The 47,396-nt window shown below is 62.5% G+C and carries 38 protein-coding genes, 2 tRNA genes and 1 riboswitch; of the genes, 18 read left to right on the forward strand and 22 right to left on the reverse strand.

Annotated elements, in window-relative coordinates; genetic code table 11:
• Both PQU89_RS01810 and PQU89_RS01815 read left to right on the forward strand, forming a co-directional pair.
• Nucleotides 1-961: YDG domain-containing protein (locus PQU89_RS01810; RefSeq protein ID WP_272764349.1), on the forward strand; the 961-nt coding region annotated here is incomplete at its 5' end.
• A gap of 11 nt (nucleotides 962-972) precedes the next feature.
• Nucleotides 973-2,616, forward strand: coding sequence for a ShlB/FhaC/HecB family hemolysin secretion/activation protein (locus PQU89_RS01815; RefSeq protein WP_272764350.1), 1,644 nt, complete (start codon nucleotides 973-975; stop codon nucleotides 2,614-2,616).
• Nucleotides 2,617-2,747: 131 nt separating this feature from the next.
• Here the strand turns inward: PQU89_RS01815 and katG are convergent, their stop codons facing one another.
• A complete protein-coding gene (gene katG, locus PQU89_RS01820; protein WP_272764351.1) occupies nucleotides 2,748-4,940 on the reverse strand; it encodes a catalase/peroxidase HPI in 2,193 nt (730 codons plus the stop codon).
• Between the two features lie 206 nt (nucleotides 4,941-5,146).
• Here katG and PQU89_RS01825 point away from each other — a divergent pair, with 206 nt between their 5' ends.
• The 6 genes from PQU89_RS01825 (at nucleotide 5,147) to PQU89_RS01850 (ending at nucleotide 12,069) form a co-directional block, all read left to right on the forward strand.
• Nucleotides 5,147-5,419, forward strand: coding sequence for a hypothetical protein (locus PQU89_RS01825; RefSeq protein ID WP_272764352.1), 273 nt, complete (start codon nucleotides 5,147-5,149; stop codon nucleotides 5,417-5,419).
• 162 nt (nucleotides 5,420-5,581) lie between these two features.
• Nucleotides 5,582-5,677, forward strand: a riboswitch (TPP riboswitch).
• A gap of 54 nt (nucleotides 5,678-5,731) precedes the next feature.
• Nucleotides 5,732-6,748, forward strand: coding sequence for a thiamine ABC transporter substrate-binding protein (locus tag PQU89_RS01830; protein ID WP_272764353.1), 1,017 nt, complete (start codon nucleotides 5,732-5,734; stop codon nucleotides 6,746-6,748).
• A gap of 84 nt (nucleotides 6,749-6,832) precedes the next feature.
• On the forward strand, nucleotides 6,833-8,380 hold the full coding sequence (locus PQU89_RS01835; protein WP_272764354.1) for an ABC transporter permease: 1,548 nt from the start codon (nucleotides 6,833-6,835) through the stop codon (nucleotides 8,378-8,380).
• Entirely contained in the window at nucleotides 8,364-9,305 is a 942-nt protein-coding gene (locus tag PQU89_RS01840) for an ABC transporter ATP-binding protein (protein ID WP_272764355.1), read from the forward strand. The genes PQU89_RS01835 and PQU89_RS01840 overlap by 17 nt, the downstream gene beginning before the upstream one ends.
• Before the next feature lie 123 nt (nucleotides 9,306-9,428).
• A complete protein-coding gene (locus tag PQU89_RS01845) occupies nucleotides 9,429-10,016 on the forward strand; it encodes an SIS domain-containing protein (RefSeq protein ID WP_272764356.1) in 588 nt (195 codons plus the stop codon).
• 355 nt (nucleotides 10,017-10,371) lie between these two features.
• Nucleotides 10,372-12,069 (forward strand): methyl-accepting chemotaxis protein, encoded by a 1,698-nt coding sequence (locus PQU89_RS01850; protein ID WP_272764357.1) that lies wholly within the window; start codon nucleotides 10,372-10,374, stop codon nucleotides 12,067-12,069.
• 210 nt (nucleotides 12,070-12,279) lie between these two features.
• On the opposite strand, the gene PQU89_RS01855 is transcribed toward PQU89_RS01850, so the two are convergent.
• The 12 genes from PQU89_RS01855 to PQU89_RS01910 form a co-directional block, all read right to left on the reverse strand.
• A complete protein-coding gene (locus tag PQU89_RS01855; protein ID WP_272764358.1) occupies nucleotides 12,280-12,759 on the reverse strand; it encodes a YbaK/EbsC family protein in 480 nt (159 codons plus the stop codon).
• A gap of 251 nt (nucleotides 12,760-13,010) precedes the next feature.
• Nucleotides 13,011-14,090 (reverse strand): hypothetical protein, encoded by a 1,080-nt coding sequence (locus tag PQU89_RS01860; protein WP_272764359.1) that lies wholly within the window; start codon nucleotides 14,088-14,090, stop codon nucleotides 13,011-13,013.
• Between the two features lie 481 nt (nucleotides 14,091-14,571).
• A complete protein-coding gene (locus PQU89_RS01865) occupies nucleotides 14,572-15,573 on the reverse strand; it encodes a YncE family protein (protein WP_272764360.1) in 1,002 nt (333 codons plus the stop codon).
• An 11-nt stretch (nucleotides 15,574-15,584) separates the two neighbouring features.
• A complete protein-coding gene (locus tag PQU89_RS01870) occupies nucleotides 15,585-16,232 on the reverse strand; it encodes a methyltransferase family protein (RefSeq protein ID WP_272764361.1) in 648 nt (215 codons plus the stop codon).
• The gene (locus tag PQU89_RS01875) at nucleotides 16,229-16,468 is read right to left on the reverse strand and encodes a DUF2933 domain-containing protein (protein ID WP_272764362.1); all 240 of its coding nucleotides are present in this window, start codon (nucleotides 16,466-16,468) and stop codon (nucleotides 16,229-16,231) included. The genes PQU89_RS01870 and PQU89_RS01875 overlap by 4 nt, the downstream gene beginning before the upstream one ends.
• Before the next feature lies 1 nt (nucleotide 16,469).
• Entirely contained in the window at nucleotides 16,470-16,709 is a 240-nt protein-coding gene (locus PQU89_RS01880; protein ID WP_272764363.1) for a hypothetical protein, read from the reverse strand.
• Nucleotides 16,706-19,063: a heavy metal translocating P-type ATPase gene (locus tag PQU89_RS01885; RefSeq protein WP_272764364.1), complete on the reverse strand. Its 2,358-nt coding sequence runs from the start codon at nucleotides 19,061-19,063 to the stop codon at nucleotides 16,706-16,708. The genes PQU89_RS01880 and PQU89_RS01885 overlap by 4 nt, the downstream gene beginning before the upstream one ends.
• 25 nt (nucleotides 19,064-19,088) lie before the next feature.
• On the reverse strand, nucleotides 19,089-19,376 hold the full coding sequence (locus PQU89_RS01890; protein WP_272764365.1) for a DUF5676 family membrane protein: 288 nt from the start codon (nucleotides 19,374-19,376) through the stop codon (nucleotides 19,089-19,091).
• A 90-nt stretch (nucleotides 19,377-19,466) separates the two neighbouring features.
• Nucleotides 19,467-19,853, reverse strand: a complete 387-nt coding sequence (locus PQU89_RS01895) for a hypothetical protein (RefSeq protein ID WP_272764366.1) — start codon at nucleotides 19,851-19,853, stop codon at nucleotides 19,467-19,469.
• Nucleotides 19,854-19,954: 101 nt separating this feature from the next.
• A complete protein-coding gene (locus tag PQU89_RS01900) occupies nucleotides 19,955-20,368 on the reverse strand; it encodes a hypothetical protein (RefSeq protein ID WP_272764367.1) in 414 nt (137 codons plus the stop codon).
• Nucleotides 20,369-20,458: 90 nt separating this feature from the next.
• Nucleotides 20,459-20,953, reverse strand: a complete 495-nt coding sequence (locus PQU89_RS01905) for a c-type cytochrome (RefSeq protein ID WP_272764368.1) — start codon at nucleotides 20,951-20,953, stop codon at nucleotides 20,459-20,461.
• 60 nt (nucleotides 20,954-21,013) lie between these two features.
• The gene (locus PQU89_RS01910) at nucleotides 21,014-21,142 is read right to left on the reverse strand and encodes a copper-binding protein (RefSeq protein WP_272764369.1); all 129 of its coding nucleotides are present in this window, start codon (nucleotides 21,140-21,142) and stop codon (nucleotides 21,014-21,016) included.
• Nucleotides 21,143-21,492: 350 nt separating this feature from the next.
• Between PQU89_RS01910 and PQU89_RS01915 the strand changes: the two genes are divergently transcribed.
• Complete coding sequence (locus PQU89_RS01915; RefSeq protein WP_272764370.1) at nucleotides 21,493-21,969, forward strand: FKBP-type peptidyl-prolyl cis-trans isomerase; 477 nt, start codon at nucleotides 21,493-21,495, stop codon at nucleotides 21,967-21,969.
• Between the two features lie 404 nt (nucleotides 21,970-22,373).
• Here the strand turns inward: PQU89_RS01915 and PQU89_RS01920 are convergent, their stop codons facing one another.
• The 4 genes from PQU89_RS01920 to apbC form a co-directional block, all read right to left on the reverse strand.
• The gene (locus PQU89_RS01920; RefSeq protein ID WP_272764371.1) at nucleotides 22,374-22,631 is read right to left on the reverse strand and encodes a hypothetical protein; all 258 of its coding nucleotides are present in this window, start codon (nucleotides 22,629-22,631) and stop codon (nucleotides 22,374-22,376) included.
• Between the two features lie 553 nt (nucleotides 22,632-23,184).
• Complete coding sequence (locus tag PQU89_RS01925) at nucleotides 23,185-24,384, reverse strand: ammonium transporter (RefSeq protein ID WP_272764372.1); 1,200 nt, start codon at nucleotides 24,382-24,384, stop codon at nucleotides 23,185-23,187.
• A 389-nt stretch (nucleotides 24,385-24,773) separates the two neighbouring features.
• Entirely contained in the window at nucleotides 24,774-25,559 is a 786-nt protein-coding gene (gene murI, locus PQU89_RS01930; protein WP_272764373.1) for a glutamate racemase, read from the reverse strand.
• A 6-nt stretch (nucleotides 25,560-25,565) separates the two neighbouring features.
• Nucleotides 25,566-26,648, reverse strand: coding sequence for an iron-sulfur cluster carrier protein ApbC (apbC, locus tag PQU89_RS01935; RefSeq protein WP_255907438.1), 1,083 nt, complete (start codon nucleotides 26,646-26,648; stop codon nucleotides 25,566-25,568).
• A gap of 365 nt (nucleotides 26,649-27,013) precedes the next feature.
• Here apbC and PQU89_RS01940 point away from each other — a divergent pair, with 365 nt between their 5' ends.
• The 7 genes from PQU89_RS01940 (at nucleotide 27,014) to PQU89_RS01970 (ending at nucleotide 37,684) form a co-directional block, all read left to right on the forward strand.
• Entirely contained in the window at nucleotides 27,014-28,255 is a 1,242-nt protein-coding gene (locus PQU89_RS01940; RefSeq protein ID WP_272764374.1) for an MFS transporter, read from the forward strand.
• 101 nt (nucleotides 28,256-28,356) lie between these two features.
• Nucleotides 28,357-30,417 carry a methionine--tRNA ligase gene (gene metG, locus PQU89_RS01945; RefSeq protein WP_272764375.1) on the forward strand — a complete coding sequence of 687 codons (2,061 nt, stop codon included), beginning with the start codon at nucleotides 28,357-28,359 and terminating at the stop codon, nucleotides 30,415-30,417.
• A 231-nt stretch (nucleotides 30,418-30,648) separates the two neighbouring features.
• Entirely contained in the window at nucleotides 30,649-30,834 is a 186-nt protein-coding gene (locus tag PQU89_RS01950) for a hypothetical protein (RefSeq protein WP_047967572.1), read from the forward strand.
• A 95-nt stretch (nucleotides 30,835-30,929) separates the two neighbouring features.
• Nucleotides 30,930-31,006: transfer RNA gene (locus PQU89_RS01955), tRNA-Met, on the forward strand.
• Nucleotides 31,007-31,111: 105 nt separating this feature from the next.
• A tRNA-Met gene (locus PQU89_RS01960) sits at nucleotides 31,112-31,188 on the forward strand.
• 692 nt (nucleotides 31,189-31,880) lie between these two features.
• The gene (locus PQU89_RS01965) at nucleotides 31,881-35,582 is read left to right on the forward strand and encodes a sensor domain-containing diguanylate cyclase (protein WP_272764376.1); all 3,702 of its coding nucleotides are present in this window, start codon (nucleotides 31,881-31,883) and stop codon (nucleotides 35,580-35,582) included.
• A 512-nt stretch (nucleotides 35,583-36,094) separates the two neighbouring features.
• Nucleotides 36,095-37,684 carry a methyl-accepting chemotaxis protein gene (locus PQU89_RS01970; RefSeq protein WP_272764377.1) on the forward strand — a complete coding sequence of 530 codons (1,590 nt, stop codon included), beginning with the start codon at nucleotides 36,095-36,097 and terminating at the stop codon, nucleotides 37,682-37,684.
• A gap of 420 nt (nucleotides 37,685-38,104) precedes the next feature.
• Here PQU89_RS01970 and PQU89_RS01975 read toward each other — a convergent pair whose 3' ends face one another.
• Nucleotides 38,105-39,598, reverse strand: a complete 1,494-nt coding sequence (locus PQU89_RS01975; RefSeq protein ID WP_272764378.1) for a CoA-acylating methylmalonate-semialdehyde dehydrogenase — start codon at nucleotides 39,596-39,598, stop codon at nucleotides 38,105-38,107.
• A gap of 37 nt (nucleotides 39,599-39,635) precedes the next feature.
• On the reverse strand, nucleotides 39,636-40,976 hold the full coding sequence (gene aptA / locus PQU89_RS01980) for an omega-aminotransferase AptA (protein WP_272764379.1): 1,341 nt from the start codon (nucleotides 40,974-40,976) through the stop codon (nucleotides 39,636-39,638).
• Nucleotides 40,977-41,079: 103 nt separating this feature from the next.
• Here aptA and PQU89_RS01985 point away from each other — a divergent pair, with 103 nt between their 5' ends.
• Nucleotides 41,080-41,997 carry a LysR family transcriptional regulator gene (locus tag PQU89_RS01985; RefSeq protein WP_272764380.1) on the forward strand — a complete coding sequence of 306 codons (918 nt, stop codon included), beginning with the start codon at nucleotides 41,080-41,082 and terminating at the stop codon, nucleotides 41,995-41,997.
• Nucleotides 41,998-42,255: 258 nt separating this feature from the next.
• Here the strand turns inward: PQU89_RS01985 and PQU89_RS01990 are convergent, their stop codons facing one another.
• The 3 genes from PQU89_RS01990 to PQU89_RS02000 form a co-directional block, all read right to left on the reverse strand.
• Entirely contained in the window at nucleotides 42,256-42,522 is a 267-nt protein-coding gene (locus PQU89_RS01990) for a YdbL family probable chaperone protein (protein WP_272764381.1), read from the reverse strand.
• 66 nt (nucleotides 42,523-42,588) lie between these two features.
• The gene (locus PQU89_RS01995; protein WP_189372412.1) at nucleotides 42,589-42,765 is read right to left on the reverse strand and encodes a YnbE family lipoprotein; all 177 of its coding nucleotides are present in this window, start codon (nucleotides 42,763-42,765) and stop codon (nucleotides 42,589-42,591) included.
• The gene (locus PQU89_RS02000) at nucleotides 42,762-45,443 is read right to left on the reverse strand and encodes an intermembrane phospholipid transport protein YdbH family protein (protein ID WP_272764382.1); all 2,682 of its coding nucleotides are present in this window, start codon (nucleotides 45,441-45,443) and stop codon (nucleotides 42,762-42,764) included. The genes PQU89_RS01995 and PQU89_RS02000 overlap by 4 nt, the downstream gene beginning before the upstream one ends.
• A 452-nt stretch (nucleotides 45,444-45,895) precedes the next feature.
• Here PQU89_RS02000 and PQU89_RS02005 point away from each other — a divergent pair.
• The coding region (locus PQU89_RS02005) for a retention module-containing protein (protein WP_272764383.1) at nucleotides 45,896-47,396 on the forward strand (1,501 nt) is incomplete at its 3' end.

The raw sequence follows: 47,396 nt of genomic DNA on the forward strand, positions 1-47,396 counted from the left end.
TAACGGCAACTACCAGATCGCCGGTGTGACCACTGCCTTGACGGCCAACATCACCCCGGCGCAGCTGACCGTTTCCGGACTGACGGCCAATGACAAGGTCTACAACGGCACGCTGGCGGCCACCCTCAGCGGTACGGCGGTACTGGCGGGCACCATCTACGAAGGTGACGGCGTCAGCCTGAGTGGCTCGGCAAGTAGCGGCAGCTTTGCAGATCCAAATATCGGCACCAGCAAGCCGGTAAGCGCCGATCTGTCGGGGTTGAACCTGAGTAATGGCAACTACCAGATCGCAGGCGTGACCGGCCAACTGCTGGCTAACATCACTGCAGCTACACCGGTACCTGCCCCTGTGACAACGTCAGAGCCATTGCCTACTTTGCCGCCGAATCCTGTCATTGTTCCTGCCTTTGTTGATAATGGCAGCACTGCATTTGCCAGCACGGCCCCGACAAGTTTTGGTGGGTTGAACTATGTTCTTGCTCCAACAGGTGCCGCGGGTGATGGCAATGTTGCTCCCTCGGCTGCTACCAGTACCTTGAACTTTGTGACCGGTCTTCCTGTGGGGAATGGCGATATATCAACTGGAAAAGTTGTGGCAGGTACATCGTCGGCAATCTCCCCAGCTGGGGTGGCTGATACGGTGAATGAAGAAAGCCTCTCTGCTGGGGCAGGCCTCCAGGAGGGGGAGGGCGGTAGTAGTACCGACAGGCCGTTTGCCCCGGTAGCACAAAACGCCGGCCAACCTGAAGGGGCGGCAGGAGCGCTGAACTTTGTATCAAGTGCTGATGAAGGCAACGCGGCCAACTCACCTGCAGCAGATAAGGGCGGCCGTAAGAACAGCAATGAGTTGAACATCAATGATGTGACGGTACCAAGTGCAACCGGCCCGCTGGATGTCTTTGTTGTGGATACCGGTATCAATCGTCGTAACGTGAAGACACTGACTGCCATCCGTTATTAATGGGAAGCTCAATGAACAAGAAAAACACTACTCTGGTGGCAGTGGCACTGCTGGTTTATGCGACACAAGGCTTCGCCGATACGAATACCGATTTGCAGATGACCAAACCGCCGCAACCCACCAGTAGCGATAGCAAGGCGCTGCCCCAGTTTCAGCCACCTTCGGCGCTGGAACCTGTTGCCGGTGGCGTCACTGTCAAGCTGAACCAGCTTGAAATCAGTGGCAACAAGTCGTTGTCGACTGAGACATTGCTGGCCCAGCTCAATCCAGTTGCAGGACGCTCGTTCGATATGGCCGGGCTGACTGCAATAGCGAATACCCTGAGCAATTATTACCATGCAGCAGGTTATCCTTTTGCTCAGGTATTTCTTCCGCCACAGGACCTGCAGAACGGCGTTTTGCATATTACGGTGATTGAGGGCAGTTACGGCAAAGTGGCTGCAGTCGGTAACGATAAATTGTTGTCGGGTGCCCAGCGCTTTTTGGCTTATGGGCTGCAGCGTGGCGACGCTATCCAGAATCAAAAACTGGAGCGTACGCTGCTGATTCTGGACGATCAGCCGGGAATGACAATCCGACCGATTATCCGGCCAGGTTCTGCGCAGGGTGAGGCAGATTTGCTGGTGGATGTGAAGCGTGAGTCGTATGTCAGTGGCGAAGTCGGGGTAGATAACACCGGAGCCAGCAGCACTGGTGAATATCGGGCACATGCTGCCTTGTTCCTCAATAGCGCGGTTCTCTATGGGGACAAGCTGTCGTTGAACAGTATGTATACCGATGAAGACATGTGGTTGGGGGCGGTTGATTACGAGGCACCTCTGGGCGCCTCCGGATTGCGCGGACGGCTTGGTTATGCCCATACCAGCTACCAGCTGGGCGGCGAGTTTGCTGCGCTGGGCGCTCAGGGGGTGGCTGACATTACTACTGCAAGGCTGTCCTATCCACTGCTACGTTCGCAGGCTAACAACCTGTTGATATCGTTGAGCCTGCAACATAAATCGCTACAGGATGATTACCGGGCCAGCAATATCGTGCGCAACAAGCGCAGCGACGGTGCAACTCTGGGGCTTCAGTTTGATAAGCGTGACGCGGTGTGGGGCGGTGGGGTGACGTATGGCTCGCTGTCAGTCAGTGGTGGGCAGCTCCGTCTGGATGGCGAAAGTGAGTTGTCGGATGCCGTGACGGCCGGTACCAATGGTAGCTTTGGCAAGGTCAATCTGGACATTGCCCGTATTCAGAAAATTGCCGGTGGTTTAAATGCCTATGGGCGTTTTTCCGGGCAGTGGGCCAACAAGAATCTGGATTCGTCGGAGAAGTTCAGCTTGGGTGGATACTACGGCGTGCGTGCCTACCCTCTGGGGGAGGGGGTGGGGGACAGCGGGTGGTTTACTCAGCTGGAGTTGCGCTACACCTTGGGTGCCGTGACGCCATTCATTCTTTACGACTACGGCAAGTCAACGGCCAACACAGACCCATGGGACAGCAATTCAGCAGCCAGCAGGACCATTGCTGGGGCTGGTTTCGGTGCACGTCTGCAATATGTACAGTGGAGTGTGGATGGCAGTCTGGCGTGGCGTAGCCAGGGAGGGCGATCCGAGGCCGAGAATGTCGACAAGAATCCCCGTTTTTTCCTGATGCTGGGCAGAAAATTCTGAGCTGTTGAAACAACAACGAAGTAATGTACCTAGGACTTCTAGTCAGTTAAATGGCTGCTTCCGTAACCGGAAGCAGCCATTTCCCTTGTCAGGCCAAGCCGGCTTGTCACACCGGCCAAGCCTGACGTGACTTACGCCAGATCGAAACGGTCCAGGTTCATCACCTTGCTCCACGCAGCCACGAAGTCGTTGACGAACTTCTGTTGCGCGTCGCTGCAGGCGTACACCTCCGCCAGCGCCCGCAACTGCGAGTTGGAGCCGAACACTAGGTCCACGGTGGTGGCGGTCCACTTCGGCACGCCGCTGGCGCGGTCGTGGCCTTCCAGTACGCCGTCGGTGGCGGACTTTTGCCACTTGGTGCCCATGTCGAGCAGGTTGACGAAGAAGTCGTTGCTCAGGACCCCGGGGCGTTGGGTGAACACGCCGTGCTGCGCCTGGCCGGCATTGGCGCCCAGCACGCGCAGGCCGCCGATCAGTACCGTCATTTCCGGCGCGCTCAGCGTCAGCAGCTGCGCCTTGTCGATCAGCAGCTCGGCCGCTGCGCTTTCCAGTCCCGGCTGCACGTAGTTACGGAAGCCGTCCGTGCGTGGCTCCAGTACCGCGAACGAGGCCACGTCGGTCTGGTCCTGCGTGGCGTCGGTGCGCCCCGGCGCAAACGGCACGGTCACCTGCTGACCGGCTTGCTTGGCTGCGGCTTCGATGGCGGCACCGCCGGCCAGCACGATCAGGTCGGCCAGCGAGATCTTCTTGCCGCCGGCGGCACTGGCGTTGAAGTCCTGCTGGATTGCGGCCAACGTTTGCAGTACCTGCGCCAGTTGCGCCGGCTGGTTGACCGCCCAGTCCTTCTGCGGTGCCAGGCGGATACGCGCGCCGTTGGCGCCGCCGCGCTTGTCACTGCCACGGAAGGTGGCGGCGGAGGCCCAGGCGGTGCTGACCAGTTGCGCAGTGCTCAGGCCGGAGGCGAGCACCTTGGCCTTCAGCGCGGCGATGTCCTGCGCGTCGACCAGCGGGTGGTCCACGGCCGGCACCGGGTCTTGCCAGATCAGTTCTTCCGCCGGTACCAGCTTGCCGAGGTAGCGGGCGCGCGGGCCCATGTCGCGGTGGGTGAGCTTGAACCAGGCGCGGGCGAAGGCATCGGCAAACGACTGCGGGTCCTGGTGGAAGCGGCGGGCAATCGGCTCGTAGATCGGGTCGAAGCGCAGCGACAGGTCGGCGGTGGTCATCATCGGCGGGTGCTTCTTGCTCGGATCGTGCGCGTCCGGAATCATGTGTTCCGGCTTCACGTCCTTGGCCACCCACTGGAACGCGCCAGCCGGGCTCTTGGTCAGCTCCCACTCGTAGCCGAACAGGGTGTCGAGGTAGCCGTGGTCCCAGGTGGTGGGGTGGGGTTTCCATGCACCCTCGATGCCGCTGGTGATGGCGTGCTCGCCCTTGCCGCTGCCGAACTGGTTGACCCAGCCCAGACCCATTTCCTCGATCGGCGCGCCTTCCGGTTCCGGGCCGACCAGTGCCGGGTCGCCGGCGCCGTGTGCCTTGCCGAAGGTGTGGCCGCCGGCCACCAGCGCCACGGTTTCCTCGTCATTCATCGCCATGCGGGCGAAGGTTTCGCGCACGTCGCGGCCGGAGGCGACCGGGTCCGGGTTGCCGTTGGGGCCTTGCGGGTTCACGTAGATCAGGCCCATCTGCACCGCGGCCAGCGGGTTGGCCAGCTCGCGGTCGCCGCTGTAGCGATTGTCCCCCAGCCAGGTGCTCTCCGGTCCCCAGTAGATGTCTTCTTCCGGCGCCCAGATGTCCTCGCGACCGCCACCGAAGCCGAAGGTCTTGAAGCCCATCGATTCCAGCGCCACGTTGCCGGCGAGGATGAACAGGTCGGCCCACGACAGCTTGCGGCCGTACTTCTGCTTGACCGGCCACAGCAGACGGCGCGCCTTGTCGAGGTTGCCGTTGTCCGGCCAGCTGTTGAGCGGGGCAAAGCGCTGGTTGCCGGTGCCGGCGCCGCCGCGGCCGTCGGCGATGCGGTAGGTGCCGGCGGCGTGCCACGCCATGCGGATCATCAGGCCGCCGTAGTGGCCCCAGTCCGCCGGCCACCAGTCCTGCGAATCGGTCATCAGCGCGTGCAGGTCCTGGAGCACGGCGTCCAGATCCAGCGTCTTGAATTCTGCGGCATAGTCGAACGCCTCGCCCATCGGATCGGACTCGGCGCCGTGCTGGTGCAGGATGCCCAGCTTCAGCTGCTGTGGCCACCAGTCACCGTTGGAGGGGCCGCCGGCTACGGTGTGCGGGGCGGCGCTGCCCGAGAACGGGCACTTGGCTTCTGTCGACATGGTTCTCTCCTGTTGCTTTTGATTGTCAGCGGATCACGCCAGACGGCTGATCCGCTGCGGTTTGCTGGGGTTAATTTGACTGCTGATCTGGACGGTGACGCGCTGGTCACCCGGCTGGTTGTCGAGGAGTGCCATCACGCGCGCTGCGGCCAACGTTGCGGTTACTGCATCCACACCAGGTTGGCCCACAGGTCGTCGAGGGTGATGTGCTGGCGGAAGAAATGTTTCATGGTGTGGCTCCTTGCAGATCGGTGGATGACTGGATTATGGATACCGGTTATGCATTTGTTAAATTGATTGTTATTTTTGATGTGTTAGCTTTTTGCTATTTGCCTGCCATGCCGCACGCATCGGGTGCCCATTGCGCCGCGCTGGTGCATGCGCCATGTCGTGGTGATTCTTTTTATAGCGGCAAAGTGGTGAATTGGCAGTGCCGGCGGTGCTTTTTGCTGGCACGGCATTTGCTGAATGAACGGTGAGGGTAGCCGTGGTGGCTGCGCCTCGCTTGAGAGTCTGTCCCGTTGCTTCGGTCTGCATACTGCAAGACACGCCCGTTCCCGCCTTGGGGGCGGGCGATTTTTTTGCGCCGCCCGCGCGCCGCGGCGGTTAAGCAATGCCGCGCAACGCGCTATACTCGCCGCTTCGATCACCGGGGGTGTCTGCCACAGGCAGACTGAGAGAGACCCCAGAACCTGATCTGGGTCATGCCAGCGGAGGGAGCGTGATGCGCGGCCAGTCCGCGTCCCGCTTCTTCTTTTGGTGCGCGCCACTACCAAAAGAGGATGTCTGCAATGTTCAAGAAAACCGTACTGCTGCTGGCGCTGGCCGGCGCCTCCCTGACCACCCTGGCCGCCGAGCTGCGGGTGATGACGCACAGTTCGTTCAGCCTGCCCAAAGAGCGCATCGCCGAGTTCGAGAAACAGAGCGGCGCCAAGCTGGCCATCATCAAGGGTGGCGATGCCGGCGAGATGCTCAACAAGCTGATCCTGACCCGCGCCAATCCGGTGGCCGATGTGGTGTACGGCATCGACAACACCCTGATCGGCAAGGCCAACGCCGCCGGCGTGCTGGAGGCGACCAGCAGCAAGGTTGGCCGCAGCGTGGCCGCGGCCAGCCTGCCGGGCGCGGTGGCCATCGACTACGGTTACGTCACCCTCAACATCGACAAGGCCTGGTTCGCGGGCAGCAAGCTGCCGCTGCCGGCGACGCTGGACGACCTGGCCAAGCCCGCCTACAAGGACCTGTTGGTAGTGGAAAACCCGGCCACCTCCAGCCCGGGCCTCGCCTTCCTGCTGGCGACCATCGCCGGCAAGGGCGAAGAAGGCGCCTTCCAGTGGTGGGGCAAGCTGCGTGACAACGGCCTGAAGGTGGCCAAGGGTTGGAGCGAGGCCTACTACACCGACTTCACCCGCAACGGCGGCGCGCGCCCTATCGTGGTCAGCTATGCCACCAGCCCGGCGGCGGAAGTGTTCTACAGCAAGGAAAAACTGGCCGAATCGCCGACCGCCAATCTGGCGCTGAAGGGCGGCGTATTCATGCAGGTGGAGGGCGTGGCCAAGGTCAAGGGCGGGCAGCAACCTGCGCTCGCGCAGCAGTTCGTCGATTTCCTGCGCGGCGAGGCGGTGCAAAAAGAGCTGCAGACCAGCATGTGGATGTACCCGGCGGTAGCCGGCGTGGCGCTGGCGCCGGTGTTCAAGCACGCCGCGCAGCCGGCCAGCTTCAGCAATCCGGATCTGAAGGCGATGCAGCACAAGACCGCCGCCTGGGTCAGCCGCTGGACGCGACTGGTGATCAAGAACGCGCCGTGATGCGGCGGGCTGCCGGCACTGGCCGGCAGCGACTACTACTCATGACGGTAACGGCAGCAGCCGTTACCGTTTTCCATTGTCGTGATGCAGAAAGTGTTGTCCTTGTCTAACTCCCGCTGGCTGGCCTTGCCGCCGCTGTCATTCCTGCTGCTGCTGGTCGGGCTGCCGCTGTCGCGCCTGCTGTACGAGGGCGGGCTGGCGTTCAGCCCGGCGCTGCTGAGCGACGCCTACCTGCAGTGGCGCCTGGGCTGGTCGCTACTGCAGGCGGCGGCCACTTGCGGGCTGACGCTGCTACTGGGGGTGCCGCTGGCGTGGGTGCTGGCGCACTTCGAGTTTCGTGGCCGCGCGCTGCTGTTGCGGGTGCTGATGCTACCGTTCGTGATGCCGACGCTGGTCGCCGGCCTCGGCGTGCTGGCGCTGTTCGGCCCGCACGGCCTCAGCGGGCTGAACCTGCAGGACACGCCGTGGCTGCTGCTGTACGGCAACCTATTCTACAACCTGCCGCTCTTGATCCGCGCCGCGGTGGACGGCTTTGACCACGTGCCGGCCAGCCGGCTGATGGTGGCGCGCACGCTGGGCGCCTCGCGCTGGCGCGCGTTCTGGCGCGTGGAGTGGCCGGTGGTGCGACCGTGGCTGGCGTCGGCGCTGTGCCTGATCTTCCTGTACTGCTTCTCCGGCTTCGGCCTGGCGCTGCTGCTCGGCGGTCAGCGTTACGCCACGGTGGAGGTCGAAATCTACTCGCTGGTCGCCTACGAGCTGAACCTGGCCGACGCCGGCGCGCTGGCGCTGCTGATGCTGCTGCTCGGCGCCGTCATCGCGCTGCTGTACGCGCTGATCGAGCGCCGCCTGGCGCGGCCGGACAAGCGCAGCCCGCCGCTGCGCCAGCCGGTGCAAGGTTGGCCGCAACGGCTGCTGCTGCTGGCCAGCCTGCTGCTCTTGGCGCTGTTCGCCGCCGCGCCGCTGCTGGCGGTGCTGCTGCGCGCGCTGCTGGCCGACGCCGCGGCGTGGCGGGTGCTGCTGCAGGACGACACCCTGCTGGCGCTGGGCAACACGCTGCGCTTCTCGCTGCTGGCGCTGCTGCTGGCGACACTCCTGGGCCTGCTGCACGGGCTGGCGGCGCGGCGCAGCGCCGGCCTGCGCGCGCTGATGTTCCTGCCCTTCATGGTGTCGCCAGTGTGCGTCGCCTTCGGCCTGCTGCTGGCCTATCCCGCCTACAGTGCGACGCTGGCGCTGCTGGTGGCCGCCTACGCGCTCTTGGCCTACCCCTTTGTCGCCAAGGCGGTGGTCAGCGCCCGCGACGCCTTGCCGCCGGCGCTGCCCAATGCCGCGCGCACGCTGGGTGCATCGCCGTGGCGCGTGTTCTGGCGTGTCAGCCTGCCGCTGATGCGCCCGGCGCTGCGCCGCGGCATGGCGTTTGCCGCCGCCACCGCCGTCGGCGAGTTCGCGGTCAGCCTGTTCCTGTCGCGGCCTGAGTGGCTGACGCTGACCACGCTGATCTATCAGCATCTGGGCCGCCCCGGTGCGGCCAACCTTGAGGCGGCGCTGGTGTTGTCCAGCGTGCTGCTGCTGCTGGCGCTGCTGGCATTCATGGCCATCGAGTGGCCGGAGAAGACCCATGCTCGAACTTCGTGACCTGGCGCTGGCGTTTGCCGGCCGCCGCGTGCTGGACGGCCTGTCGCTGCAGGTGGCCGCCGGCGAAACCGTGGCCCTGCTCGGCCCCTCCGGCGAGGGCAAGTCCAGCCTGCTGGCGGTGATCGCCGGCCTGCTGCGGCCGCAGCGAGGCCAGGTGTGGCTGGGCGGGCGCGACATCAGCCGCCTGCCGCCGGAGCAGCGCCAGCTGGCGATGATGTTCCAGGACCACGCGCTGTTTCCGCATCTCGACGCCGCGGCCAACGTGGCCTTCGGCCTGCAGGAACGCGGTGTGCCGCGTGCCGTCGCACGCCAGCGTGCCGAGGCGGCGCTGGCGGCGGTGGGCCTAGCCGGCCGTGGCGCGGCTGCCTGCCACCAGCTGTCCGGCGGCGAGCAGCAGCGGGTGGCGCTGGCGCGGGCGCTGATCGGCGAGCCGGCGCTGTTCCTGCTCGACGAACCGTTTTCCAGCCTCGACACCCATCTCAAGCAGCAGCTGATCGACGACCTGCGCCAGCGGCTGTCCGCCATGGCGGTGCCGACCTTGCTGGTGACGCACGACCGTCACGAGGCGTTCGCGCTGGCCGATCGCGTCGCCATCCTGCAGCACGGGCGGCTGATCCAGGTCGGTACCCCGGGCGAGGTGCTGGCGCAGCCGGCCAGCGCCTGGGTGGCGCGCTTTGTCGGCTTCGACAACGTCGCCGCCGATCACGCCATCCCGCCGGCGGCCTTCCTGCTCGGCGACGGCCAGCCGTTGCGCACGGTGAAACTGGTCGAGCCGCGGGTGGAGGGCTGTCGCGTGGTGGTGGCCGGCGACGGCGGCGACTGGGTGCTGTCGCTGTCGGCGCGCGAGCTGGCCTCGCAGCCGTATCCGCAGCGCGGCGGCCATCTGGCGGTGGGCGTCGATGCCGCGGCGCTGCTGCGCTGGTAGCGCTTTGCTGCACCAGGAAGTGACACGCGGCCAGCACCGGGCTTGAGGCGGAACAGGTGCCGGGCGCGGCTTTTGGTGTAAACTGCCACGCCTGTTTCCGGATAATTGCAGAAAGAACGCACCATGAAGCCGCATATTCTCGACACCCTCCACCAAGCCCGTAACGCGCTGGATGCGCTGCTGGCCAATCCGGCAGCGCTGGCTGCCATCGGCGATGCCGGTGATGCGCTGGTGAACGCCTTCCGCCACGGCAAACGGGTGTTCAGTTGCGGCAATGGCGGCTCTATGTGCGACGCGATGCACTTTGCCGAGGAGCTGTCCGGCCGCTACCGCCTGAACCGTAAGGCGCTGCCGGCGGCCAGTATCAGCGACCCCAGCCATATCAGCTGCGTCGGCAACGACTACGGCTACGAGGCGATCTTCTCGCGCTATCTGGAGGCGCACGCCGGGCAGGGCGACGTGCTGCTGGCGATTAGCACCAGCGGCAGCAGCAAAAACATCCTCGCCGCGGTGAACGCGGCGAAAGCGCTGGGCGTCACCGTGGTGGCGCTGACCGGCCGCCCCGGCTCGGTGATCGGCGAGCTGGCCGATATCGATGTCTGCACCCCGGGCGGCCAGTACGCCGACCGCGTGCAGGAGCTGCACATCAAGGTGATCCACATCCTGATCGAATCGGTGGAGCGCGCGCTGTTCCCGGAAAACTACGCCTGATTGTCATCGGCATGAAATATAAAGCCTGCTCGCGAGCAGGCTTTTTTTATTCAATTGCGACATGGTGTTACAGCTTTTTCGCCGTGACAGCTTGATTCTATTCTGGCTTTAATTGAGCAGGGTTGGCATCAATGTCGTTCTGGCGGCTTTTGCCACGGTCAGGCTTGAGTTTTGTGCGTCGAAACATGCGGATTTTGTCATAAAATTGCTTATAGGCTATGACTTTGGCAACTAAGTAGAAATACGGGGTGCTAAAAGATCGCATTGCACTGGGGCCGGGTTGGCACTAGATATCAACAGTGATGACATCAGGATCACCCCTGGTGTCGCGCTAAACCCCACCGGAGCCACCCCCATGCTGCGCAATCCCACCATCGGCCAGCGTTTAAGTTTTCTGGTCGTCGTTCTGCTCGCCATCGCCGCCTTTCTCGGCGGCTACGGCATGTATACCCAGTCCAAGATTCTTGCCGATTTTTCAAGTACCTATCACGATCGCGTGGTGCCGCTGCAGCAGCTGAAGCTGGTGGCGGACGGCTACGCGGTCAGCATTGTCGATGCCGCGCACAAGGTCCGCGCCGGCGCGCTGAACCGCGACGGCTTCCTCGCCAATCTGGATCAGGCCCGCACGCAGATCCGCCAGCAGTGGCAGGCCTACCGTGCCACCGAGCTGACCGCGAACGAGCTGCAGCTGGCGCAGCAGGCGGAGCGCAGCATGCAGGCGGCCGACCATACCGTCGACCGGCTGCGTGAACTGGTAGTGGCCGGCGATAACGCGGCATTGCAGACATTTAATGATGTTCAGCTGTACCCGGGGTTGGACCCGGTATCGGGGCGTATCTCCGCACTGATCGACCTGCAGCTGAAGGTGGCGGCACAGGAATACGCCGCGGCCGAGGCCGACGCCGCCTTCTGCGCGCGGGTGTCGCTGGCGCTGATGCTGCTGGGCATGGTGCTGGGTGCGGCGCTGGGCTACACCATCATCCGCCGCCTGCTGTCGCAGCTGGGCGGCGAGCCGGACGACGTGGTGGCGCTGGCCGGGCGCATTGCCAACGGTGACCTCAGCCTGCAGCTGCCGGTGCGCAGCGGTGACCGCCACAGCATCGTCGCCTCGATGGCAATGATGCAGCAGGCGCTGATCGCGCTGGTACGCAACCTGGACTGCATCGTGGCGCGACTGACGGTGAACGCGTCCGAACTGGCGGCCGCCTCGGAACAGGTTGCGGTCAGCGCCGAGGAGCAGACCCGTTCCGCGGCGTCGATGTCTGCCGCGGTGGAGCAGCTGTCGGTGAGCATCGCGTCGGTCAGCGACAATGCCCGCGATGTCGCCACCGACGCGCAGGCGTCCGGCAGTCTGGCGCAACAGGGGCAGGGCATCATCGAGCGCACTGTGCACACCATTCAGCAGGTGGCACAGCAGGCGCGTGACGCCAGCGGCCAGGCGGACCTGCTCGGCAACAAGTCGCAGCAGATCGCCAATGTGGTGCAGGTGATCCGCGACGTGGCGGAGCAGACCAATCTGCTGGCGCTGAATGCGGCGATCGAGGCCGCCCGTGCCGGTGAGCAGGGCCGCGGCTTTGCCGTGGTCGCCGACGAGGTGCGCAAGCTGTCGGAGCGCACCGCGCAATCCACCGCCGAGATCAGCGCCATCATCGGCGAGATGCTGGACAACAGCCAGCGGGTGGTGGCCGGCATACACGGCACGGTCGGGCAGATGGAGGACGGCCTGCAGCAGAGCCAGCAAGCGCAGGGCGCGGTGGTCGGCATCGGCGACAACGTTGGCCGCATCAACCACGCCATCGCCGAAATCTCGGTGGCGCTAGTGCAGCAGCAGGCGGCCGGCAGCGGCATCGCCGGCAATGTCGAGCAGGTGGCGCAGATGTCGGAGGAGACGTGCAGCGCCGCGGCACAAACGGCGGCATCGGCCGGCCAGCTGGAGCAGATGGCGCACGAGCTGAAGGCCGCCATCGATTTCTTCTCGCTGCCCGCCACCACCGCGCCGGTGCGCGACACGACGTTCGCCATGCCGCTGGCTAGCCGGCTACAGCCTGCCTGATGTCGGGCTAGACCTTGCCATGCGACACGGCCCCGCTCGGGGCCGTGTTGTTGATACTCAGCACGTGTTCACGATCTCGCACGCTCACGCGAGACAAGCGGAAAACGGCTGGGAAGCGGCGTTTATCCAGATCTGAACTGGCAGGCCGCAGCCGTTTTGAACGCGGCATCGCCCCGTTGATAACAGTCACGGCAGATCGTGGGCGGGTTCTCAGGCGGCGACGGTTTCCTGCGGCTGGCACACGTCCACCCAGTGGCCGTCGACCACGGCGACCAGCTGCGCCAGGCTGATGCGCACTGCGGTGTGCACGTCCCCGGCGGCGGGCAACACCTCGTCAAAGGCCTGCAGCGAGCTGTCCAGATACACCGGCAAGTCGGTGGCGAGGCCGAACGGGCACACGCCGCCGACCGGGTGCCCGGTCAGCGCCTCCACCTCGGCGGACGGCAGCATGCGGCCCTTGCCGAAGGCTTCCTTGAATTTGCGGTTGTCGATGCGGGCATCGCCGCGCGCCACCAGCAACACCACCCGGCCATCGCCCAGGCGGAACGCCAGCGTCTTGGCGATGCGCCCCGGCTCGACCCCATGCGCCTCGGCGGCCAGCGCCACTGTGGCGGTGCTGGTTTCCAGCTCGATGATGGAGATGTCCAGTTGGCGGGCGGCAAAAAATTCACGGACGGACTGCAGACTCATGGCGACCTCGGCTTGATGGCGAAGCGCTTATCTTGACAAGGTCGACGGGGTTTGAACATCCCCCGTGCCCAGCCTGGTCGGGGTAACGCGACGGCGCGGTGGCCATGTTAACGGGGTGGCGACCCGGCTGCGCGGTGCTGAACGCGGCGGCGCAGCGGGCGAAGGTTGGCCGCAACGGGCGTGGACGACACAGCCAAACCGCCGCGAGGGCGGCGGTTTGTTCAGCGGGTTCGGATAGCGGCCGGTGCGGTTCAGTTGTGTCGGTCGCGATCGCGCTGCTGCCTTTCAAGTAACAGCTCCTCCTCGGATGGCGGCATGCCCCGCGACGGCTGTCGTTGCTGCTGCGGCTGTCTGCTTTCCGGATACTGGCGTCGAGGCTCGGTGCGGAGATAGTCCGCACCGCCCTGCGGTGGCCGCTGCATGTCGGGTCGCTGTTGCTGCTCGATCCGGGGCTGGCCGGGTGCGGACTGCCGTGGCATGTCCTGCTGCTGACGGCCTGGCGACTGGCGCATGTCGGGTCGCTGTTGCTGCTCGATCCGGGGTTGGCCCGGCGCGGACTGCCGTGGCATGTCCTGCTGCTGATGGCCTGGCGACTGGCGCATGTCGGGTCGCTGTTGCTGCTCGATCCGGGGCTGGCCGGGCGCAGACTGTCGTGGCATGTCTTGCTGCTGCCAGTCTGGTGACTGGCGCATTTCAGGGCGTTGTTGTTGCTCGATCCGAGGTTGGTTCGGGCGGTCTCGCTGCTGGAAGTGCTGTTGCGTTAGCTCTTCACGTGGCTGGTAGCGGTAATTCTGCGAGCGGATCTCGCGCTGCTGTTCGGACGAGCGCGGGTAGTTTCTTTCCGAGTATCGCCGCTGATAGTGCGGCAAGGGCGCCGGGGCCGGTGCGGCACGCTGATCCCAGCGATCCCAGTCACGATGGTACCGGCTCCAGTCGCGTCCCCAGTGCTCATCCCAGCGCGGTGGGCGGTCGGCACGCCAGTAACGGAAGTACATCGGCGGGCGGCGGTAGTAGCGGATCGGCACGCGCAGCACGAACAGTGGCATGTAGACCGGCTCCACCTCCCACCACGGCCCGTTGTACCAGTCGCTGGCATACCAGCGGTCGTCCGAGTAGACCCAGTACAGCCCGTCGTAGAAGAAGAAGTTCAGGTTTAGACGGGGTGCGTAGTAAACCGGGTAACCCGGCACCCGCACCATCGCCGGATACGCCGGCAGGTCGATGCCCAAGCTGATGCCGGGCAGCTCGATGCCAATGCCGATACTGAGTTGGGCCTGGCTAGGCAGCGCCGGGAACAGCAGCAGGGATAAAGCAAGCAGCAGATAGCGCATGTCGGTTCTCCAATCAGGATAAACCACCCGCGTGGCGAGGATTGTTGCGAGCGGGGCTTGCCGGCGAAGACGGGATGGTGGGCACTGCATGGCACCGGAACAAACGCCGGCGAGCGCAACCTGTCCGCATCAGCAATGCTGTCATCTCTCCATTTTAGGCCGGATATGGCGCATTGCGAGGGCCAGCAGCTGGCTACGCCCGGCAGCAGACGAAGCGACCGACACGTCGCTGGGGGTCTTCGCGGCCACCCGCCGGCGGCGGGTACGCCATAACAAGGCTAGTTGTGTACCGGTGGCCGGCTCTGCGGCCGGGTCTTGCTTCCGTTTGCGATGCCGTAGTTGCCGGCCAGCTTTGGCGTAGCGCCGTGCTACCCGCCTGTGGTTGACGTGTCTGGCGGTCAAGCGGGCCAAACCGGACATTCAGTTGCCAATAGACCAACGGCTGCCTTCTGAAGAAAGGCAGCCGTCACAGCGCATTGACTTAGTCGCGGTAGCTGATGCCGTTCGGCCCGGCGCCTACCTGGTATGTGCTGAGCACGCGGTGTTGACGGCTATCGATCACCGACATGGTGCCGGATTCGATATTGCTGACAAAGACGTACTGGCCGTCACTGCTGATCGCCACGCCGTGTGCACCTGGGCCGGTTTTCACCTCGGCAATGGTTTTGCCGGCGGCCGGGTCGACCACCGATACGCGGTCGTCCGGTTGCTTGCTGCTGCCCTGGTTGGCCACGAATACCTTGCTGCCGTCCGGGGTGGCGTACATCTGGATCGGGTTGCGGCCAACCTTGACCTTGCCGCTCAGTTTGCGGCTGGCGGTGTCGATCAGACCCAGCGCGTTTTCCGCGCTGAGCGACACATAGGCCTGCTTGCCATCAGCGGAGAAACCCACCTGTACCGGGGACTTGCCCACGGCGATGCGCCCGGTTTCCTTCAGGCTGGGCACATCGATCACCGAGATGTTGTCCTCTTTCACATTGGCAACGTACAGGGAGCTGCCGTCTGGGCTCAGGCGCAAGCCGTGCGGATAGGTGCCGGTCTTGATGCTGCCAAGCTGGCTCTTGCTTGCCAGGTCATACACCTGCACAGCGTTGTTGCCGGCATCGGTGACAAAGGCCAGCTTGCTATCGCGGTCGGTCACGACGTGCCCCGGGTGACCCGCCACCGGCAACACAAAGCTCGGCTTGCTGCCCAGCGGCAGGTCGAACACCTGCAGTTCGCCGGCACTCTGGCCGCTGCCATGGTGGCCGGCATGGATATTCATGCCCACCGCCAGCAGGCGCTTGCCATCGGCACTGACCTGTACATTGTGCGGCGAGATTTCCAGCGGGATGGTGGTGACATTGCCATCGGCCAGCGTGATCTGGCTGATGGAGTTGCCGCGTTCATTGGCGGTAAACACCGTGCCAGATGGCGCCGCCAGTGCGGAAGTGGCTGCCAGCGAGAAGGCTAGCAGCAGCGAGGCGGGAATAAGCTTGCGCATGAGGGGTTCCTTTAATAATGGTGTGTCTGCCCCTTGGCGGGGACAAAAGCGGGGGTGTGCTGTCGGTAGGATTGGTAGCGCTCGCCAAACTGCGCCAGCATGTCGGCCTCTTCGTGCAGCGCGAGGCGGGAGTAGATCCAGACCAGAATCGGGAACATCAGCAGCGTCAGCAAGGTTGGCCACTGCAGCAGGAAGCCGAACATGATGACGACGAAGCCGACGTATTGCGGATGGCGAATACGGGCATAGGGCCCCGCCGTCGCTAGCTCATGCCGGCGCTGGGCGTGATACAGCACGCGCCAGGCGGTGGACAGCAGCCAGAAACCGGCGAAGATCAGCACCGTGCTGAGCAGGTGGAATGGTCCCCAGTGCGGATTGCCACGCCAGCCAAACATCACTTCCAGCAGATGGCCATTGTCGTGCGACATGAAATCGACACCGGGGAAACGGCTGCCCAGCCAGCCGGACAGCAGGTAAATGGTCAGCGGGAAGCCGTACATCTCGGTAAACAGCGCCACGATAAAGGCGGAAAACATCCCCAGCGAGCGCCAGTCCCGTGCCGACTTTGGCTTGGTGAAGCTGAAGGCGAAGATGATGAAGACCAGCGAGTTGATCAGTACCAGTCCCCATAATCCGTAGGCCTGCATATGGTCGTTCATGGTTGTTCTCCATCCTGATCGTGCTGGTGAGGGCGGCGTGATGCCCCGCCATGGTGATGGCCGTGGCCGTGATGCATGAACAGGTGCATCAGCGGGCAGGCAAGCAGCAGCAGGTACGGCAATGCGCCCAATACATGCGCCCGGTGCTCGGTGAACAGGAAGAAACCGGCCACCAGTACAAAGCCGACGAAGACCCAGTGGCTGCGCTTGCCATGCTGATCGTGTTGCTCGGTCATGTCAGACTCCTTTCCCATGCTGGCTGTCATGCTCATCCGGTTTGTTGGCGGCGACGGCCTGGTCAATCTCGGATTCCGCCTGCCGTGCCAGCCGGTAGCTCAGCCAGATCACGCCCCACGGACATGTGGCCAACAGCAGTGCCAGCAACAGCGTGGCAAGCGACAAACCGAAGCGCAGCAGCACGAACAGCATGATGGCAAGCGCCAGCAGCGCGCATAGTTGGTAGGCCCGGGTCTTCATGATGTCGCTCCTTCCGCCTGGGTACTGATCGGCAAGCGCTTCAGCAACGCCGAGTTGACGATGACGGAGAGCGAGCTCAAGGCCATGGCGGCACCGGCCACCATCGGGTTCATGAAACCCAGGGCAGCGATGGGGATGCCGATGCTGTTGTAGATGAAGGCCCAGAACAGGTTCTGCTTGATCTTGCGCATGGTGGCGCGGGACAGGCGGATGGCGTTCTCCACGTCGCGGACATCGTTGCGAATCAGGATGATACCGCCGGTTTCCTTGGCGACATCCGAGCCGGAGCCGATGGCGATACCGATGTCGGCGGTAGCCAGTGCCGGGGCATCGTTGACGCCATCGCCCACCATCGCCACCACCTCACCTTCCTGCTGCAGCTGCTGGATCACCTTGACCTTGTCCTCCGGCAGCACCTCGGCAATCACCCGTTCGATCCCCAGCTGCCGGGCGATGGCGTCCGCAGTACGCTGGTTGTCACCACTGAGCATCACCACCTTGATGTGCTGCTGCTTGAGCAGGGCAATGGCTTCGCTGGCCTCGGGCTTCAGCGTGTCGGCCACGGCGATGAGGCCGACCAGCTTGTCGCCATACCCCACCAGCATCGCGGTCTTGCCGTTTTGCTCCAGATGCCGCATGGCGTCATCCGCCACGCCGGTGGCGATGCCCTGCTGGGCCAGCAGCCGCCGGTTCCCCAGCCATACCGGCAAACCATTGACCTGGCCGCGGATACCCAGACCTGCCAGGCCGGTGATGGCGCTGGCCTGCGGCAAAGTCAGCTGCCGATGGTTGGCCGCACGCACGATCGCCTCACCCAGCGGGTGCTCCGAGCCGGTTTCCACCGCCGCCGCCAGGCGCAGCACGTCCAGCTCGTCGCACCCATCAAACGGTACGATGTCGGTCACCGTCGGTTCGCCACGGGTGAGGGTGCCGGTCTTGTCGAAGACCACGCAGCTGAGCTTCTCCGCCCGCTCCAGCACCTCGCCGCCGCGGATCAGCATGCCGCCGTCCGCCCCCTTGCCGACCCCCACCATCAGCGCCGCCGGGGTGGCGATACCCAGCGCACACGGGCAGGAGATGATCAGCACCGCAATGAAGGCCAGCAGTCCCTGCGGGAAGTCGCCGGCCAGCCACCAGCCGACAAACGCCAGCACCGCCACGCTGATCACGGCCGGCACAAAGTAGCGGGTTACCTCGTCCGCCAGCCGCTGGATGTGGGCGGTGCTGCTCTGCGCTTCTTCCACCATGCGGATGATCTGCGCCAGCGCGGTATCGGCGCCGATGCGGGTGGCACGGAAGCTGAACACGCCGGCGCGGTTCAAGGTGCCGCCAATCACGGTGTGACCGGGCTGCTTTTCCACCGGCATGGATTCGCCAGTCAGCATCGACTCATCCACCGTGGAGTGGCCGGAGATGACCTCGCCGTCGGTGGCGATCTTCTCGCCGGGCTTCACCACCACGGTTTCCCCGACCATGATGCTGCCGGCCGGAATCTCCACCTCCTGGCCATCGCGCAGCACATGGGCGGTGGCGGGTTTGAGGTCCAGCAGCCGGCGTACGGCGGCGGAAGACTTTTTCTTGATGATCTCTTCCATGTAGCGCCCCAACAGCACGAAGGCGATGATCACGGCGGAGACTTCAAAGTACACGTCGCGCTCGGCCACCTTGACCGGCAGCACGTCCGGGAAGAACATCACCACCACGCTGTAGAAGTACGCCACCGAGGTACCCAGCGCGATCAGGAAGTCCATGTTGATGTTGCCGGTGCGCAGCGTATTCCAGGCACCACGGTAGAAGGTCCAGCCGCCGATGAACTGCACCGGGGTCACCAGCAGGAACAGCCACATGCCCCAGGTGAACCAGGGCAGATCGGGAATGGGCGCCCAGCTCAGCAGCGTGGCACCGGTTGCCAGCCCGAGGAAGGCACCGGCCCGCAGCACCGCCAGCGCCAGTACCCCGGTCATCGCGATGGTGACGCGGGTTTTCATCGACTTCAGTTCGTTTTCCGGCGACTCGAAGGTGCGCAGGCAGGTCTCGCTGCAGAAGTAGTAGCTGCGCCCGCCACGTTCGCTCTTCAGCGCGGTGGCCTTGTTGACCAACATGCCGCAGATCGGGTCTTTGGCCTTTTCTCCAGGCGCGGTCGCGGCGCTTGCGGGGGCATGGTGCTGATGTTGCGACCCAGCCGCTGGCAGCGTATCGGCCGGTGCCGCCGTATAGCGCGCGGGTGCGGCGACAAACTGCTGCTGGCAGTGCGCGGAGCAAAACCAGTAATCCTGCCCGGCATAGCGATAGTTGGCCGCAGCCTTGCTGCTGTCCACCGTCATGCCACATACCGGATCCTTGACGTTAGCCATGCCTTCACTCCTTGTCCGGGGGTGCTCAGTGCGCCTGGTGCTTACAACAGCGCGCCAGACACTGGTTTACCCAGCTGAATACCGTGCCGGTGACAAGGCCCCACCCCACCAGCACCGTCAGCGGGAAGAAAAAATCCCCCAGGCTGAATGGTGTCGGTGTGCGAAGCCGGCCAAAGTCCAGCCCGTGGAACAGGGCGTTCAGAAAGGCAACGCCTTGCTCCGGCCACAGCCGGTACAACAGCGCGCACACGGTGTAACTGATGGCCATGGTGATCGCGAGGCTGCGACCGGTATGCCAGTGCGAGGTCTTCATCTGGATACTCCTGCGGGAAGGGCACAGGGAGGTGTGGGTCGGGCGCGCCGCGATCAGCGCCGCGCCTTACCTACCATGGCGGCACCCGATTTATTGCATGGGCATCGTTTTGCCTTGCTGTCCCATCATCTGCTGCATCATGTCCATCATCTTCATGCGCTGTTCCATCATGGTTTTAGCGTCTGCGGCCCCAGCACCCATGCCCTGACACGGCATCATGCCTTTGGCCATCATGTCCTTATCCATGGCCTGCATCATGGCCATGCCGTCCTGCATCGACTGCATCTGCTCAGCCATGAGTTTTTGTCGTTCCTGTGGCGTCTTCGCCGCCATCATCTTGTCGTGCATGGTGCGCATCTTCTGCATCTGCATTTCCATGTTGGCAGGGCTTGCTGGCATCGGCGGCTGTGCCGCCCAGGTCGGCGTGGCAAGCGCCAGTAGCAGCAGTGCCGCAGGCCAGGTTTTCTGGTTTTTCATGATCGGATTCCTTAGGCGTGAGAACGGATGGTTTTCGTGCGACAGGCGCGAGTGAAGTCGCTACGAGGCAAGGCGTCGTAGTGGCGTGAATGCAAAGCGGGCTAATTGTTGAAGCGCTGGAACAGCAGATGCGGACGGGGCGGTGTGCCACCGGGAGTGGCGGGTGAGTTCAGGCGTGTGACGCTGGCGGGTGATAGCAGCAGCAATGGCGGCAACAGGAACCAGGCAATCAGCAGGACAGACAGCAGGGAGGGCATCGCAACGCTGACCTCCCCCTTGGCGATGGGGGCGGAAAGCGTCTGGCAGGCTTGTTCACACAGGGCGGACTCGTCGTGAGTTCCGGCATGGTCAGTTGCCGTCAGTTGCTGAGTCTGCAAGGTGCCCGGTGTGGCAAAGTGATGGGAGGCCTGCTCGTACCGCTGACAAGCCAGCAGTACGCCAAACGCAAGCACCAGACACCATGCCACCAGTAACAGGCGACACAGTTGCCGGGTTCTTGTTTGGGTGAGGCGCATGATGACAAGCTCTCGTAAACGTTAATCGCACTATAGACCGCCGCTTACCAAGCGGGCTTGATGACGGTCAATCACTTCTGGCGGCCATGGTCAGTTTTTCCGCACCCGCTGGTTTAACTCGTCGTGCTGGGCACGTATTTCAGTTGGCCATTGGCTTTTTATCCAAGACAGCGCGGCGACAATGTCGGCATCGCTCAGTGTGCCTTCGTAAACCGGCATCGCGGACTGGTAATCCGGCATGTTGGCCACCTTGGCAATGCCGTATTTGGTCAGCGCAAACAGCATGTCGTCCGGATGGTGCCAGGTGTGCCCGGTCTCGTTGTGTGGCGGCGCCGGCAGCATGCCTTGGCCATTGCGTTCCCGCCAGTTGGGCTGTCCTTCCAGCTGGCCACCATGGCAGCTGGCACAGTTCGCCAGATAGACCTGCCGGCCGCGCGAGACCAACGCCGTATCATCCGGGCGTAGCATGATAGGCCCCGACTCCTGCCGGTTACGGTCGTAAAAATATCCCCCCAGCCCTGCAGCCAGCAGGCCGGCTACGGCAGTGGCAACAATGATGTTTCGTCTGCGATTGAGTGACGGCATGTTTTCACGATCTGCATGAAGTGGAAGAAATCATGGCCAGCGGTAAGCTGGCCATGATCGTTAGCTGGCCGGTTGAATGTCGGTGACCAGCATTTTGCCGTCCTCATGGCTGACCATGAAACGGATTTTGTCACCGACCTTGACCTTGTCCAGCAGCGCCTTGTCCTTGGCGATAAACACCATGGTCATGCCTTGGTCTGTCCCTCTCTTGGGGGCAATGAGACAAGGCTGCTTTCTCACAAGCAGCTGTCAATGCCATGAGACATGACTTACGGCTGCTTTGGCCGACGATCTGCTAGTGATCTCCTTTGGCCAGCTGCTGGTCGGCCAAAACGGCCAGCCAGCCCCCTGCATGGAGTGGCCGATTGTTGCTACCAAGCAGGCCTTTGATGACAAACAACGATGTCGCCACGGAACTGGGGCAACACCAGTCAGATATCGGTGCATATCGGACGTGAGTGAGGTGGCTCGACCGCCAGTTGACACTCCCCCGCTGAACTGCGAACCTTCGCGCTTCAATTTATTTGCCACTGCCCGCCATGAAAATCACCCAAAACACCGCCGTCACCCTGCAAATGAAAGTCACAGACAGCCAAGGTCTGGTTTACGACGATGGCAAAACCCCGGTCTCCTACCTGCACGGCGATTACGACAACCTCTTCCCCAAACTGGAAGCCGCACTGGAAGGCCAGGAATCCGGCTTTCAAACCACGCTGGAACTCGCGACCGAAGACACCTTCGGCGAGCGCGACGAAGCCCTGGTCACCACCATGCCCAAGGCTGATTTTCCGCCTGGCATCAAGGTAGGCGGCCAGATCCAGCGCATCGGCCCGGATGGCGAGCCGCGCTATTACTTTGTTACCAAGATCAAAGGCCCAACCGTATTGCTGGACGGCAACCACCCGCTGTGCGGCAAAACCCTGCGCTTCGCCCTCAAGGTCGTGGACGTCCGCGAGGCAAGCGCCGAGGAAGTTGCCCACCAGCATGTACATGGCGAGCACGGGCATCAGCACTGACACCTCGCCGCACATAAACAAAGCCCTCCCATCCGGGAGGGCTTTGTTTTGCCTGGACCCCACCTGCCATTTGGAGCTGGTGATCTGCTTCTGGTCCGCTCGCCACCTGCAAGCCCAACTTCGTGTTCTCGACGTGCTCCCTCTCAGATGGCCACACTTAGCCCCTTGGAGTGATGGTGGCCATACTTGATTGCAGCGAATTCATCTGAAGCTCGGCCGAAGCCGCCGTAAGTCATATTTCATGGCATCGGCAGCAGCTTGTGAGAAAGCAGCCTTATCTCATTGCCCTCCAGGACCGGGACAGACCCGTTTGCCTTCCTCACTGGATTGATCGGCAGGAAGATGGATGGCCATTAGTCAGCCCGTGGCCCTGCAGACCAGCCCATAGGCGACACTCCCCTTAATCAAGGGTTGAGCAGCTCTGTAGTGACCAGGAAGTCGTGCCCCTCTCTTCGAGCGATGAACGGTTCAAGCCGAGGGACAAAGCGATTCCAGTTGTCAGCCAGCTCCCGGATTGAATGGGCAATGCCCAGCTGTTCAATCTGGAGAAAATCATCTACGGCTTCAGCATCAATGTGGAAGTGAACAGGGACGCCATCGAATCGGGCGTGAACCATGATCCTGTCCCCACCAACGTCGTGCAGTTCTTCAAGCTCAAGCATGGCCGCCTCCGTTTCAGAATGTTCCCACAATGCCAAGGTAGCCCATACCGGAGGCCAGACCAAGGGCTATCAGCAAGCTACCCGGCCACAAAACAGCAGCAGGGTACGGCCTGCGCCATGGTGAGTCAGGAGCATGATGAACACCACGCAGGACCAGGAGAAAATCAGCTTCCAGAAGGCCTGTTTTCTGCTCCGCTCGACAAGCTCATGGGGAAGCGTTCGTACTCATCACTAGTCAGACACCGATTCATATCCTGCGATTTCTGAATTCTTCGTAGCTTTCAGGAATAGGGATAAGTCATACGTGCTGCAGAAAAGGTCGTGGAACCCGAACCCTCCGTACTACTTCTGACATACAGGTCCCTGATGTAGTTGGTTGCTCAGCACATCAGCTCGCTTTACAGAATTCTGTCTACTTCAAGAGCCGTTCGCAGCCACACAAAAAAGGAAGGGGCTTCTGAGCCCCTTCTTCGCAGCTGCCCGACAGACTTAATTGTCTCCCGACAGACTTAATTGTCTCCCGACAGACTTAATTGTTTCCTATCAGGATCGTCTACCAGTTGCTCTCCCGTTCCGGGGTGGCGGTGATGTTGTGGATCGACAGGTCGGCGCCGTTGAATTCTTCCTCGTCGCTGAGGCGGATGCCGACCACTTTCTTCAGCACGCCGTACACCAGGTAGCCGCCACCAAAGCCGATGCCGATGCCGGCCGCTGTGCCGATCAGCTGCGAGGCCAGGCTGACGCCGCCGGCGCCGCCCAGCCAGTGCTGGCCGAACAGGCCGGCGGCGATGCCGCCCCAGGCGCCGCACAGGCCGTGTAGCGGCCACACGCCGAGCACGTCGTCGATCTTCCAGCGGTTTTGCGTGAGGGTGAACAGGTACACGAACATGGCGCCGGCGACGCCGCCGGTGACCAGCGCGCCCAGCGGGTGCATCACGTCGGAGCCGGCGCACACCGCCACCAGTCCGGCCAGCGGGCCGTTATGGATAAAGCCGGGGTCGTCGCGGCCGGCCCACATCGCGGTCAGCGTGCCGCCGACCATCGCCATCAGCGAGTTGACCGCCACCAGCCCGGAGATGCCGCCGACCTTCTGCGCGCTCATCACGTTGAAGCCGAACCAGCCGACGATCAGGATCCAGGCGCCCAGTGCCAGGAAGGGGATCGACGACGGCGGGTGGGCGCTGACGCGGCCTTCCTTGGTGTAGCGGCCGCGGCGGGCGCCGAGCAGCAGCACTGCCGCCAGCGCGATCCAGCCGCCGACGGCGTGAACCACCACCGAGCCGGCAAAGTCGTGGAACGGCGCGCCGAAGTTGGCCGTCAGCCAGTCCTGGATGCCGAAGTGGCCGTTCCACACGATGCCTTCAAAGAACGGATACACCAGTCCGACCAGCAGGAAGGTGGCCGCCGATTGCGGGTGCAGGCGTGCGCGCTCGGCGATGCCGCCGGAGACGATGGCGGGAATGGCGGCGGCAAAGGTCAGCAGGAAGAAGAACTTCACCAGTTCATAGCCGTTGGCCTGGCTGATGTGGCTGACGTCACTGAAGAAGTGCACGCCGTAGGCGACGCCGTAGCCGACAAAGAAGTAGGCCAGCGCCGAGATGGCAAAGTCGGTGAGGATCTTGACCAGGGCGTTGACCTGGTTTTTCTTGCGCACGGTGCCCAGCTCCAGAAAGGCGAAGCCGGCGTGCATCGCCAGCACCAGAATGGCCCCGATCAGTAAGAACAATACGTCGTTTGCACTTGTTTCCGTCATGCCTGCGCTCCAATGGTGCGTATCCGTGGTGCAGCACGGCGGGCTGCGGATACGAATGCCTGTGATTGGGGCGCTTTCTTGCAAAAATGGTGCCAGCGGGCGCCAGCCTTGTGCATCAAGGCGTCATGACGATGCCTTGTGCTGGCCGTTGGTGCGGATGGCGGCGATTGCCTTGATTTGGTGCGGATGGATGTGCGGTATTGGTGCGTGCTGCGGCCAACGTTGGCCGCAGCCTCAGAACCTGTTCACGATCTGCTGCGACTTCATCGCGATGGGCGATGCGGTGTTGGCTGCGGCTGCGGCATGCTTGTCTCTATCCGGATAAACGCCGCCTCCGCAGTCGTTTTCGCCCGGTCTTGGTGAGAGCGCACGCGATCGTGAACACGCTCTCAGGCCGGTTGCAGGGCCTCGACGCGGTCGTCGCGCTGCAGGATCTGCCGCAGGAATCGCTGCATGCTGTGATCGTCACCGGTGGTGACGAAGCGGTACTGCGGTGGCGTCTGTGGGCCGCTGCGGCAGTGGTGTTGCTGCAGCAGGCGCAGCGTCTGGCGCACCACGGCGTCGGTGGGGTCGATGATGTCGATGTGCGGCGGCAGCTGCTCACGGATCAGCGGCGCCAGGAACGGGTAGTGGGTGCAGCCGAGCACCACGTGGTCGACGTTGTGCGCCAGCAGCGGCGCCAGCGCCGCGGCGACGGTGCGCCGGGCGTTGTCGCTGTCCAGCTCGCCGCTTTCCACCAGCTCGACAAAGCCGGTGCCGGCCTGGCTGTAGATCTCGGCGTGATCGTGCAGCTGTGCCGCCAGCTGGCGGAATTTCTCGCCGCGCAGCGTAGCCTGCGTCGCCAGCACGCCGATCTTGCCGCTCTGCGTCGACAGCGCCGCCGGTTTGATCGCCGGCTCCATGCCGACAATCGGCAGCGCCGGGTGGCGCTGGCGCAGATGGCGCGCCGCGGCGCTGGTGGCGGTGTTGCAGGCGATCAGCAGCAGGGTGGCGCCCTGTGCCAGCAGGTAGTCGGCGATCAGCTCGGCACGGGCGATCAGCTCGTCGTCGCTGCGCCCGCCGTAAGGGCAATAGCCCTGATCGGCAAGGTAGATCACCGGTTCGTCGGGAAGCTGGGCGGTGAGCTCGCGCCACACCGAAAGGCCGCCTAGGCCGGAATCAAACATGCCGATCATGAGGGATTAACTGTTCTGGATGACGATTTTCGGGAATTTACCAGAGAAGTCGCGTGCCTTGTCGCCGACCTTGACCGCCACCTTGCGCGCGATCTGCTGGTAGCGTGCCGCCAGCGCGCTGTCCGGCGCTGCCGCCACCGTCGGGCAGCCGTCGTCGGTGGCCAAGCGGATGCCCAGATCCAGCGGCAGCGAGCCGAGCACGTCGACGCCGTACTGCGCGCTCATTTTGTCGGCGCCGCCGTGGCCGAAGATGTGTTCTTCGTGGCCGCAGTTGCTGCACACGTGCATGGCCATGTTCTCGACGATGCCGAGGATGGGCACGCCGACCTTCTCGAACATCTTCAGCCCCTTCTTGGCATCCAGCAGTGCGATGTCCTGCGGCGTGGTGACGATGATGGCGCCGGTGACCGGCACCTTCTGCGACAGCGTCAGCTGGATGTCGCCGGTGCCCGGCGGCATGTCGATCACCAGGTAGTCCAGCTCGTTCCACAGCGTGTCGTTGAGCAACTGCTGCAGCGCCTGACTCACCATCGGGCCGCGCCACACCATCGCCTGGTCCTCGTCGACCAGGTAGCCGATCGACATCGTCTGCACGCCGTGCGCCGGCAGCGGTACCAGCTTGCCGTCGATCACCTCCGGCTTCTGGCCCTGCAGGCCCATCATCAAGGGCTGCGACGGGCCGTAGATGTCGGCGTCCAGAATGCCGACCGAGGCGCCTTCCGCCGCCAGCGCCAGCGCCAGGTTGGCCGCAGTGGTGGACTTGCCGACGCCGCCCTTGCCGGACGACACCGCGATGATGTTCTTCACCCCCGGCAGCAGCGGCACGCCGCGCTGTACCGAGTGGCTGGTGATCTCGCTGACCACGTCGATGCTCAGCTTGCGCTCGCCGGCCAGCGGCGCCAGCCGCTCGCGGAACAGCTCGGCGATGGCGGCGAAGCGGCTTTTGGCCGGGTAGGGCAGGGCCACGCGCACATTGAGGTGGGCGGCATCGTTTTGCTGCACGCTGACACCTTTGCGGTAGGGCTTGTGGGTGTCTTCGTCGATCAGGTCGGCGATGGCATCGAGAATGTCGGTGTCGGTCAGGGCCATGTCAGTAGTCCGGGAAGCGGCGTCGCCATGGACGCCAAACAGTTTGCCGAGTCGGGAAAGCATGATGGTGATCTTGAGTGGGGTGAATATCCGACTATTTTAATCGGGTTTGCCGCGGGCGAACAGGCTTGCCCGCCGTTTTGGCCGCAGCCGCCATGATAAGCGCTGCGCCGGCGTCGTGCATGCGCTGTCGGTCGCGCTTGCGGCCAACGTTGGCCGCAGTGTGGCGCTTACTTTTTTGTCATGGTGGCTGTATAGACATATTTGCTGGTGTAAGTGGCTGATTCGGCGTAGAATCGACGCCTTTTTTCTGAACCGGCGCAGGGTGGCAGACTGCGCCGTTGTGGTTTTCCCGAGGTTACGTTTTGTCTGAATTCACCAAGATTTCCCGTTTGACCCCGGCGCGGATGCTGTTCCCGCTGGCGCTGGTGCTGTTTGAATTTGCGGTCTATATCGCCAACGACATGGCGCAGCCGGCGATGCTGCGCGTGGTGCAGGAGTTCGGCGTCGGCATTGAATGGGTGCCGATGGCGATGACCGCCTTCCTGCTCGGCGGCGCGCTGATGCCGTGGCTGACCGGGCCGCTGTCCGACCGCATCGGCCGCCGTCCGGTGCTGCTGGGCGGGGTGGTCTATTTCATCGTCGCCTGCCTCGCCACCTATCTGGTGACCTCGATCGAGGCGTTCATGGCGTTGCGCGTGCTGCAGGGCGTCGGGCTGTGCTTCATCAACGCCGTCGGCTACGCCGCGGTGCAGGAGGCGTTCGAGGAGAAGACCGCGGTCAAGGTCACCGCGCTGATGGCCAACGTGGCGCTGATCGCGCCGATGGTCGGCCCGTTGGCTGGCGCCGCGCTGATCGAGTTCGCGCCGTGGCGCAGCTGCTTCCTGTTCATCGCCGGCGTGTCGCTGCTGGCGCTGATCGGGCTGTGGTGGAAGATGCCGGAAACGGTCAACGTTGGCCGCACGCGCGCACCGTTGCGCCGCATGGGTGGCGATTATCTGGCGCTGCTCGCCGACCGCCGCTTCGTGCTGTCGCTGCTGTGCATCCCGCTGCTGGCGATGCCGCTGATGGGCTGGATCGCGCTGTCGCCGGTGCTGCTGGTGGAAGACCTCGGCATGAGCACCGTCGAATACGGTCTGTGGCAGCTGCCGGTGTTTGGCGGCCTGATCGCCGGCAATTTCGCGCTGGTGTTGCTCACCGAGCGCCTGGCGCTGGGGCGCTCGGTGCTGCTGGGCATGTGGCCGATCGTCGGCGGCCTGGCGCTGATGCTGGGCGGCATCCAGTTCAGCGCTGTGCCGCACATCTATATGGTGGCCGGCATGAGCCTGATGGCCTTCGGCGAGGGGCTGTCGTTTGCGGTGCTGTACCGTTTCGCACTGATGGCCAGCACGGTGAGCAAGGGCACGGTGTCGGCGGCGATGAGCATGCTGTCGATGGCCGGCTACGCGCTCGGTATCGAGCTGTTCCGTCACGCCTATATCGCCGGCGGCATGATCGGCTTCGCGCTGATGTCGCTGCTGACCTCGCTGCTGTTCGTGCTGGTCGCGCGGCCGCGGGTACGCCACGCGATGAAGCTGCGCGCGGCGCCGGTGGCGCAGGCAGCCTGATGTTTCGGGCACACGGTTTATAAAGGTTGGCCGCAACGCTGTTGCGGCCAACCTTTGTCGTTATAATCGACGGTTTCGTATTGCTTATCGGGATGCATTTCATGACTAAACGCCAGATTCTGGTTACCAGCGCACTGCCGTACGCTAACGGCGCCATCCACTTGGGTCATATGGTTGAACACATCCAGACCGATGTCTGGGTGCGCTTCCAGAAGATGCGTGGCCACGAGTGCTACTACGTCTGTGCCGACGACACCCACGGTACCCCGATCATGCTGGCCGCGGAAAAGCAGGGCATCACCCCGGAGCAGCTGATCGAGCGCGTCAACACCGAGCATCTGGCCGATTTCAGCGGCTTCCACATCGGCTACGACAACTACTACAGTACCAACAGCCCGGAAAACAAGGCGTTCTCCGAGCAGGTCTACCTCGCGCTGAAGGCCAACGACAAGATCGCCAGCCGCACCATCGAGCAGCTGTTTGACCCGGAAAAGAACATGTTCCTGCCGGACCGCTTCGTGAAGGGCGAGTGCCCGAAGTGCGGCGCGGCCGACCAGTACGGCGACAACTGCGAGAAGTGCGGCGCCACCTACAGTCCGACCGAACTGAAGAACCCGTACTCGGCGGTGTCCGGCGCCAAGCCGGTGCTAAAGACGTCCGAGCACTACTTCTTCCGCCTCGGCGAGTGCACCGACTTCCTCAAGGACTGGACCGGCGGCAGCAGCCTGCGCGGTGACGGCGGCAGCCAGGCCCACCTGCAGGCCGAGTCGCTGAACAAGATGAACGAGTGGATCGAAGGCGGGCTGCAGGACTGGGACATCAGCCGCGATGCGCCGTACTTCGGTTTCGAGATCCCCGGCGCGCCGGGCAAGTACTTCTACGTGTGGCTGGACGCGCCGATCGGCTACATGGCCAGCTTCAAGAACCTGTGCGATCGCACTGGCATCGATTTCGACGCGTGGTTTAAGCCGGACAGCAAGACCGAGATGTACCACTTCATCGGCAAGGACATCCTCTACTTCCACGCGCTGTTCTGGCCGGCGATGCTGAAATTCGCTGGCTACCGTGCGCCGAGCGGCGTGTTCGCGCACGGCTTCCTGACCGTGGACGGTCACAAGATGTCCAAGTCGCGCGGCACCTTCATCACCGCCAAGTCCTACCTCGACTGCGGCCTCAACCCGGAATGGATGCGCTACTACATCGCCGGCAAGCTCAACGGCCGCATCGAGGACATCGACCTCAACCTGGGTGACTTCGTTGCGCGCGTGAACTCGGACGTGGTCGGCAAGTTCGTCAACATCGCCAGCCGGGCCGCCGGCTTCATCAGCAAACGCTTCGGCGGCCAGCTTGCGGCCAAGCTTGAGGACGAAACCCGCCTGCTGGGCAATATCGCCGGTGAAGCGGAGAACATCGCCGCAGCCTTCGAGGCGCGCGAGTACGCCAAGGCCTTGCGCGAAATCATGGCGATTGCCGACATTGTCAACGGCTACGTCGACGCCAACAAGCCGTGGGAACTGGCCAAGCAGGAAGGGCAGGACGCGCGCCTGCACGAAGTGTGCAGCGTGCTGATCAACGCCTTCCGCCTGCTGACCATCTACCTGAAGCCGGTGCTGCCGAAGCTGGCCGAAGGCGTGGAGGCCTTCCTCGACGTGGCGCCGCTGCAGTGGGCGGACGCCGACCAGCTGCTGCTGGGCCACACCATCAAGCCGTACCAGCACCTGATGCAGCGCATCGACCCGTTGCTGGTGGAAAAACTCATCGAAGCGAACAAGCAAAGCATGGAAACACAAGCACCGGCCGCTGCGGCCAATTACGAGCCGCTGGCCGACACCATCAAGATCGACGACTTCGCCAAGCTCGACCTGCGCGTCGGCAAGGTGCTGGCCTGCAACTTTGTCGACGGCTCCGACAAGCTGTTGCAGTTCACCGTCGACCTCGGCTTCGAACAGCGCAACATCTTCTCCGGTATCCGCGCCGCCTACCAGCAGCCGGAAACCCTGGTTGGCCGCAAGGTGATCGTGGTCGCCAACCTGGCCGAACGCAAGATGCGCTTCGGCGTGTCGCAGGGCATGATCGTGTGCGCCTCCGGCACGGAGGATAACGGCGGCCTGTTCCTGCTGGATGCCGACGACGGCGCCGAACCGGGCATGCGCATCGGCTGATTGCCTTGCCGTGTTGCCGCACTGCCAATGCCCCGTCGCCGACGGGGCATTTTTCATGGCGGCGATTCATCAGATTTTCATAATTGCTGCTTAAGCTGCGATCAGTGCTGCGGGAACTCCGTGAAACTACCTATAGTCAATAGCAACATAAACACGTTATCGTAGCGTGAGCTTATGTTGTTTTAGTAAGCCGGATAATCGTCAGAAAAAGAATGACAAAAAGGAAAAATCATGAGAATCAACCAACTTGAGCCAGGCCATAGCATCCTGGAAACAACCGACAGCGGTGAAGAAATCCGCTTTGAAGTCATCAACGTCAAGCCGCTGGGCCGACGCTACGAAGTGACAATGCGCACTTCCGCCGGTCTGGAAAGCGTGGTCTACCCGGGTAACGCCTACGTACAGACCGCCGCCTGACAGTGTGTGGCACAACAATCAAAGCCCTGCCTTGCAGGGCTTTTGTGTTTTTGCTTGACGCACTGCAATATCCGCGGTACTATCTCTTTCTCAGTCGCGGGATGGAGCAGTCTGGTAGCTCGTCGGGCTCATAACCCGAAGGTCGTAGGTTCAAATCCTGCTCCCGCAACCAGAATTTATAAAACGGTTTGGCGACTAAACCGTTTTGCCTCGAGAAATATAAATGGCAGCACGCCACTTGTTTCTCACGGCACAATCTATACTTGCAGTATACAGTCGCGGGATGGAGCAGTCTGGTAGCTCGTCGGGCTCATAACCCGAAGGTCGTAGGTTCAAATCCTGCTCCCGCAACCAAATGTAAACCCCTGATTCAATTGAAAAATTGGATCAGGGGTTTTTTGTTTTTCTACCCGTAAGTTGGGCACAGCGCCTGTTCTGTGCCCATTTCTGTGACCGGCGTGTGCCCAGTTGAGATAAAAGCCTGGCAATTTTGACCTTTGGTCATCTTCTGAGCGCAGATCTGGCATGACCTTCAGGTGATTTGTCTTGATCGTGCCCGATGGGACCATCATGGGCGCTGCTGTCATATAAAAGCCATGGGGGGCTACTCTTTGGCTGCAGATCAATGGCGTGCTGTATCCGGCTCTGCAACGCATCCTGCAGTGGTTCGCAGAGCAGTCGGCGGACGATGCGCCGTGAGCATGGTGTTCAATACAGTAGCCGATTTTCTGCATGTGCTTCCCCGTCGTGCCACGCGTGTAGTTATGGGGCATGGCACTTGCTGCCATCAATGGCCACAACGGTGTGTGAATGGTGAGTTTTGGCGCTTGGTGACCTATGCAACCTATGGCTGGGCGGGGGTTGAACTACCGGGCCCAATCCAACCCCTTCAATCGGTCTGTTCCTTTTGCATGCTAGATTCGATAATGTGTAGCTTGAGAGTCAACTCTCTGCACCGTGCTGGTTGTCGATTAAATTCCTGTCGAAATTCATCTCTATTTTAAATGGCAGTCAGGCAAACGTCGCATTCTAAAAAGAAGACACAAGTGACTATCGATCCCCCACAGTTGGCCACCAAAGAAAAGCAAAATACAGCAACGAGTCACTTGCTTGTGATGACTCTGCTACTGAGCGCGGCTTATATCATCTGCGGCAGGCTCAGCCTGTTATTGGCCATTCCGCCCGGTTATGCCTCAGCAATTTTTCCGCCAGCTGGTATTGCGGTTGCTGCGGCATTCATCGCCGGTCGTCGTTCAATTCCAGGGATCTTGCTGGGTTCTTTTCTACTCAATCTTTGGATTGGTTACGACAGTAGCCACTCGTTGAGCCTTACCGGCACCGGGGCGGCCTTACTGATTGCCTGGTCATCAGTGATACAGGCGATTGCAGGTGGTGTGCTCTTTCGAAAAGTCATTGGCTACCCCGCTGCATTCGACAACCTCCGCGACATTCTTTGCTTTCAGCTACTGTCCCCAGTTATCTGCCTGATTAGCGCAACACTGTCTGTCGGCTGCCTGATGCTCCTCGGACTGGTACCTGAAAACAGCCTCATGCTTAGCTGGTTCATGTGGTGGGTTGGGGATACGTTAGGTGTTTTGGTCCTATTCCCTCTCACCATGGTGATCGCTGGGGCTCCACGTCCATTGTGGCAAAAGCGGGCAACAACGGTCGCCATTCCCATGTTGTTTGCTTTTTCCATGCTGGTTGTACTGTATGTAAACGTCAGCAGTTGGGAGCAGGCTGAATCCCTCGTCGCGTTTCGGCTGCAGTCACAGCGTTTGGCCGACACGATTCAAGCACGTCTGGATGAACAGCAGTCCCTGCTGGAGCAAACACAAGGACTGTTTGCCGGTAATGACGAGGTCACAGCTGAGGAGTTTCAGCTTTTTACGCAGCAGGCACTGAAACGCTACCCCATGATACAGGCCATTGAATGGGCGCCGCGGGTCACCGGGGAGTTTCGGGAGGAGTTTGAAGTGCAGCAACAGACGCGCCACCCGGGCTTCAGGATCCAGGAGCGTGGTGCTGACAAGCAGCTGCAACCAGCGGCCCCTCGACCCGCTTACTACCCCATCACCTATGCCGAACCGCTGGCAGGCAATCAGATCGCGTTGGGGTTTGACATCCTGTCTACTTCTGAACGAGCTGCGACGGCTTTGCAAACAATCCAAACCGGCAAGAGTGTGGCGACCCCACCCATTCACTTGATTCAGTCTTCCCGTCACCCCTTGGGCTTTCTGTTGCTGCAAGCGGTGAGAACTAAGCACGCCGAGCAGGGTATGGTCATGACGGTTATTCGTGTTAATGACTTTCTGGCCAAGCTGCTGCCAAAGGACAAGGATCAGCTATGCATTCGGCTGACCGATGCCGGTGCTGCACAGGTCGTGTTCAATAATTTTCTGCAACCCAATAAACCCGCTGTCTGGCAACAAAAGCTGACGTATGGTCAGCGAGAGCTGCTGCTGGAAACCGCACCAAGTCCTGCTTATCTGGTAGCCCATCGCGGCTGGCAAGGTCCTCTGGTGCTTGGAGCCGGCATTCTGGGAACCGGCCTGTTAGGGGCTTTCCTGATGCTAGGCACTGGTTACACCGCACGAGTAGAAGCACAGGTCGAAGAGAAAATTGCCGAATTGTCAGAGAGTACCGACAAGCTGACAGGTTTGTACCTGCTGTCCCCACTCGGCATTGCACTGACCGACATGGACGGCCACTTCATCGATTTCAACGAGGCATTCCTCCGAATTTGCGGCTACACGGCTGCCGAACTCAAAACCCTGGACTACTGGACGCTGACACCGCGTAAGTATGAGGCCGATGAGTCTGCGCAACTGACCTCGCTGCACCATTCCGGGCGTTATGGTCCCTATGAAAAAGAGTATGTTCGGCAGGATGGCAGTGTGGTCCCGGTCAGCCTGAATGGACTGTTGCTGAATGGCCGTGATGGGAAAAAGTACATTTGGTCGATTGTGGAGGACATCACCGAGCGCAAACAGGCAGAAGCCACGTTGCGTGATAGTGAGGAGCGTTGGAAGTTTGCGCTTGAGGGGGCGGGCGATGGGGTGTGGGACTGGAACCTGCAGACTGGCGAGCTTTTCCTGTCTCGCCGAGAGATGGAGGTTCTCGGTTTTGAGGGTGAAGAGGCGCAATGGACGCACATTGACCAGTGGGCAGATCGCCAGCATCCGCAAGACAAGGCCATTCGAAAATCAGCTTTTGATAACTATCTGGCCGGTAACGCTCCGGTCTATACCTATGAATTCCGTACCCGTACCAGGGAGGGACGATGGAAGTGGGTCCTGGCCCGGGGCATCCTAGTGAAACACACCGCTGATGGTAAGCCACTACGCATGATCGGTACTCACACGGATATTGATGAGCGTAAACGTCAGCAGGTGCAGGATGCACGACGTAGTACGGTCATGGAGATGCTGGCCAGAGGCGGGAAGCTGCACGATGTTCTGGAGACGGTCATCGCCAGCCTTGAGGTCGAAAATGATGACCTGACGTTTATCGTATTCAGTCCATCTGCCAGTGAGTACCCGACAGGGCAGGGCCACCATCTCCAGCTTGCCACTGAGTTGCTTGTGAATGTTCGGCCAGAGAGATTGAAAGGCGGCATGGCCCTGCTCAATGGTCTGGTCACAGAACGGTCAATTGGCAGTCAACGCTTTACGCGGCGCTTGCAGGAGTTGGCCTCCTCCATGCGATTGGTACCTTGCTGGTCAGAGCCGATTGTTTCGGGTGATGCCACCGTAGAAGGGGTGTTGGTTTCCTTCCGGAGCCTGGCGGAAAGCCAGGTGCTGCCGGATTTGGCACAGCAGCAACAGGCGGCCAACCTGCTCAGTATTACCATGCAGCACAAACGGGTGGAGGAGCAGTTGTTACTGGCCAACTCGGTATACGAAACCAGTAGCGAAGCCATCATGGTGGTGAATCAAGACAACCAGATCCTTGCTGTCAATCCGGCTTTCGAGGCGATTACCGGTTATGCCGCCTCCGAGGTAATTGGACTGGATCCCAAGTTGCTGCAGTCCGGTCGGCAATCCACGGCATTTTATCAGGCCATGTGGCAGACCATTCTGGCGACCGGCACCTGGCGAGGGGAACTATGGGATCGGCGCAAGGATGGCAGTGTCTTCCCGGTCACAATGAGCATTGACAGCATTCATGATGAAAATGGCGAAGTCATTAGGCGGGTGGCAGTGCTCTCGGACATTACTGATAAAAAGCTGGCTGAAGAGCAAATCAATCATCTGGCGCACCATGACTTGCTGACCAACTTGCCAAACCGGGCACTATTTGCGGACCGTTTGTCACAATGTCTGGCGCTGGCCCGACGTGAGGAGAGCCGGCTTGCCTTGCTCTACATTGATCTGGACAACTTCAAACCCATAAATGACAGCTTTGGTCATGGCGTGGGGGACCAATTGTTGCAGGAGGTGTCCCGACGGATGCAGGCGTGCATACGCGAGTCAGACACGTTGGCACGGATCGGTGGCGATGAATTCGTGGCCATTCTTCCTGCTGTGCTGACGGTTCAGGATGGCTGGCAGATTGCAGAGAAAATTCGAACCGCTCTGGAGTGTCCGTTCAATATTGATGGTCATGAGATCAACATCTCTTCCAGTATTGGGGCGGCCATCTATCCCGATCATGGCATGGATGAAAACCAGTTAATGCAGCATGCGGATCAAGCCATGTATCAAGCCAAAAATAGTGGCAGAAATGCGATACAGTTTTATCAATAAACCGCATATAAACCCCTGATTAAATTGAAAAATTGAATCATGGGGTAGGTCTCCCTGAGTGTCACAAACTGCTGTTGTGACACTTCTGTGCCAAGTCAGTGACGCTGGCTGTGGCAACCTCGGGCGTATTTGACCTTGGGGTGCAGCCTGATACCGCCACTTCTTGCTTCGTCCATACCCAGCCCGTTTGCAGCTCCTTGAGTGTTCTGCAGTGCCAAGTGTTTGCCTGTGTGACCTGCATTCTTGTGAATCGCCATGACCTGCCATCTGAGGTGGAGCAAGCCGATGTTGTACTTCGTCGGTCGTGCCTCGCGCTAGATACGCCTTCAAAGGCCAGGAGCAGAAGGCGGGACCAGCCTCGGAATCCTACAAGTCATCTTTCAACAGAAAAAACCACATCCACATAAAAACCTTCTGGAATAGTGAAGCCGGGTGTCATACAACGTAGATCAGGCGCTGACTTCAACACTACGGCGCGATCAGTCCCGTTAGCTACTCTTGAAGGGGTACCCATGCGCCAGAATCTTCCCGTCACCGAGCAGGAGCTGTTTCTTGATCCGCGCAGTCCTATCGTCACCAAGACTGATCTTAAAGGCCGGATTTGCTATGCCAACCCGGCCTTTGTCGAAATCAGTGGCTTCACTGAGGCGGAGCTGATCGGTCAGCCACACAATGTCGTGCGCCATCCGGACATGCCGGCGGTGGCGTTTCTGGACCTCTGGAATACCATCAAGCGCGGCCAACCTTGGCAAGGACTCGTAAAAAACCGTGCCAAGAATGGCGCGTTTTACTGGGTGGATGCCTACGTGACACCCTTGAGTGAAAACGGCCAACATATCGGCTACATGTCGGTGCGCTCTACCCCCTCCCGTGACAAGGTCAGGGAAGCCGAGCTGCTGTATCGCGCCATCAACGCCGGGCAGGCCAGTTTTCCATCTACAGCGCAAACGACGACACCGTCCTGGTTGATGCTGCAGCTGGTGGTCTTCAGCGTCACCCTGTTGGTCGGTGGCATCAGTATCCTGCTGTTGCCGAATGGCTGGCAGCAAGGCGCGCTGTTGCTGGCATTCCTGCTTGGCTGCCTTACCACGCTCTGGCTGCAACAACGAGTGCGAGCCACGCTGCTTGCCGCGAATGCGGCGCTGCTTCGCTTTGGTGAGGGCAACTTCAAGGAAATGGTGGCGGTCCAGGGACCACGCGAATGTGCCGACTTACGACAGCGACTGGAAACGACCCGCATCAATCTGCGAGCCATCCTCGCCGACGTGGTGTCCGCCAGTGCCAGCATCGGTCAGGAGGCTGACAATATCGGCCGCCAGGCCGCCACCCTGCAGGAGCGGGCCTCGGATGAAAGCAACGACATTGCCCATATCGCCGCCGCGCTGGAGCAGCTGACCGTCTCGGTCAGCGAGATTGCCGATACCACCCGTACCGGCTCGGATCATGCCAGCACCGCGCGCCAGCTGGTGCAGCAGGGCAGTGCCCACATGCAGCACACCTTGCAGAGCACCGACAGCATGCTCGCTGCCATAGGTGAAGTGCGCGCGACCCTGGCGCAATTGAACGGCGCGGTGGTACGCATCGGTTCAATCAGCCAACTGATCGGGGATGTGGCCGATCAGACCAACCTGCTGGCGCTTAACGCGGCCATCGAGGCGGCTCGCGCCGGCGAGCACGGTCGCGGTTTTGCCGTGGTTGCTGACGAGGTGCGCAAACTGGCCGAGCGTACCAGTCACAGTACCCGTGAGATCGGGGACTCGATCGGGCAGGTGCGACAGCACACCTATGCTGCCTTGTCTTCCATTGACCACGCCAGCCAGGTGACGAGACAGGCCAGCGAGCTGATCGGCGCGACCTCGTCCAGCCTGGTGCAGATTGATCAGGCGAGTCTGGGCGTGGCCAACAGTGCGCAGGATGTGGCGTCCATGCTGGTACAACAGTCGCGCGCCTCGACCGAGGTCGCCCACAATATGGAAAAGGTCAGTGCCATCACCGAAAATAATGCCCATAACGTGGCGCAGACGGCCCATGCCGCGGGTGAGCTGATGGGAACCACCAAGGCGCTGAAACAGCTGGTGGCGCACTTCGAAAAGTCATTGTGAGTCGCGGTGTATCCGCCCGTAATGGGAAGGGGGGCTTTGTGCCCGGTTTCCCTGCTGGGGGTTTGGGTCTGCCGGGGTGCTTTTCCCTGTGTTGGGCTCCGGTTTGGTAGTGTGCTCAAGCAGGCCTTCAGGCAGGTCGTCGAAGTAGGGGGCTGTCCCGGTAACGAGATGCAAGGCAGACGCTGCTGCGGCTCAGGAGGACCCGCCAAAATGGACGATGTCGGTTCGTGACGGGAAGGGCTTGCCGACTCGATCAGTTCCGTGGTGCTGCGATCAGAACGTCCGCACGGGATTGATCACGCGCGCTTACGCGCGACAACGCGGGCGCTGCGTGTGCAGCGCCCGCGAAGCAAGGTGTGGCCGCCAGCCTGGTGTGGCCGGTTACCGGCCGCCACTGGACGGTGGCGACCGTGGCCAGTATTACAGGCTAGGGAAGGCGAACTGCGATGCCTCGTGGCTGGCGCGCTGCGGCCAACGTTGGGTGATGGTCTTGCGCTTGGTGTAGAAGCGCACGCCGTCCGGGCCGTAGGCATGCAGGTCGCCGAATAGCGAACGCTTCCAGCCGCCAAAGCTGTGGTAGGCCACCGGTACCGGCAGCGGCACGTTGACGCCCACCATGCCGACTTCGATCTCGTCGCAGAACAGGCGCGCCGCCTCACCATCGCGGGTGAACAGGCAGGTGCCGTTGCCGTATTCGTGATCGTTGATCAGCTGCATGGCTTCTTCCAGACTGCCGACGCGTACGATGCACAGCACCGGCCCGAAGATCTCCTCGCGATAAATGGTCATCTCCGGGGTAACCTTGTCGAACAGCGTACCGCCGACAAAGAAGCCGGATTCGCAACCGGCCACCGACAGTTGGCGGCCATCCACCACCAGCTCGGCCCCTTGGGCCACGCCGCTGTCGATATAGCCCTTCACCTTGTCGCGTGCCGCGCCGGTAACCAGCGGGCCCATGTCCAGGCCGCAGGAGGTGCCGGCACCGATCTTCAGCGCCGTAATCTTCGGCACCAGTTTTTCCACCAGCTTGTCGGCTACCTGGTCGCCCACCGCCACTACCACCGAGATCGCCATGCAGCGCTCGCCGCAGGAGCCGTACGCCGCGCCCATCAGGGCGTTGACGGTGTTGTCCAGGTCGGCATCCGGCAGTACCACGGCGTGGTTCTTGGCGCCGCCCAGGGCCTGCACGCGCTTGCCGCGCTTGGTGCCTTCGCTGTAGATGTACTCGGCGATCGGCGTGGAGCCGACGAAGCTCAGCGCCTTCACTTCCGGTGCCGCGATCAGCGCGTCAACGGCAGCCTTGTCGCCGTGCACCACGTTGATCACGCCCTTGGGCAGGCCGGCTTCATGCAGCAGCTGGGCGATGAACAGGGTGGAGCTCGGGTCGCGCTCGGACGGCTTGAGGATGAAGCAGTTGCCGCACACGATGGCCAGCGGATACATCCACAGCGGCACCATCGCCGGGAAGTTGAACGGGGTGATGCCGGCCACCACGCCCAGCGGCTGGTGGTCGGACCAGCTGTCGATATTCGGGCCGACGTTGCGGTTGTACTCGCCCTTCAGCAGCTCCGGCGCGCCGCAGGCGTATTCCACGTTTTCGATGCCGCGCTGCAGCTCGCCGATGGCGTCTTCGATGGTCTTGCCGTGCTCTTCGCTGATCATGGCGGCGATCTTGTCACGGTTGGCTTCCAGCAGCTGCTTGAAGCGGAACATCACCTGCGCGCGCTTGGCCGGCGGGGTGTTGCGCCAGGCCGGAAACGCCGCCTTGGCCGCGTCGATGGCGGCCTGGATGGTGGCCTGGTCGGCCAGCGCCACCTGGCGCACGGCTTCGCCGATGGACGGGTTGAACACTGGGCTGCTGCGGCCAACGTTGGTGACGAGCTCACCATTGATCAGATGGGCGACGGTTGTCATGTCTTTACTCTCCGGAATGCAAGAAATCGGTTGGCGATCAGGCGGTCTGGTTCAGGACGTCGCCGACGGCGTTGAACAGGGTGTCTAGCTGCTGCGCAGTGGTGTTGAAGGTCGGCCCGAACTGCAGCGTGTCGCCACCGAAGCGCACGTAGAAGCCGGCCTGCCACAGCTTGATGCCGGCCTCGTACGGGCGGATGGCGGCGTCGCCGTCGCGGGCGGCCAGCTGGATGGCGCCGGCCAGGCCGCAGTTGCGGATGTCCACCACGTGCTTGCTGCCGCGCAGGGCATGCAGTTTTTCCTCGAACACCGGCGCCAGCGCGGCGGACTGCTCGATCAGCTGGTCGCGTTGCAGCAGCTCCAGGGTGGCGAGGCCGGCGGCGCAGGCCACCGGGTGGCCGGAGTAGGTGTAGCCGTGGGTGAACTCGATCATGTGCTCGGGGGTGCCCTGCTGCATGAAGGTGTTGTAGATCTCGCTGGAGGCAATCACCGCGCCCAGCGGAATGGCACCGTTGGTCACCTGCTTGGCGGTGTTGATGATGTCCGGGGTGACGCCGAAGTAGTCGGCGCCGGTCCACTTGCCCATGCGGCCGAAGGCGGTGATCACCTCGTCGAAAATCAGCAGGATGCCGTGCTGGCTGCAGATCTCGCGCAGGCGCTGCAGATAGCCCTGTGGCGGCACGATCACGCCGGCGGAACCGGACATCGGCTCCACGATCACCGCGGCGATGTTGGAGGCGTCGTGCAGCTCGATCAGTTTCAGCAGTTCGTTGGCCAGCTCCACGCCGCCGGTCTCGGCCATGCCCTTGGTGAACGCCATGCCCGGCTGCAGGGTGTGCGGCAGGTGGTCGGCGTCCATCAGCTGGCCGTACATCTTGCGGTTGCCGCCGATGCCGCCCAGCGCGGTGCCGGCGATGTTGACGCCGTGGTAGCCGCGGGCGCGGCCGATGAAGCGGGTCTTGCTCGGCTGGCCTTTCAGCCGCCAGTAGGCCTTGGCCATCTTCACCGCGGTGTCGGCACATTCGGAGCCGGAGCCGGTGAACAGCACGTGGTTAAGGCCGTCCGGCATCAGGCCGGCGATCTTGTCGGCCAGGCGGAAGGCCAGCGGGTGGCCGTACTGGAAGCCCGGTGCGTAGTCCAGGGTGCCCAGCTGGCGAGCTACCGCTTCCTGGATTTCCGGGCGGTTGTGGCCGGCGCCGCAGGTCCACAGGCCGGACAGGCTGTCGAAGATGCGGCGACCCTTGTCGTCGATGAAGTAGTTGTTCTCGGCACCCACGATGATGCGCGGATCACGCTTGAACGCGCGGTTGGCCGAAAACGGCATCCACTGGGCATCGAGATTCAGATCGCTGACGGCAAATTGGTCGTTGCAGTTGTTCATGACGTGGCTCCTGTGGGCGCTTATTGATGGTGCTAGCTTGCACCAAGAGTAAATGTGAGTTAAATCACATCTTTCTCACGTTAAGTTGAGTTTTTATTCAACTATGAGCAAGAAGACATCCCTGAGCCAGGTCAGCGATTTCGATATCCGCCTGCTGCGCCTGTTCAAGACCGTGGCCGAGTGCGGCGGCTTCTCGGCGGCGGAAAGCGTGCTCGGTATCAGCCGCTCCGCCATCAGCCTGCACATGGGCGATCTGGAAAAGCGGCTAGGCATCCGCCTGTGTCAGCGCGGCCGTGCCGGTTTTGCGCTCACCGACGAGGGGCGTGAGGTGCTGCACGCCAGCCAGAGCCTGCTGGCCGCCATCGAAGGCTTCCGCAGCCAGGTGAACCAGCTGCACCAGCAGCTGCGCGGCGAGCTGAACATCGGCATCGTCAACAGCCTGGTGACTCAGTCGCGCATGCGCATTACCCAGTCGCTGCGCGCGCTGAGCGAGCAGGGGCCGGGGGTGCGCATCAATATCGGCATGATGACGCCCAGCGACATCGAGCTGAAAGTACTGGACGGCCAGCTGCACGTCGGCGTGGTGCCGCTGGTCAGCCCGCTGGCCGGGCTGGACTACATCCCGCTGTACGAGGAGGACTCACTGCTGTACTGCAGCCAGGGTCACCCGCTGTTCTGGCGCGCCGATGCCGATATCAGCGATGCCGACATCGCCGCTGCGCCGGCGGTGATACCGGGCTTTCGCCTGCCGCCGGAGGCGCAGCAGTGCCAGCAGGCGCTGGATGGCAGCGCTACGGCTTCCGACCGCGAGGGCATCGCCTTCCTGATCCTTACCGGGCGCTACATCGGCTACCTGCCGGACCACTTTGCCGCCAGCTGGGTGGCGCAGGGCAAGCTGCGCGCCATCCGCCCGCAGCAGCTGCATTACCAGGTGCCGCTGACGGTGGTGACGCGCAAGGGGCGGCGGCCCAATCTGGTACTGGAAAAATTTCTGCACGAGCTGGCGGTCAGCAGCGACTGACCCGCCGTGCGGCGTGGCGGGCCACTGCGGATGCGCCGCCTGCTCTCTCCCTGCCCAGGCAGGCAGTGCCGCCAGCTTGTCGTGCTGGCGGCATATGCGGTGCCAGATGTCGGCGGTAAAGCCTGGCGGCAGTCCTGCCTATATCTGCAGCCAAGCCTGGTCGATGGTGTCGGCCAATCTGCCGGCAGACCATTGGCTTTGGCTTCGCTCAGACAGTGCTGCTGCACGCTTGTGTCAGCCGTGCAGGGCGGGCTACGCCTACTTCTTCACCCACTGGCCGTTGGGCGCCTTGACGTAGCTGCCGGGCGGGGTTTTTTCGATGGCTTTCTGGCCGGCCAGCGTGGCGACCTGATCCAGGGTGGTGCCGTTTTTCTTGGCGATGGCGTCATAGGCATCGCGGCGCTTGGCATTGATGTCCGCCGCCAGCGAGACCGCTTCCGGAGTGGCCTTCACCACGCCCAGATAACCATCCGGTTGCTCACCGACCAGGCCCTGCGCCTTGGCGCCGCCTACGTCCAGTGCCATTGCCAGGCTGCTGCAGACCAGCAGGCCAATTGCCATCCATCGTGCTGCCGTTTTCATGCTGTGCTCCTAGAACAGTCCGCTGTCGGTGGTGAGGTTATCGATGTCTTTTTCCACCTTGAGGCGGATTTCGTGATCGATCTTCACGTTCAGGTTGATGGTGATGGGCTCCTTGGGCACTTCCAGCGCCACCCGCGGGGTGCAGGCGGCCAGTGCCAGGAGCGGTATCAGCCAGACGGGTTTCATGGCGTAGTCTCCGGTGTGGGGTTGCGCGTGGCGGCCGATTGTTTGCGGCTGAGCACACGGCGGGATATTTCATCTCCGATACGCAGGCTGCGTAACAGTTCCAGCACATTTTCACTGTGGCTGTAATTTAGGACTACCGGTTGGCGGTTTTGTTTGGGATTGACCCCTTTCAGCGTCACCCGGGCATCCAGTAATCCGTTCTGCTGCATGGCCAGCCGGGCCTGGAAGTCGTTGACGTCCAGCTCGCTGAGCATGTCCAGTGCCAGCTGCACCGCGCGGTTGGATTGTGCCATGGCGGTTACCCCGGCGGAGGCCGGCACGCGCAGGGTCAGTTCGCCCTCGTTGCGCAGCAGCCCGTCTTGCAGCGCGATGCCAGACGGCAGCAGTTGCAGCGGCAGGGTGCCGCCGACACGACCGGTGAGCTGCACCGTGGGTTGCGGGTCGTTCTGCAGTGCCGCCACGGCGGCCAGGTCCAGCTGCTGCACGGTCACGGTCTGGAAGGCGCTGGACGGCCAGTGCAGGCTGTCGGCCTGCAGACTGCCGCCCAGCAGCTTGGCGCGCACGGCGCCCAGCTGCCAGTCCTGCAGGTCGGAGCGCAGGGTCAGTGACACCTCTTGCAGCAGGGTGCCGACATCCAGCTGCGCCAGCTGTAGCGGGCCATCACTTTGTAGCTGCAGCTGGCCGGGGCGTGCGGCCAACGTTAGCCGACCACGGCCGCCGTTGGCGAGAATGCCGCCCCAGTCCAGCGCCACATCGCTCAGCCGCACGTCACCGTTCAGTTGCCATTGTTTTTGCCATTGCCACTGCAGTGTGCCGGCCAGCTGCCCCTGTTGCAGGGTCACGCCCAAGCCGCGACTCATGGCGGCGCTCAGTGGCGTATCCAGCTGTACGCTGCCGCTGGCGCCCTCGCCCTGGCGGCGGGCGCTCAGCTGCAGCTTGCTGCGCCAGGCCGGCAGTTGCAGCTGGCCGCTGGCACGCTCGCCGGCCAGTTGCAGCGTGCCGCTGGCGGGCGGCAGCGTCCAGCGGCTGGTCACGGCGCCGTCCGCGCTGAGAGCCAGCTGGCCGTGGGCGTTGCTGCCATCAGTCAGCAGCGCGCTGGTGGCTTGCAGGCTGAGCGGCTTGAGCAGCACGCCGCCGACGATGCCTTCGGCCACGCTCAGCTTGCTGCCGTTGTCCAGCTGCCACTTGCCGGCGCTGCCGCGCCAGTTGGCCGCCAGTTGCAGCGCGCCACCGCGGCTGTAGAACGGCAGGCGGCTGTCGCCGGTGAGGCTGCCTTGCCAGCCGGCCCCCTGCTGGCGGGCGGTCACGCTGCCCTTTAGCGGCCAGTCCTGATAGTGGCCGGCAACGCTGGCGCCCAGCGCCGGTTGGCGCGGGTCGAGGTGGTTGACCGGCAGGCTGATCGCCAGCGCCAGTGGCGGTTTGCTGACGTTCAGTTGCAGTGGGCTGCCGTGCGCACCTTGCGGGTCCAGCTGGCCGCGCCACTGGCCGGCCAGCCGGAAGCCGGCATGACGGCCGGCCAGCGCCAGCGCGCCTTGCCACTGCCAGCGGCCATCGCCCCACTGCAGCGTGCCATCGTTACTGCTCAGCTGCAGCTGCTGGTAATCGAGGCGGAACGGCAGGCGGCTGCTACCGCTGGCGGTCAGCGGTAGTTGCCACGCTTGCGGCCAACTCAGGCGCAGGCCCTGTGGCAGGCGGGCGTCGCCGGCCGCCAGCGTCAGCTGCCGATCAGACCATTGCAGCGGAATGCGGGCGTGCAAGTCTTTGCCGTCTAGCTGCAGCAGGCCGCGGCCGCGTTGCAGGCTCTGGTCCTGCGGGGTGAGTTGCAGCTGCAGCCGACCTTGCGGCCCGCTGGCCAGCAGGTCGGCCTGCAGGCTGTGTACACCGTCCAGGTCGCCGCTGGCCTGCAGCGCCCGGCGCGGCTGCAGCAGCCAGCCGGCAGCCAGCGGCAACGCTTGCGGCAGCGTGGCGTCCAGCTGCCACTGGCGGTTGTGCAGTGTGGCCTGCAGGCGGGCATCGCCACGGCGGGTATCGCCCGGGTAACCGAGCTGGCGGCCATCGGCCTGCACGCTGGCGTGCAGCTGGCCCGGCAACCAGCGGCCGCTGCCATGCAGCTGCCACTGCCCCAGCAGCGGCGGGGCCAGCCGCGCTGCGGCCAACATACCCTGTGCCTGCCACTGCCCGTTGTCGCGGCGGTAATCCAGCGCCAGCTTGTCGGCACCCTGTGCCAGCTGCGCCTGCCAGTGTTCGTTTTGTTGTGTAACCGTGACGGCCAGCGCCGGTAGGGCGGGGGCCTGCAGGCTGGCGATGCGCAGGGTGAACGGTGGCAGTCCGGCGGGTGGCGGCGCCGGCAGCTGGCGTGGGCCAGGTTTGGCGCAGGATTGCAGCTGCAGTTGCTGCAGGGCGATGGTGAGCGGCTGCCAGCGCTCGATACGCAGGCCGCTGCCCTGGGCTGCGACGCAATCCTGCTGCCGCCATTGCCATTGCGCCACCGTGGCGCCGCCGTCGCGCCAGCCCAGCCCCTGCAGTTGCAGGCCCTGTTGCTGCAGCCACCAGCTGGCGCCGGCTACCGCCGCCAGCAACAGTGCCAGCAGTACGGGCAGGGCAAGCAGCAGCCAGCGGCGCCAGCGGTGGCGGAGGGCCGGCGAAGCAGCGGGTGGCGTGCTCTGGGTTTGCGTCATGGCTTAACCGGCAAGCGGACGTGTGCACCGCTACCGGCGACGGCGGGCGGCAGGCTAGCAACCATGGCAAGCATGAAGAGCGGTTGCCGGGCGGACTGTCTGGCAACAAGAGGAACCATCACTGGGTATGTACCGTAAGACAGGAATAGCTGAAGTATATACGGCACCGCAGCCGATGCTGAATGGGCGCGCCACTGGAGCTTGTGACAAGTAAAGAATTATTTGTGGCTTCCTGTGTGAGTGAGGGGGCGGCGATTCACTTCTGAGCACCTGTCTTGCTCCTGTTTCTTGTGGGCGCGAGTAATGGGGCTCGGTTCAATGCGACCCCGTTTTGCACAAAATGCAGATGCATTCTTTGCGGGGTTGCTCGTGCTGCCCTTTAGTACAATGGGCTAAATTTTTGCGTTCCAGTAGATTGACTGCATCATGCAAAATGTCAATGGAGTGTTTAAATGAGTGCAGCCCACAATCAAGGCAAGATCGTTGCAATTAGCGGCAAGATCATCGCAGTTGCGGTAGATGGTTCGCAGCGCGTACTGAAGGTGGGCGACACCGTAGCGGTGGGCGAGCGCCTGATCGTACCGGCTGATGGTGTCATCGAGTTGCGTGCAGACAATGGCAACATCGTAAAAATTGCCGAAGCCCGTGATCTGACCATTACCGATGACGTATTCGGTCCTGCAACAGCAGATGTCGCCGATGCCGCACTGGCTACCCTGCCAAGCGAAGCGCAGCAAGTCCTGACGGCGCTGCAGGATGGTCAGGATCCGTTGCAGAACCTGGAAGCGACCGCTGCCGGTCTCGCGGCAGGTGGTGGTGAGGATGGTGGCAGCTCCTACACCATCCTGGGCCGGGTCAGCGAAGACATTACCGCTGCCAGCCTGGCAGCGGGCACTGCTAGCGATGCCAACATTGATACCATTGCCGCCACGACGGGCGCCTTGGATGCCACCCAGACACTCAATCAGCCTTCCGTGCTGGTTGCTGATAGCAACTTCATTGATGAAGACGGCATGGCTGCCGGCAATCTGCTGGAGAATGACAGCGACACTGACGACGCGCTCAGTGTTGTTGGTATCACGGTCAACGACCGTACTTTTACCGTGGATACTGAAGAAGGCGCATTCATCGAACTCGAGTCTGGTGTGCTCCAGGTCAGTGCCAACGGCGATTACATTTTCTCTCCGGCAAGCAACTGGAACGGTACCGTTCCAGTTATTACCTACACCACCAACACCGGTAGCAGCAGCACGCTGACCATCACCGTCAATCCGGTAGATGACCCTAGTGTGCTGAAGGCAGACAGCAATACAGTTGAGGAAGACACGCCTGCCAAGGGCAATGTGCTGGAAAACGACAGCGACATTGATAGCGAGCTGAGTGTGGTGAGCATTACTGTCGATGGCCGCAGCTATACCGTTGATGCTCAGGACGGTGCTTTCGTCGAGCTGGAATCCGGCATGCTGGAAGTTTCCGCCAATGGCGATTACATCTTCACCCCAGCCAGTAACTGGCACGGCACTGTGCCGACCGTTGCATACACCACTAATACCGGTAGCAGCAGCACGCTCGATATTACCGTCACCCCGGTGACCGACGGCTTCACTGATGGCAACGAAAGCGTCAGCGTGGCGGAAGACACCACCCTGCAAGGCAGCGTGCTGGACGGTACCAGCAGCGTGGACGGCGCGGTGCGCGTCACCGGCTTCAGCATCGGCGACAGCAGCTACGCCGCTGGCGCCAGCGCCAGCATCGACGGCGTCGGCAGCCTGCAGCTGAACGCGGACGGCAGCTACCTGTTCACCCCGGCGGCCAACTACCACGGCGCGGTACCGCTGGTCAGCTACACCGTCAGCGACGGCGTCAGCAGCGACAGCTCCACCCTCAGCATCAGCGTCACCCCGGTGACCGACGGCTTCACTGATGGCAACGAAAGCGTCAGCGTGGCGGAAG

Source organism: Vogesella indigofera (genome assembly GCF_028548395.1).
In the GTDB taxonomy this organism is placed as follows: Bacteria; Pseudomonadota; Gammaproteobacteria; order Burkholderiales; family Chromobacteriaceae; genus Vogesella; species Vogesella indigofera_A.

Bases quoted from the DNA above. Each gene is read 5' to 3' on its own strand.
- PQU89_RS01915 (WP_272764370.1), top strand. From the start codon at position 21,493: ATGAAAATCACCCAAAACACCGCCGTCACCCTGCAAATGAAAGTCACA.
- metG (WP_272764375.1), top strand. From the start codon at position 28,357: ATGACTAAACGCCAGATTCTGGTTACCAGCGCACTGCCGTACGCTAAC.
- PQU89_RS01910 (WP_272764369.1), bottom strand. From the start codon at position 21,142: ATGACCATGGTGTTTATCGCCAAGGACAAGGCGCTGCTGGACAAGGTC.
- PQU89_RS01815 (WP_272764350.1), top strand. From the start codon at position 973: ATGAACAAGAAAAACACTACTCTGGTGGCAGTGGCACTGCTGGTTTAT.
- PQU89_RS01840 (WP_272764355.1), top strand. From the start codon at position 8,364: ATGCTCGAACTTCGTGACCTGGCGCTGGCGTTTGCCGGCCGCCGCGTG.
- PQU89_RS01950 (WP_047967572.1), top strand. From the start codon at position 30,649: ATGAGAATCAACCAACTTGAGCCAGGCCATAGCATCCTGGAAACAACC.
- PQU89_RS01855 (WP_272764358.1), bottom strand. From the start codon at position 12,759: ATGAGTCTGCAGTCCGTCCGTGAATTTTTTGCCGCCCGCCAACTGGAC.
- apbC (WP_255907438.1), bottom strand. From the start codon at position 26,648: ATGGCCCTGACCGACACCGACATTCTCGATGCCATCGCCGACCTGATC.
- PQU89_RS01885 (WP_272764364.1), bottom strand. From the start codon at position 19,063: ATGGCTAACGTCAAGGATCCGGTATGTGGCATGACGGTGGACAGCAGC.
- PQU89_RS01835 (WP_272764354.1), top strand. From the start codon at position 6,833: ATGCAGAAAGTGTTGTCCTTGTCTAACTCCCGCTGGCTGGCCTTGCCG.
- PQU89_RS01990 (WP_272764381.1), bottom strand. From the start codon at position 42,522: ATGGCACTGGACGTAGGCGGCGCCAAGGCGCAGGGCCTGGTCGGTGAG.
- aptA (WP_272764379.1), bottom strand. From the start codon at position 40,976: ATGAACAACTGCAACGACCAATTTGCCGTCAGCGATCTGAATCTCGAT.
- PQU89_RS02000 (WP_272764382.1), bottom strand. From the start codon at position 45,443: ATGACGCAAACCCAGAGCACGCCACCCGCTGCTTCGCCGGCCCTCCGC.
- PQU89_RS01890 (WP_272764365.1), bottom strand. From the start codon at position 19,376: ATGAAGACCTCGCACTGGCATACCGGTCGCAGCCTCGCGATCACCATG.
- PQU89_RS01905 (WP_272764368.1), bottom strand. From the start codon at position 20,953: ATGCCGTCACTCAATCGCAGACGAAACATCATTGTTGCCACTGCCGTA.
- PQU89_RS01925 (WP_272764372.1), bottom strand. From the start codon at position 24,384: ATGACGGAAACAAGTGCAAACGACGTATTGTTCTTACTGATCGGGGCC.
- PQU89_RS01900 (WP_272764367.1), bottom strand. From the start codon at position 20,368: ATGCGCCTCACCCAAACAAGAACCCGGCAACTGTGTCGCCTGTTACTG.
- PQU89_RS01895 (WP_272764366.1), bottom strand. From the start codon at position 19,853: ATGAAAAACCAGAAAACCTGGCCTGCGGCACTGCTGCTACTGGCGCTT.
- PQU89_RS01970 (WP_272764377.1), top strand. From the start codon at position 36,095: ATGCGCCAGAATCTTCCCGTCACCGAGCAGGAGCTGTTTCTTGATCCG.
- PQU89_RS01995 (WP_189372412.1), bottom strand. From the start codon at position 42,765: ATGAAACCCGTCTGGCTGATACCGCTCCTGGCACTGGCCGCCTGCACC.
- PQU89_RS01850 (WP_272764357.1), top strand. From the start codon at position 10,372: ATGCTGCGCAATCCCACCATCGGCCAGCGTTTAAGTTTTCTGGTCGTC.
- PQU89_RS01975 (WP_272764378.1), bottom strand. From the start codon at position 39,598: ATGACAACCGTCGCCCATCTGATCAATGGTGAGCTCGTCACCAACGTT.
- PQU89_RS01875 (WP_272764362.1), bottom strand. From the start codon at position 16,468: ATGACCGAGCAACACGATCAGCATGGCAAGCGCAGCCACTGGGTCTTC.
- murI (WP_272764373.1), bottom strand. From the start codon at position 25,559: ATGATCGGCATGTTTGATTCCGGCCTAGGCGGCCTTTCGGTGTGGCGC.
- PQU89_RS01865 (WP_272764360.1), bottom strand. From the start codon at position 15,573: ATGCGCAAGCTTATTCCCGCCTCGCTGCTGCTAGCCTTCTCGCTGGCA.
- katG (WP_272764351.1), bottom strand. From the start codon at position 4,940: ATGTCGACAGAAGCCAAGTGCCCGTTCTCGGGCAGCGCCGCCCCGCAC.
- PQU89_RS01860 (WP_272764359.1), bottom strand. From the start codon at position 14,090: ATGCGCTATCTGCTGCTTGCTTTATCCCTGCTGCTGTTCCCGGCGCTG.
- PQU89_RS01985 (WP_272764380.1), top strand. From the start codon at position 41,080: ATGAGCAAGAAGACATCCCTGAGCCAGGTCAGCGATTTCGATATCCGC.
- PQU89_RS01845 (WP_272764356.1), top strand. From the start codon at position 9,429: ATGAAGCCGCATATTCTCGACACCCTCCACCAAGCCCGTAACGCGCTG.
- PQU89_RS01880 (WP_272764363.1), bottom strand. From the start codon at position 16,709: ATGAAGACCCGGGCCTACCAACTATGCGCGCTGCTGGCGCTTGCCATC.
- PQU89_RS01830 (WP_272764353.1), top strand. From the start codon at position 5,732: ATGTTCAAGAAAACCGTACTGCTGCTGGCGCTGGCCGGCGCCTCCCTG.
- PQU89_RS01870 (WP_272764361.1), bottom strand. From the start codon at position 16,232: ATGAACGACCATATGCAGGCCTACGGATTATGGGGACTGGTACTGATC.
- PQU89_RS01920 (WP_272764371.1), bottom strand. From the start codon at position 22,631: ATGCTTGAGCTTGAAGAACTGCACGACGTTGGTGGGGACAGGATCATG.